This window comes from Musicola paradisiaca NCPPB 2511, from assembly GCF_000400505.1.
GTDB lineage: Bacteria > Pseudomonadota > Gammaproteobacteria > Enterobacterales > Enterobacteriaceae > Musicola > Musicola paradisiaca.
This window is the reverse complement of record NZ_CM001857.1, coordinates 3,039,944-3,094,572: the sequence shown is the minus strand read 5'-3', so window position 1 is coordinate 3,094,572 and position 54,629 is coordinate 3,039,944. Positions and strand designations below refer to the sequence as shown.

Annotated in this window: 50 protein-coding genes and 1 pseudogene; 27 read left to right on the top strand and 24 right to left on the bottom strand. The window is 58.7% G+C overall.

Annotation, left to right across the window (positions count from 1 at the left end):
* The 4 genes from DPA2511_RS22890 to ppiB all read right to left on the bottom strand — a co-directional run.
* Positions 1–678, bottom strand: a 678-nt coding sequence (locus tag DPA2511_RS22890; RefSeq protein WP_035049754.1) for an ATP-grasp domain-containing protein, incomplete at its 3' end; no start/stop codon positions are given.
* Positions 675–1,184, bottom strand: coding sequence for a 5-(carboxyamino)imidazole ribonucleotide mutase (gene purE / locus DPA2511_RS13690; RefSeq protein ID WP_015854347.1), 510 nt, complete (start codon positions 1,182–1,184; stop codon positions 675–677). The genes DPA2511_RS22890 and purE, both read right to left, overlap by 4 nt.
* A 222-nt stretch (positions 1,185–1,406) precedes the next feature.
* On the bottom strand, positions 1,407–2,132 hold the full coding sequence (gene lpxH, locus DPA2511_RS13685) for a UDP-2,3-diacylglucosamine diphosphatase (protein WP_015854346.1): 726 nt from the start codon (positions 2,130–2,132) through the stop codon (positions 1,407–1,409).
* 9 nt (positions 2,133–2,141) lie between these two features.
* Positions 2,142–2,636 carry a peptidylprolyl isomerase B gene (gene ppiB, locus DPA2511_RS13680; RefSeq protein WP_015854345.1) on the bottom strand — a complete coding sequence of 165 codons (495 nt, stop codon included), beginning with the start codon at positions 2,634–2,636 and terminating at the stop codon, positions 2,142–2,144.
* 338 nt (positions 2,637–2,974) lie between these two features.
* On the opposite strand from ppiB, the gene DPA2511_RS13675 reads away from it, so the two are divergent.
* Both DPA2511_RS13675 and cysS read left to right on the top strand, forming a co-directional pair.
* On the top strand, positions 2,975–3,397 hold the full coding sequence (locus DPA2511_RS13675) for a DoxX family protein (RefSeq protein WP_015854344.1): 423 nt from the start codon (positions 2,975–2,977) through the stop codon (positions 3,395–3,397).
* 358 nt (positions 3,398–3,755) lie between these two features.
* Positions 3,756–5,141 (top strand): cysteine--tRNA ligase, encoded by a 1,386-nt coding sequence (gene cysS / locus DPA2511_RS13670; protein ID WP_015854343.1) that lies wholly within the window; start codon positions 3,756–3,758, stop codon positions 5,139–5,141.
* An 81-nt stretch (positions 5,142–5,222) separates the two neighbouring features.
* Here the strand turns inward: cysS and ybcJ are convergent, their stop codons facing one another.
* A complete protein-coding gene (gene ybcJ / locus DPA2511_RS13665) occupies positions 5,223–5,435 on the bottom strand; it encodes a ribosome-associated protein YbcJ (protein WP_015854342.1) in 213 nt (70 codons plus the stop codon).
* Between the two features lie 5 nt (positions 5,436–5,440).
* Positions 5,441–6,310 (bottom strand): bifunctional methylenetetrahydrofolate dehydrogenase/methenyltetrahydrofolate cyclohydrolase FolD, encoded by an 870-nt coding sequence (gene folD / locus DPA2511_RS13660; protein ID WP_015854341.1) that lies wholly within the window; start codon positions 6,308–6,310, stop codon positions 5,441–5,443.
* Between the two features lie 483 nt (positions 6,311–6,793).
* On the opposite strand from folD, the gene DPA2511_RS13655 reads away from it, so the two are divergent.
* The gene (locus DPA2511_RS13655) at positions 6,794–8,734 is read left to right on the top strand and encodes a methyl-accepting chemotaxis protein (protein WP_015854340.1); all 1,941 of its coding nucleotides are present in this window, start codon (positions 6,794–6,796) and stop codon (positions 8,732–8,734) included.
* Positions 8,735–8,750: 16 nt separating this feature from the next.
* On the opposite strand, the gene hutG is transcribed toward DPA2511_RS13655, so the two are convergent.
* Complete coding sequence (hutG, locus tag DPA2511_RS13650; protein WP_015854339.1) at positions 8,751–9,551, bottom strand: N-formylglutamate deformylase; 801 nt, start codon at positions 9,549–9,551, stop codon at positions 8,751–8,753.
* Positions 9,551–10,762 carry an imidazolonepropionase gene (gene hutI / locus DPA2511_RS13645; RefSeq protein WP_015854338.1) on the bottom strand — a complete coding sequence of 404 codons (1,212 nt, stop codon included), beginning with the start codon at positions 10,760–10,762 and terminating at the stop codon, positions 9,551–9,553. Before hutI ends, hutG begins: the two co-directional genes overlap by 1 nt.
* A 202-nt stretch (positions 10,763–10,964) precedes the next feature.
* Here hutI and DPA2511_RS13640 point away from each other — a divergent pair, with 202 nt between their 5' ends.
* Entirely contained in the window at positions 10,965–12,329 is a 1,365-nt protein-coding gene (locus DPA2511_RS13640; protein ID WP_015854337.1) for a formimidoylglutamate deiminase, read from the top strand.
* Positions 12,326–12,871 (top strand): HutD/Ves family protein, encoded by a 546-nt coding sequence (locus DPA2511_RS13635; RefSeq protein ID WP_015854336.1) that lies wholly within the window; start codon positions 12,326–12,328, stop codon positions 12,869–12,871. Before DPA2511_RS13640 ends, DPA2511_RS13635 begins: the two co-directional genes overlap by 4 nt.
* On the opposite strand, the gene DPA2511_RS24265 is transcribed toward DPA2511_RS13635, so the two are convergent.
* The gene (locus DPA2511_RS24265) at positions 12,797–12,997 is read right to left on the bottom strand and encodes a hypothetical protein (protein WP_404821629.1); all 201 of its coding nucleotides are present in this window, start codon (positions 12,995–12,997) and stop codon (positions 12,797–12,799) included. The genes DPA2511_RS13635 and DPA2511_RS24265 overlap by 75 nt on opposite strands.
* A 159-nt stretch (positions 12,998–13,156) precedes the next feature.
* Here DPA2511_RS24265 and DPA2511_RS13630 point away from each other — a divergent pair, with 159 nt between their 5' ends.
* The 5 genes from DPA2511_RS13630 to DPA2511_RS13610 are packed head-to-tail and all read left to right on the top strand — an operon-like array spanning position 13,157 to position 17,728.
* Positions 13,157–13,984, top strand: coding sequence for a transporter substrate-binding domain-containing protein (locus tag DPA2511_RS13630; protein ID WP_035050248.1), 828 nt, complete (start codon positions 13,157–13,159; stop codon positions 13,982–13,984).
* 15 nt (positions 13,985–13,999) lie between these two features.
* On the top strand, positions 14,000–14,722 hold the full coding sequence (locus tag DPA2511_RS13625; RefSeq protein ID WP_015854334.1) for an ABC transporter permease: 723 nt from the start codon (positions 14,000–14,002) through the stop codon (positions 14,720–14,722).
* Complete coding sequence (locus DPA2511_RS13620; protein WP_015854333.1) at positions 14,719–15,438, top strand: ABC transporter permease; 720 nt, start codon at positions 14,719–14,721, stop codon at positions 15,436–15,438. Before DPA2511_RS13625 ends, DPA2511_RS13620 begins: the two co-directional genes overlap by 4 nt.
* Entirely contained in the window at positions 15,431–16,213 is a 783-nt protein-coding gene (locus tag DPA2511_RS13615) for an ABC transporter ATP-binding protein (protein WP_015854332.1), read from the top strand. The genes DPA2511_RS13620 and DPA2511_RS13615 overlap by 8 nt, the downstream gene beginning before the upstream one ends.
* Positions 16,214–16,225: 12 nt before the next feature.
* Positions 16,226–17,728, top strand: coding sequence for an HAL/PAL/TAL family ammonia-lyase (locus tag DPA2511_RS13610; RefSeq protein WP_015854331.1), 1,503 nt, complete (start codon positions 16,226–16,228; stop codon positions 17,726–17,728).
* Between the two features lie 21 nt (positions 17,729–17,749).
* Here DPA2511_RS13610 and hutC read toward each other — a convergent pair whose 3' ends face one another.
* Entirely contained in the window at positions 17,750–18,505 is a 756-nt protein-coding gene (gene hutC / locus DPA2511_RS13605) for a histidine utilization repressor (RefSeq protein WP_015854330.1), read from the bottom strand.
* A 305-nt stretch (positions 18,506–18,810) separates the two neighbouring features.
* On the opposite strand from hutC, the gene DPA2511_RS13600 reads away from it, so the two are divergent.
* The 6 genes from DPA2511_RS13600 (at position 18,811) to hutU (ending at position 25,805) form a co-directional block, all read left to right on the top strand.
* Positions 18,811–19,491 (top strand): ATP-dependent Clp protease proteolytic subunit, encoded by a 681-nt coding sequence (locus DPA2511_RS13600; RefSeq protein WP_015854329.1) that lies wholly within the window; start codon positions 18,811–18,813, stop codon positions 19,489–19,491.
* 207 nt (positions 19,492–19,698) lie between these two features.
* The gene (locus DPA2511_RS13595) at positions 19,699–20,661 is read left to right on the top strand and encodes an ABC transporter substrate-binding protein (protein WP_015854328.1); all 963 of its coding nucleotides are present in this window, start codon (positions 19,699–19,701) and stop codon (positions 20,659–20,661) included.
* 19 nt (positions 20,662–20,680) lie between these two features.
* Entirely contained in the window at positions 20,681–21,529 is an 849-nt protein-coding gene (locus tag DPA2511_RS13590) for an ABC transporter permease (protein WP_015854327.1), read from the top strand.
* On the top strand, positions 21,526–22,311 hold the full coding sequence (locus DPA2511_RS13585) for an ABC transporter ATP-binding protein (RefSeq protein WP_015854326.1): 786 nt from the start codon (positions 21,526–21,528) through the stop codon (positions 22,309–22,311). Before DPA2511_RS13590 ends, DPA2511_RS13585 begins: the two co-directional genes overlap by 4 nt.
* A 238-nt stretch (positions 22,312–22,549) precedes the next feature.
* Positions 22,550–24,106 carry a histidine ammonia-lyase gene (gene hutH, locus DPA2511_RS13580; RefSeq protein ID WP_015854325.1) on the top strand — a complete coding sequence of 519 codons (1,557 nt, stop codon included), beginning with the start codon at positions 22,550–22,552 and terminating at the stop codon, positions 24,104–24,106.
* A 13-nt stretch (positions 24,107–24,119) separates the two neighbouring features.
* Complete coding sequence (hutU, locus tag DPA2511_RS13575; protein ID WP_015854324.1) at positions 24,120–25,805, top strand: urocanate hydratase; 1,686 nt, start codon at positions 24,120–24,122, stop codon at positions 25,803–25,805.
* A gap of 135 nt (positions 25,806–25,940) precedes the next feature.
* On the opposite strand, the gene DPA2511_RS13570 is transcribed toward hutU, so the two are convergent.
* The 6 genes and pseudogenes from DPA2511_RS13570 to manD all read right to left on the bottom strand — a co-directional run bounded on the left by DPA2511_RS13570 (position 25,941) and on the right by manD (position 32,862).
* Positions 25,941–26,444, bottom strand: a complete 504-nt coding sequence (locus DPA2511_RS13570; protein WP_015854323.1) for a hypothetical protein — start codon at positions 26,442–26,444, stop codon at positions 25,941–25,943.
* 55 nt (positions 26,445–26,499) lie between these two features.
* Positions 26,500–27,186, bottom strand: coding sequence for a GntR family transcriptional regulator (locus tag DPA2511_RS13565; RefSeq protein WP_015854322.1), 687 nt, complete (start codon positions 27,184–27,186; stop codon positions 26,500–26,502).
* Between the two features lie 158 nt (positions 27,187–27,344).
* Positions 27,345–28,817, bottom strand: coding sequence for a mannitol dehydrogenase family protein (locus DPA2511_RS13560; RefSeq protein WP_015854321.1), 1,473 nt, complete (start codon positions 28,815–28,817; stop codon positions 27,345–27,347).
* A 6-nt stretch (positions 28,818–28,823) separates the two neighbouring features.
* A pseudogene (locus DPA2511_RS21830) lies at positions 28,824–30,244 on the bottom strand (MFS transporter).
* Positions 30,245–30,611: 367 nt separating this feature from the next.
* Entirely contained in the window at positions 30,612–31,634 is a 1,023-nt protein-coding gene (locus tag DPA2511_RS13550) for a Zn-dependent oxidoreductase (protein WP_015854319.1), read from the bottom strand.
* Positions 31,635–31,647: 13 nt separating this feature from the next.
* On the bottom strand, positions 31,648–32,862 hold the full coding sequence (gene manD, locus DPA2511_RS13545) for a D-mannonate dehydratase ManD (RefSeq protein WP_015854318.1): 1,215 nt from the start codon (positions 32,860–32,862) through the stop codon (positions 31,648–31,650).
* A 347-nt stretch (positions 32,863–33,209) separates the two neighbouring features.
* On the opposite strand from manD, the gene DPA2511_RS13540 reads away from it, so the two are divergent.
* Positions 33,210–34,292 (top strand): iron-containing alcohol dehydrogenase family protein, encoded by a 1,083-nt coding sequence (locus DPA2511_RS13540; protein WP_015854317.1) that lies wholly within the window; start codon positions 33,210–33,212, stop codon positions 34,290–34,292.
* A gap of 29 nt (positions 34,293–34,321) precedes the next feature.
* Here the strand turns inward: DPA2511_RS13540 and DPA2511_RS21825 are convergent, their stop codons facing one another.
* The 4 genes from DPA2511_RS21825 to DPA2511_RS13515 form a co-directional block, all read right to left on the bottom strand.
* Positions 34,322–34,936, bottom strand: a complete 615-nt coding sequence (locus tag DPA2511_RS21825) for a TetR/AcrR family transcriptional regulator (RefSeq protein WP_015854316.1) — start codon at positions 34,934–34,936, stop codon at positions 34,322–34,324.
* Between the two features lie 621 nt (positions 34,937–35,557).
* Positions 35,558–36,661, bottom strand: a complete 1,104-nt coding sequence (locus DPA2511_RS13525) for a M20 peptidase aminoacylase family protein (RefSeq protein ID WP_015854315.1) — start codon at positions 36,659–36,661, stop codon at positions 35,558–35,560.
* A 27-nt stretch (positions 36,662–36,688) separates the two neighbouring features.
* Positions 36,689–37,162, bottom strand: coding sequence for a YjiG family protein (locus DPA2511_RS13520; RefSeq protein WP_015854314.1), 474 nt, complete (start codon positions 37,160–37,162; stop codon positions 36,689–36,691).
* A complete protein-coding gene (locus DPA2511_RS13515) occupies positions 37,152–37,826 on the bottom strand; it encodes a nucleoside recognition domain-containing protein (RefSeq protein ID WP_015854313.1) in 675 nt (224 codons plus the stop codon). The genes DPA2511_RS13520 and DPA2511_RS13515 overlap by 11 nt, the downstream gene beginning before the upstream one ends.
* Positions 37,827–39,501: 1,675 nt before the next feature.
* Between DPA2511_RS13515 and DPA2511_RS13505 the strand changes: the two genes are divergently transcribed.
* The 9 genes from DPA2511_RS13505 (at position 39,502) to DPA2511_RS13465 (ending at position 48,591) form a co-directional block, all read left to right on the top strand.
* Entirely contained in the window at positions 39,502–40,224 is a 723-nt protein-coding gene (locus DPA2511_RS13505) for a FadR/GntR family transcriptional regulator (protein ID WP_015854312.1), read from the top strand.
* The gene (locus DPA2511_RS13500; protein WP_015854311.1) at positions 40,221–41,225 is read left to right on the top strand and encodes an ABC transporter ATP-binding protein; all 1,005 of its coding nucleotides are present in this window, start codon (positions 40,221–40,223) and stop codon (positions 41,223–41,225) included. The genes DPA2511_RS13505 and DPA2511_RS13500 overlap by 4 nt, the downstream gene beginning before the upstream one ends.
* Positions 41,222–42,286, top strand: a complete 1,065-nt coding sequence (locus DPA2511_RS13495) for an ABC transporter ATP-binding protein (protein WP_015854310.1) — start codon at positions 41,222–41,224, stop codon at positions 42,284–42,286. Before DPA2511_RS13500 ends, DPA2511_RS13495 begins: the two co-directional genes overlap by 4 nt.
* A 20-nt stretch (positions 42,287–42,306) precedes the next feature.
* Positions 42,307–43,818: an ABC transporter substrate-binding protein gene (locus tag DPA2511_RS13490; protein WP_015854309.1), complete on the top strand. Its 1,512-nt coding sequence runs from the start codon at positions 42,307–42,309 to the stop codon at positions 43,816–43,818.
* Positions 43,819–43,833: 15 nt separating this feature from the next.
* On the top strand, positions 43,834–44,775 hold the full coding sequence (locus tag DPA2511_RS13485; protein WP_015854308.1) for an ABC transporter permease: 942 nt from the start codon (positions 43,834–43,836) through the stop codon (positions 44,773–44,775).
* 2 nt (positions 44,776–44,777) lie between these two features.
* Positions 44,778–45,650 (top strand): ABC transporter permease, encoded by an 873-nt coding sequence (locus DPA2511_RS13480; RefSeq protein ID WP_015854307.1) that lies wholly within the window; start codon positions 44,778–44,780, stop codon positions 45,648–45,650.
* A 10-nt stretch (positions 45,651–45,660) separates the two neighbouring features.
* The gene (locus tag DPA2511_RS13475) at positions 45,661–47,262 is read left to right on the top strand and encodes a gamma-glutamyltransferase family protein (RefSeq protein ID WP_015854306.1); all 1,602 of its coding nucleotides are present in this window, start codon (positions 45,661–45,663) and stop codon (positions 47,260–47,262) included.
* A gap of 161 nt (positions 47,263–47,423) precedes the next feature.
* Positions 47,424–47,936, top strand: coding sequence for a class I SAM-dependent methyltransferase (locus DPA2511_RS21820; RefSeq protein WP_023638388.1), 513 nt, complete (start codon positions 47,424–47,426; stop codon positions 47,934–47,936).
* 439 nt (positions 47,937–48,375) lie between these two features.
* The gene (locus tag DPA2511_RS13465; RefSeq protein WP_015854304.1) at positions 48,376–48,591 is read left to right on the top strand and encodes a YdgH/BhsA/McbA family protein; all 216 of its coding nucleotides are present in this window, start codon (positions 48,376–48,378) and stop codon (positions 48,589–48,591) included.
* Between the two features lie 225 nt (positions 48,592–48,816).
* On the opposite strand, the gene DPA2511_RS13460 is transcribed toward DPA2511_RS13465, so the two are convergent.
* Positions 48,817–49,407, bottom strand: a complete 591-nt coding sequence (locus DPA2511_RS13460) for a flavin reductase family protein (protein WP_015854303.1) — start codon at positions 49,405–49,407, stop codon at positions 48,817–48,819.
* Between the two features lie 391 nt (positions 49,408–49,798).
* Here DPA2511_RS13460 and DPA2511_RS13455 point away from each other — a divergent pair, with 391 nt between their 5' ends.
* Positions 49,799–50,701 carry a DapH/DapD/GlmU-related protein gene (locus DPA2511_RS13455; protein WP_015854302.1) on the top strand — a complete coding sequence of 301 codons (903 nt, stop codon included), beginning with the start codon at positions 49,799–49,801 and terminating at the stop codon, positions 50,699–50,701.
* Between the two features lie 36 nt (positions 50,702–50,737).
* On the opposite strand, the gene DPA2511_RS13450 is transcribed toward DPA2511_RS13455, so the two are convergent.
* From DPA2511_RS13450 to DPA2511_RS23725, 3 genes are all read right to left on the bottom strand, one after another.
* On the bottom strand, positions 50,738–51,802 hold the full coding sequence (locus DPA2511_RS13450) for a nucleoside hydrolase (RefSeq protein WP_023638386.1): 1,065 nt from the start codon (positions 51,800–51,802) through the stop codon (positions 50,738–50,740).
* 200 nt (positions 51,803–52,002) lie between these two features.
* Positions 52,003–53,610, bottom strand: coding sequence for a sigma-54 interaction domain-containing protein (locus DPA2511_RS13445; RefSeq protein ID WP_015854300.1), 1,608 nt, complete (start codon positions 53,608–53,610; stop codon positions 52,003–52,005).
* 369 nt (positions 53,611–53,979) lie between these two features.
* Entirely contained in the window at positions 53,980–54,606 is a 627-nt protein-coding gene (locus tag DPA2511_RS23725; RefSeq protein WP_015854299.1) for a Fe-only nitrogenase accessory AnfO family protein, read from the bottom strand.
* Positions 54,607–54,629: the final 23 nt, after the last annotated feature.

The following is a 54,629-nucleotide window of genomic DNA, read 5'->3' as shown; positions in this document are numbered from 1 at the left end:
CTCCATCGCCATGACGCCCACATAGTCGAGGCGGTTCATGATGGCGGACAGCATCTGCTCCGCCTGCTGCTGCAACTGCGGGGCGGGGTGCGGCAAGGCAACGCTGGCGCGCAGGATCCCGTCCTGATGCAGGTTATGGGTCAACGGGTAGAACACGCATGTGCCCTGCGCGCTGCGCGCGCCCACCAGCGAAACCTCGCCGGAAAAGTTGATGCCCTGTTCGACGATGCATTCGCCGTAGCACTCGGCCGGCAGACTATGTTCTTCGCCGGGACGGATGCGCCACTGGCCGCGGCCGTCGTAACCGCCGGTGCGGCGTTTGACGATCGCCAATTCGCCCAAGCGGGCGAAGACGCCCGGCCATTCCTGCTCTGATGCCAGTAACTGCCAGGGCGCGGTTGCCAGATCGAGTTCATCCAGCAGTTGTTTTTGGGTATAGCGATCCGCCAGCAGCGGGAAGATGTCGCGATTAACGAATGCCGGATGACGGGCCAGCTCGCGAGTGAGCGCTGTTTCCGGCCAACGTTCGATTTCAGCGGTGATGACGCTGTGATGTACCGGCACCGATTCCGGTTCCGCATCCAGTCCCACCGGATAAACGGCGATGCCCAGCGGTTCGCCCGCCTGACGCAGCATACGGCCCAATTGGCCGTTGCCCAGTACGCAAACCGGTTTCATGCTTCCTCCCGCGGGTCGGGATGGTTCAGCACGTCGTCAGTCTGTGTTTGGCGCCAAACCGCCAAACGGCCTGCCAGTTCGCTGTCGTGACGCGCCAGAATTTGTGCGGCCAGCAGTGCCGCGTTGGCGGCACCGGCTTTGCCGATGGCCAGCGTACCGACCGGGATGCCGCGCGGCATCTGCACGATGGAATAAAGACTGTCGACACCGCTCAAGGCTGCGCTCTGCACCGGAACGCCCAGCACCGGCACTAATGTTTTGGCCGCCAGCATGCCCGGCAGGTGGGCGGCGCCGCCCGCGCCGGCGATGATCACGTCAAAGCCGTTGTATTCCGCCTGTTCGGCAAAACTGAACAGTTTGTCCGGCGTGCGGTGCGCGGAAACGATTTCGACATGATAGGGAAGGTTCAGCGTGGTGAGGATTTCTGCAGCAAACTGCATGGTGGCCCAGTCACTCTTTGATCCCATGACAATGGCGATTTTCGCTGGGGCAGCGTTGGATGACATGCCTGTAATGCTCCTGTGATTGCGCGTAGTGCGGGTGTCGTGCGGGTAGTGCAACGGTCATCGATACCACAGCGACCGGCGACGGAGCGCCGATCGCGAGGGCGTAGAGCATACCACGAGCCCGAAGGGAGGAAAACGGTTGCGTGGCGATGAAATGCGGCTTCCCGTGGAAAGCTGACTGTACGGCCGGAGCGTGAAATTTCCGGTTTGCGTGGGAAATCGTCAGTACGGAAATGGGGTCAGCGTGATGTCGCCGTCCGGTGCGACCCGAATCGCCGATCCGGCGTGATGCCAGGCACCCAGCACTGCACGCTCGGCGCGTTTTCCGTCGAGCAGAAGAACATGAATGGCCGGACGGTGGGTATGGCCGTGGATCATGCGATCAACCTGATGGTGGCGCAGGCGTTCGAACACGGTGTGCGGGTTGACGTCCATGATCGCCATGGATTTGGTCTGGTTCGCTTGCCGGCTGGCGGCGCGCATGCGGTCGGCGATGCGTAGCCGAACAAAGAGCGGCAGGCGCAGAAATAGCCATTGAATCAGCGGATGATGAACTTTACGGCGAAAGCGTTGATAGGCGGCGTCGTCAGTACAGAGGGTGTCGCCATGCAGGATCAGCGTGCGGCGGCCGTAGAGATTCAGCACGGTCTCCGTCGGCAATAGCGTCATTCCGCTCTGGCGGGCAAAGCGCTTTCCTAACAAAAAGTCACGGTTGCCATGGACAAAGTAGCAAGGGACGCCCTGTTGAGCGAGCGCTTGCAGCGCCGTAGCGATCGTCGCGTGCAGCGCTTTGGGATCGTCATCGCCGATCCAGGCGTCGAACAAGTCGCCAAGAATGTAGAGCGCATCGGCGTGCGACGCTTCTTGCTGCAAAAAACGCAGAAAACCGGCGGTAATCGCCGGTTCCTGTTCGCTCAGATGAAGATCGCCAATAAACAGCGTGGACATGCAGCGAAATTACTCGCTGACGGTCACTTTGGTGACGATGACGTCTTCTTTCGGCACGTCCTGATGCATGCCGCTGCGGCCGGTGGCGACCGCTTTGATTTTGTCGACGACATCCAGGCCTTCCGTCACTTCGGCAAATACGCAGTAGCCCCAGCCGTTAGCGTTTTCAGCACGAAAGTTCAGGAAGTCGTTGTCTACCACGTTGATGAAAAATTGGGCGGTAGCAGAGTGCGGATCGTTGGTACGAGCCATAGCCAGTGTGCCGCGGTTGTTTTTCAAACCATTGTTGGCTTCATTCTTGATGGAGGCTTTGGTCGCTTTCTGTTCCATACCCGGCGCGAAACCGCCGCCCTGGATCATGAAACCGTTAATGACACGATGGAAGATGGTATTGTCGTAAAAACCGCTGCGGCAGTAGTTCAGGAAGTTTTCCACGGTGACTGGCGCTTTGTCGGCAAACGTAGTGATAACGATATCGCCGTGATTGGTATGAAACGTAATCATAAATGAACCTTACTTAGCCATAATAAGTCATAAAGAAAGATGTTCACGGAAGCAGTGAGCCACCAAAAGCGCTCTTATAACATAAGTGAATGACTGAGTCAGCACGACGCCGTGGTAAAGCGCGGCTAAGGGAAAAAGCGTAGGAATCTACTTCAAAATAACTTTCTTATTTTATTGATTTTAATGAATTAATTTGAAGTAGAAAATTCTTGCGCTAAATCAATATTTAGTATCATTTAGATATGTTTTTTTACTTCCAAAATTTACTCTTATCGCAACTGAGATCTCCTCGCGTTAACACACTATCCTTGAATATAACCTTAATAGGCAGGTGAATTATGTTGGATCGGATTAATCAACTGTTGGACAAACCAGATTTAGGCAAGCTGATTCTTCGTGTGTCATTTAGTGTGCTGATGTTGTTTCACGGTATTCATAAAGTCATCGCGGGTATCGGCGGTATTCAGGGGATGCTGGCGGCAAAAGGGTTGCCGGGCTTTATTGGTTACGGTGTGTTTGTCGGCGAGGTGATTACGCCGGTGCTGATGATTTTCGGTATCCTGACGCGCGCCTCGGCGCTGGCGTTCTCCTTTACCATGATCGTCGCTTTCTTGCTGGCGCATCCCGAAGCGATCTTCACGCTGGATAAAACCGGCGCCTGGGGCATTGAAAGCGTCGCCGTTTATTTCTTTGCCGGGATCGCAATTGCCCTTCTGGGCAGCGGCAAGTATTCCGTGATGTCCAATCCGCGTTGGCGTTAAGCCGTCGCTACTCGACGCAGCAGTAAGTCGTAAACCGCAGTAAGTAGTCAGTTGTGTCGCGGGCCCGATCGAAAGATCGGGCTCTTGTTTTTGGGTCTGGTGATAGTTTTTGGGCCTGGGAATAATTTTTGGGCTTGGTGATAGTTTTTGGGCGCGGGGATAATGGCTTCATCGTCAGAGCGTGCCGGAAATAGCCGAGCGGCCAGCGATATTCACATTGCTGGCGGGTAGCGATCTTGCAATGGCGCAGGGTTCAGGGTTCAATACACAGCCTGAGTTGTAAAACCGGATAAAAACTGTCTTTTTACGTGTACTGCAGCCGTGATGCCCATCGCCTGCGAAACCATGGAACGTCCTGATGCTAAAGATTTTTAACACCCTGAGTCGTCAAAAAGAGGAATTCAAACCTATTCACGCCGGCAAGGTTGGCATGTATGTGTGCGGGATAACCGTTTATGACCTGTGTCACATCGGGCATGGGCGTACTTTCGTGGCATTCGACATGGTTTCCCGTTATCTGCGCTATTTGGGCTATGACGTTAAATACGTTCGTAACATTACCGATATCGATGACAAAATCATCAAACGTGCAGCGGAAAATGGCGAGACGATCGCGCAATTGACTGATCGCATGATTGCGGAAATGCATGCAGATTTCGCCTCTCTTAATATTTTGAGCCCGGATGAAGAGCCTCGCGCCACCCACCATATCGCCGAAATCATTGAACTGGTGGAAAAACTGATCGCCCGCCGCCATGCCTATGTGGCGGAAAACGGTGACGTGATGTTTTCGGTGGATACCGCTCCGGGCTACGGCGTATTGTCCCGTCAGGATCTGGAGCAGTTGAAGGCTGGCGCTCGGGTGGAAATCGCCGAAGTAAAACGCAATCCGATGGATTTCGTGTTGTGGAAAATGTCTAAACTGAACGAGCCGAGCTGGCCGTCGCCGTGGGGAAATGGCCGTCCGGGTTGGCACATCGAGTGTTCGGCGATGAATTGCAAACAGTTGGGCGAGCACTTCGATATCCACGGCGGCGGTTCCGATTTGATGTTCCCGCATCATGAAAACGAGATCGCCCAGTCGACCTGCGCCCACGGCGGCGAATACGTCAACTACTGGATGCATACCGGCATGGTCATGGTGGATCGGGAAAAGATGTCCAAGTCGTTGAACAACTTCTTTACCGTGCGTGATGTGCTGGCGCATTACGATGCAGAGACCATCCGTTATTTCCTGATGTCCGGCCATTACCGCAGCCAGCTCAACTACAGCGAAGAAAATCTGAAGCAGGCGCGCGCGTCGCTGGAGCGGCTTTATACCGCGTTGCGTGGTACGGACGAGTCGGCATCGCCAGCGGGCGGCGAGGCGTTTGAAGCACGTTTTTGCACAGCGATGGATGACGACTTCAATACGCCGGAAGCGTATTCGGTACTGTTTGATATCGCACGCGATATCAACCGCCTGAAAGCGGAGGACGCCGCCGCGGCCAATGCACTGGCGGCGGAGCTGCGTCGTCTGGCGGGCGTGCTGGGCCTGCTGGAACAGGATCCGGAACTGTTCCTGCAAAGCGGTGCGCAGCCCTGCGATGATGAAGTACAGGAAATCGACGCGTTGATTAAGCAGCGTAATGATGCGCGTCAGTCGAAAGACTGGGCGGCAGCGGATGCGGCGCGTAACCGTTTGACCGACATGGGCATCGTGCTGGAAGACGGCCCGCAAGGCACTATCTGGCGCCGTAAATAGTATTGACTGCCAGACCAAACGATAAAGGCCCGGTTTCGCCGGGCCTTTTCACATGGGGTTACAGGGGGAAGAACGCGCGCGTCAATCCTGAACGGTCACTGATTCGCCGTGAAAAAGCACTGTCTGGCCGGCGATGATTTTGCAGCGTTTACGGGTTTCGGTCTGGCCGTTCACCGAGACTTCCCCGGCAGCGATAGCGACCTTGGCCGCTGCGCCGCTTTCGGCCCAGCCCAACAGTTTCAGCAAGTCGCACAGTTCAACGTGCGGATGTTTATCGAGATGAAAAATTGCCATAAGGATTATGCCTGCACTGGAGTGTCGTGATATTCCTCGCATGCCTGCAAGGTGTTCTGGATCAGGGTTGCCACGGTCATCGGCCCGACGCCGCCAGGCACCGGCGTGATAAGTGACGCACGTTCCTGAGCTTCGTCAAAGCGAACATCGCCGACAACTTTGCCGTTTTCCAGGCGGTTGATGCCGACATCAATCACGATAGCGCCGGGTTTGATCCATTCACCGGGGATAAAACCGGGTTTGCCGACGGCCACGATCAACAGATCGGCATGTTCGACGTGGTGGCGCAGATCCTTGGTAAAGCGATGCGTCACCGTGGTGGTGCAGCCGGCCAGCAGCAGTTCCATACTCATGGGGCGACCGACGATGTTGGACGCACCGACGACCACGGCATTCAGACCGAACATATTGATGTCATAGCGTTCCAGCAGGGTGACGATGCCGCGCGGCGTACAGGGGCGCAACAGCGGATCCCGCTGGCACAGCCGGCCAACGTTGTAGGGATGGAAACCATCCACATCTTTATCGGGCGCGATGCGTTCAATCACTCGGGTGTTGTCGATCCCAGCCGGCAGCGGTAATTGCACCAGAATGCCATCGATTGCCGGATCGGCGTTCAGCGTGTCGATAAGCGTTAACAGTTCCGATTCGGTAGTGGTGGCGGGCAGGTCGTAAGCACGAGAAACGAACCCGACCTCTTCGCACACCTTGCGTTTGCTGGCGACGTAAATCTGCGACGCGGGGTTTTCGCCCACCAAGACTACGGCCAGACCCGGTGCGCGTTTTCCGGCCGCCAGACGCAGTTTCACCCTGGCGGCGACTTCGTCCTTAACCTGCTGCGCAATCGTTTTACCATCAATAATTTTTGCAACCATCTACGGAAAATCCATCATTTTCAATGCGGGGAGATGCGCCTATTTTGGCAGAAGCGGCGCGGGCTGTCAGGCGTTGTGTGGTGATTAATTGCGAGGCGGCGGCATAAATGCCGTGAATGCGCGTTTTTTATCTGAAAGACCACCGGCTATGGCGTCATGCTTATCCATTACCCTTCCGAGTCGATGGTGCGGCGATTTTGGCGGGGATCGTCCCGGCACACCTTTCATTAACATACGCCTAACAGTACAGTGTTGCTGATTTATGGCGGTTTTTTTATGCCCGGTAATTGTATTTCAGTCATGCAATAACGGGCAGATTCCGCCTGCATTGCTAATCTCTACTGTAGCGTCGGGAAACCGGGGAGAGCAGACCGTAAAGCAATGTGCTTTGGGTTTTTTCATTAACGATTCTGATGTGAACAGAACGAAAGAAAAAAGCCATGACATCGAGGCTGAGACTACACAAATCGTCGGGGGACGTTCATGTTGCGATTATCTTCACTTTCTATGCGATACAGGTTTGCGTTGGCGCTGATGCCATTGTTGATTGCGTTGTTATGGTTCTCTTCTAACGGCATGCTGGAGCGCCGACAGGCAGAGCGGGAAATGGCGCAGTTTTCGCAGTTACTGACACTGGCGGAGTATGCGGGGAATGCCGCACACGCGGTGCAGCGCGAGCGCGGTATGAGTTCCGGTTATATCGGCAGTAAAGGGCAGAAATTCGCCACGTCGCTGCGTGATCAGCGGCTTGAAACGGACAAAGCGCTGGCCATCTTGTGGCAAGGCTGGGCGGCGTTGCCGCAGAACGAGATATCGGGCGTGATTGCACAACGCCTGAACACGCTCAAGGCGCGCCAGCAGGGGCTGTCTGCACTGCGTGCGCAGGTCGATACGTTTTCACTGCCGACGTCGCAGGTCGTGGGCTGGTACACCGCCAATATCAGCGACATGATCGCCGTGGTGGGCGACATGGGCAATCTGGTGACGGAAGGGGAATTGGTGACGCGCGTGGTGGCGTATTACAGCCTGCTGAACTTCAAGGAACAGGCGGGCATCATGCGGGCGCTGTTGTCGGAAGTTTTTGCAGTGGATCGGTTCGGCGCCGGGCAGTATGAGCGGTTTAGCCAACTGGTGGGGATGGAAAATGCGTATGGCGCGGTGTTTAACCAGTTTGCGCAGCCGACGCTTAAACAGCGGATGCGGGATGGCCTCAACAGCCCCGATGCGCAGCCTGCGATCGCCATGCGTGATCTGGCGTTTGCCAAAGCGGCGACCGGTGGGTTTGGTGTGAATGCGGATGAATGGTTCAAGCAGCAGACGGTGCGTATCGATCAGTTGAAGGCGATCGAAGATGCGGCGGCGGAAACATTGCTGAGTTTTGCCCAACAACTGGAGCACAGTGCGAAACAGAGTTGGTACGCCTATCTGGTCGGGATGATCGTGGCGTTGGCGCTGGCATTGCTCTTGGCGGTACTGGTGGTGCGCAGCATTTATCGGCAGATGACCTCCACGCTGCAAACCATTGATGAAATGGGGAATGACTTGACCCGCCGGCTGTATGTACCGGGTAACGATGAGTTGTCGCAGTTGAACCGGGCTTATAACCGTTCGTTGGAAAATATTGAGCGCATTGTTTGCTCCATTAAGAAAAATGCCAGTCTGGTGGGGCGTGCCAGCAATGACATATCACAGGGAAATCAGGATCTGGCCCAGCGTACCGATGCTCAGGCGGCGTCTCTGGTCGAGACGGCAAGCAGTATGGAGCAGATTTCCAGTGCGGTGAAACAGACCGCAGATTATGCGGCGCAGGCATCGGCGTTGATGCAGAGCATGGAAGAGCGGATCGCGCTGGCGGAGCAGATTTCCCGGCAGGCCAATGACGCGATGGCGCAAATCCAAAACTCCAGCGCACAGATGTCGCAACTGACAGGGGCGATTGACTCCATCGCCTTTCAGACCAATTTGCTGGCGTTGAATGCGTCGGTCGAGGCAGCCCGAGCCGGTGAACAAGGCAAAGGGTTTGCCGTCGTAGCAACGGAAGTACGTAATCTGGCGCAGCGCAGTGCGAGCGAATCACAACGTATCCGGGAACTGATTTCCGCCAGTATTGAACAGGTTCGCTCCGGCGTCATGCTGGTGGACAGCAGCAGCCAGACCATGCGCGAGATCATGACCAGTTCCGCGCAGGTGCGGGATTTTGTCAGTGATATCGCGACGGCGGCGCGTGAACAATCGCTGGGCGTCGAGCAAGTGCACCAGGCACTTAACCAACTGGAACGGGTGACGCAACAGAATGCCACCCTGGTTTCACAGGCGGCTGACGCCAGCCAATTGTTGGATCGGCAGGCCAGCGATATGCGGGAAACCGTCGACCGCTTTGTGGTCACGGATGAGGAACAACACAACGCATTGCCTGTCTACTAAGCCAATGAAACGACGGTCAGGCGCGGTAGCGCGCCGCCGTCGATGTCACAAATGTCGTCACGATATTTTTCAGCATCGGCTGCAGTTCGGCGGCTTTGTCCGCATCCCAGTCGAATGGCGCCAGTTCACTCATGTAGTTGCATTGAGCCAGCTCCAACTGCATGGCGTGCTGGTGTTGATCCGGCTGTCCATAGGCGCGGGTGATATGGCCGCCTTTGAAACGACCGTTCAGCACCCAGCTCCAGCGTTGCTGGGGCTGGCATAACGCCCGCAGCGCTTCTTCCGCCTCGATCGAACAACTCAAACCGCCGTTGGTGCCCAGATTCAAATCCGGTAAGCGCCCTTCGAACAAACGCGGGATCTGCGAGGCGATCGAGTGGGCGTCGAACAGACAGGCGTAACCGTGTTGCTGCCTGATGCGGGCCAGTTCCTGGATGATTTTCTGGTGGTAAGGCTGCCAGATATCCTGCAGATAACCCGCGCGAACGGCGGATGTCGGGGTTTTCCCCGGCAGAAACGCCGGCGTGCCGTCGAACAGGATATCCGGGAACAGACCGGTGGTTGCGGTGGCGTACAGCGGTTTGTCGTCGGCGGGGCGGTTCAGGTCGATAACGAAGCGGGAATAGCGGGCAATCAGCACGCTGGCGCCCATCTCCTGTGCGAACTGGTACAGCCGGGGGAGGTGCCAATCGGTATCCGGCAAGGGTTTGGCCGCGTCGCTCAAGGCATCGGCCACTTCCGACGTCAGCGCCGTCCCGGCGTGCGGGATGCTCAGCAACAACGGGCCATCGCCCGGAATAAAAGTGAATGCGTCCATTAACGGGGTTCTCCACGAAAAATGGTGGTACAGGGAAGTTGACCGCCCAGCCAGTAAACCAGCTCCGCCGGGTGCGCAAGCGGCCAGTGGACAAAGTCCGCCACTTTCCCCACCTCTAACGAACCGTGGCTGTCTTGTAGACCCAGCGCGCGAGCGGCGTGCAGCGTGACGCCCGCCAATGCCTCTTCCGGCGTAAAACGGAACAGCGTGCAGGCCATATTCAGCATCAGGCGCAGCGACAGCGCCGGCGATGTACCGGGGTTGCAATCGCTGGCGATGGCCATCGGTACGCCATAACGACGGAATAGCTCAACCGGCGGGCATTGCGTTTCCCGCAGCAGATAGTAGGCGCCGGGCAGCAGGACGGCGACGGTGCCCGCCGCGGCCATCGCGGCCACATCCTGTTCGGTGGCGTATTCCAGATGGTCGGCGGAGAGCGCCTGAAAGCGGGCGGCCAGTTCGCTGCCGTGCAGGGAAGACAGCTGTTCGGCGTGCAGTTTGACCGGCAGACCAAGCGCCTGCGCCGCTGTAAACAGCCGCTCGACGTGCTGCGGGCTGAAGGCCAGATGCTCGCAGAAAGCATCGACCGCATCGGCCAAGTGTTCCTGCGCGACTGCGGGCAGCAGCGACTGGCAAGCCTGTTCTATCCAGGCATCCGGTTGCCCCCGGTATTCAGGCGGAATGGCATGGGCTGCAAGACAAGTCGAGACGACGTGTACCGGCTGCTGCTGCGCCAGCGCGCGGATAACCCGGAGCATTTTCAGCTCGGCGGCGACGTCCAACCCATAACCGGATTTGATTTCAATCGTGGTGACGCCCTCGGACAATAGCGGGCGCAGGCGGGCCAGCGCCGAATGCAACAGGCTGTCGTGGTCGGCCTGACGGGTGGCGTTGACGGTGGAGAGGATACCGCCGCCCTGGGCGGCGATGTCGGCATAACTGGCGCCGTTGAGTCGTTGTTCGAATTCATGGCTGCGATTACCGCCAAACACCAGATGGGTATGGCAATCAATCAAACCGGGGGTAATGATCCCGCCGCCGAAATGGGTGACGCGCTCAGCGTGTATCTCCGGCATATCAGCGTGCGCGCCAAGCCAGACAATCCGGCCTGCGTTAACCGCCAGCGCGCCGTCTTCAATGATGTGATAACAGCCGTTACGCAAAGTCACCAGATTGGCGCCAAGCCACAGGCTATCGCAGTTGAGCATCATAGTCGTTCCTGGTTTTATAATCTTGTATAGACAACTTATACGCCCGCCGCGGTTTTCGGCAAGTCGCAATCGAATAGGAGTTTCTTATTTTCCACCCGCATGACGACTTGCGGCGGCGTGTCATGATAAAAAAGCGCTATGTCATTCAGCGCCTACTTTGGTGTATAGGTAAGTCTATACAACCTCACGACAGGATTTTCCCATGACTGCTTTCTTTGCTCCTCGCGCATTATTGCCGCAAGGCATGGCGCGCAATGTCCGGCTAGATGTGGACGCGCAAGGCTATTTGCTGGCGGTAACGCCGAATGCGTCGGCGGAGGGGGCGCAAATGCTGGCGGGTACGGTGCTGCCCGCCATGGTTAACCTGCATTCTCATGCGTTTCAGCGGGCGATGGCCGGGCTGGCGGAGGTCGCCGGCCATCCGCAGGACAGCTTCTGGACCTGGCGCGATCTGATGTACCGGCTGGTGGGTAAGTTGACGCCGGAACAAGTCGGCGTCATCGCCACCCGGCTGTATATCGAGATGCTGAAAGGCGGTTACACCCAGGTGGCGGAGTTTCACTATCTGCATCACGATGCGCAGGGCAAACCCTACCGCGACCACGACATGCTGCGCCAACTGATGGCGGCGGCGAAGCTGGCGGGCATCGGTCAAACGCTGTTGCCGGTGCTGTACCGCTACAGCGGGTTTGGCGCGCAGGCGCCGACGCCGGGGCAGCAACGTTTTATTCAGGATGTCGATCGCTACCTGCAACAACTGTCCGCACTGGCGGCGCTCACCCGTGATGACGCATTGCTCAATCATGGCGTCTGTTTCCACTCGCTGCGGGCGGTCAGTCAAAACCAGATGGAAGACGTACTGGAAGCCACTGACAGCACGTTGCCGGTACATATCCATATCGCTGAACAGCAGAAAGAGGTGGACGACTGCCTGCGCTGGAGCGGTGAGCGGCCGGTCAACTGGTTGTTGAACCGGTTTGCGGTGGATGGCCGCTGGTGTCTGGTGCACGCCACCCAACTTGATGATCGTGAACGAACCTTGCTGGCGCAGAGTCTGGCGGTGGCGGGGCTGTGTCCGACCACCGAGGCCAACCTGGGCGACGGCATCTTTCCGTTGGATCGGTATGTGGAGCACGGCGGGCGCTGGGGGATTGGTTCCGATAGCCATGTCTCGGTCAGCGTGCTGGAAGAGCTGCGCTGGCTGGAGTATGGCCAGCGACTGCGTGATCGTCGGCGTAATCGGGTCGTCACGCCGCAGCAGCCTGCGGTCGGTAATGTGCTTTATCAGCAAGCCGCACAGGGTGGCGCACAGGCGTGCCGCGTGCCGGTGGGGGAACTGAGCGCGGGCTGGCGGGCGGACTGGCTGGTACTAAAAGATGACGCCATGCTCGGTTCGGTGCCGGACGACGCGGTGTTGAACCGCTGGTTGTTCGCCGGCGAACGTCAGCAGATCCGCGATGTCTGGGTGGCGGGCAGTCAGGTCGTTGCCAAAGGGCGGCATGCGCTGGATGACGACTATGACGCCCGCTTCGTCGCGGTGATGCGTAGCTTGCAGGAGACGGCATGATGAAACGGTTTTCATTGCAGCACCTGCCGGTCAGCCGTTGGAAGAACGGCGGCGGAGAAACCCGCGAGATCTGCCGGATTGCCGCGCCGCAGGGCGATTTCGCCTGGCGTGCCAGTATCGCGACGTTGTCGCAGGATGGCGCGTTCTCCCTGTTTCCAGGCATTGACCGGGTGATTACGTTGCTGTCCGGCGAGGGCGTGGCGTTGCAGGCGGAAGACTGGCGGCATGCGTTGCGCTGCCATCAACCGTTTCGCTTTACCGGCGAGCAGGCGATTGTCGCCCATCTGCGCGGCGGCGAGAGTCTGGATTTCAACATCATGACCGATCGTCGTTATTGCCGGTCGCAGGTGGAGGTGGTTCACACCCGTGCGACGCCGCCAGCCGATTGCGGCGGCGTCGCCTATGTGTTGTCAGGGGATTGGCGATGCGATGGCGCGGTTTACACCCCGGGGGATGGCGCATGGTGGCTATCGCATGGCACCTGCTGGATGCCGGCGGGTGACGCCGGTGCGCTGTTGCTGACGACGATTCATCCGAGCTAAACGGCGCTCCGCCTGCCGGCGTGATATCGCCCGGCCACGCCATCGCGCCGTAGCGCATGCACAATAGTTGGGCGCTGTCGTAGTGCGGCGCACCTCAGAACGACGCTTTCCCTCCCGGATTTTCATCGCAAAACGCGCCAGATCGGCGCGGCTCCTGACGTTGGCGCTGGCTGTAATCATGGCCCGAATCTTGCTCATTAATTATCGTTGTATATACATGTCATGACTTTATCAACGTGATATCAGGGGAATGCAATGAAACAACGGCATCTTTTTCGACAGGCAATGGCGTTGGGGTTACTGAGTGTGACTGTGATGTTTGGTGCAAGCGCGCAGGCCAAAGAGTGGAAGACAGTAACCATCGCGACGGAAGGCAGTTATGAACCCTGGAATCTGACTTTGCCGGGCGGCAAGCTGGGCGGATTCGAACCGGAGCTGATGGAGATTCTGTGTCAGCGGATGAACCTGCAATGCAAGCTGGTGGTGCAAAACTGGGACGGCATGATCGCCGGGCTGCAGGCCGGCAAGTTCGACGTGATGATGGATGCCATCGTGATTACGCCGGAGCGTAAGCAAGTGGTTGATTTTTCTGTTCCCTATGCGTCCACCCCCGCCAGTTTCATTACGCTGAAAGGTAAGCCGGCGCTGCCGGTGGAAGCCGGTCAATCGATGATTAAGTTGGCGGACGACCCGGCGCAGATCGCCCCGGCGGTGGCCGGTCTGCGCGGAGCGTTGCAGGGGAAAACCATCGGTATCGCATCCGGTACCGTGTATACCCCCTTCATCGATAAATATTTCAAGGATATCGCTACGGTACGGGAATACACCGCGTCCGCTGATGCCATTCTGGATCTGCAGGCCGGGCGTATTGATACGGTATTTGATGACGTTACGTTCGCCAATTCCATGATGAGCAAGCCGGAAAACAACAACCTGACGCTGGGCGGCCCACAACTGACCGGCCCTATTTGGGGGGATGGCGAAGCGCTGGGATTCCGCAAGACCGACCCGGAGTTGAAGGCGAAGTTTGATGCGGCCATCAAGACCGCGCTGGCCGACGGAACGGTGAAGACGCTGAGCGAAAAATGGTTCAAAACGGACGTGACCCCCTGAGGTTGAGGAGTCGGTATGCTGACCCTGTTAGGTTTCAGTGAACGGGGGTGGGGCGGCCTGTTGTTGATGGCCGCATTAACCACTCTGTGCCTGACCGTTGCGGCTCTGCTCATCGGTTCGTTGGTCGGCGCGGCGGTAGCGGCGGCCAAGCTCTCGTCGCGCCGCCGTTGGCGCGTGGCGGGTGAAATCTACTCCGTGGTGTTTCGCGGGATCCCGGAATTGTTGATCATCTATCTGTTTTATTTCGGTGGTTCCGGCGTGCTGACGCAGGTGGGGCGTTGGTTCGGCGCCGATGGCTTTATCGAATTGCCGCCGTTTCTGATCGGCGCGCTGGCTATCGGGTTGATTTCCGCTTCATACCAGGGGGAGGTGTATCGCGCCGCCCGCCTGGCCGTCAATGCCGGAGAATTGGAGGCCGCGCTGGCGATGGGGATGCCGGCCTGGCGCCGGGCGTACCGGATTCTGTTGCCGCAGGTGGCGCGCTATGCGCTGCCGGGGTTGTCCAACGTCTGGCAGATGAGCCTAAAGGATTCCGCGCTGGTGTCCGTGACCGGCATTGTCGAAGTGATGCGCGCCAGCCAGATGGCTGCCGGATCGACGCGGCAGTATTTCCTGTTTTACCTTGCTGGTGCGGCCATTTATCTGATTCTGACAGTGTTTTCCAATATCTCGTTCGCTCGTCTGGAACAGAAAATGTCTCAACCACACCAGCGTCGAACGCACCAGGAGACGATATGATCGATGTCGCGTTTCTGACGCAGACGTTCCTGCGGTTGGCGTCGGCGCTGCCGGTGACGCTGGGGCTGTTTTTCGCCTCATTTGCTATCGGCGCAGTGCTGTCAATATTGTTGGTGGCGATGCGGGTCAGCGCCAACCGGCCGCTGCGTGGGTTTGCCCGCGGTTACATGCTGATTTTTCGTGGCACGCCGCTGCTGATTCAGCTGTTTCTTCTCTACTACGGGCTGGGGCAGTTCAGCATGGTTCGTAACAGCGTGCTGTGGCCGCTGCTGCGGGAGCCGTTTACCTGTGCGGTATTGTCGCTGGCGCTGTGTACTGCCGGTTATACGGCGGAAATCCTGCGCGGCGCGCTGCTGGCGATACCCGTCGGGCAGATTGAGGCCGGTCTGGCGTGCGGCATGTCGCGCTGGCTGCTGCTGCGGCGCATTATTGCGCCCGTCGCCTTGCGCTATGCGTTGCCGGCTTGGTCTACCGAGGCGATTTTGCTGATCAAATCCACCGCGCTAGCCAGTCTGGTGACGGTATGGGATGTCACCGGCGTGGCGCAGCAAATTATCCAACGTACTTACCGCACCATGGAGGTGTTTGTTTGCGCCGCGCTGATCTATCTGTTGCTGAATTTCATTATTGTCAGAGCGTTCGCCTGGCTGGAGCGTACCCTGACCCCCAATCTGGCCGCTGCCGCATCAGCTGTATCCGGGAGAAAACATGAGTAAAACGGCCCCTATTACCTTGTCGATGATTGATATCCACAAGTCGTTCGGCGCGCTGGAGGTGTTGAAGGGCATCTCGCTGGATGCGCGCCAGGGCGAGGTTATTTCGCTGCTGGGCGCCAGCGGGTCAGGCAAGAGTACCTTTTTGCGTTGCATCAATCTGCTGGAAACGCCGGATTCGGGGACGGTGGCGGTCAGCGGCGAGATGATCACCATGAAGCGGCATAAGCACGGCCATCAGATCGCGGCCGATCGCCAGCAGGTAGAACGTTTACGTACTCGACTGGGCATGGTGTTTCAGAATTTCAATCTGTGGAGCCACATGACGGTACTGCAGAATGTGATTGAAGGCCCTTTGCACATATTGAAACGTTCCCGTGCGGAGTGTATTGAACGAGCGGACGCGCTGTTGGCGAAGGTTGGGTTGTACGAGCGGCGGGATTTTTATCCGGTTCAACTCTCCGGCGGCCAGCAACAGCGGGTGGCGATCGCCCGGGCGTTGTCGATGGAACCGGAGGTGATGTTGTTCGATGAACCGACTTCAGCGCTGGATCCGGAACTGGTGGGGGAGGTGCTTAAAGTGATGCGTGGGCTGGCTGAAGAAGGGCGCACCATGCTGGTGGTGACGCATGAGATGGGGTTCGCCCGCCATGTGTCGAACCGGGTAGTGTTCATGCAGCAAGGGCGCATTGACTGTGAAGGCTCCCCTGACGCCATGTTCGGCGGCGAGAGTTCGCCGCGTTTTCAGCAATTTATCGCCAGTCACCGGGTGGTGTAGGAAGGTCGTGACATGAACGCAGAAGTTTGCTGGGGGGATAGCGCGCTGTCGTGGCGCGAACTGGTACAGGTGGCGCGCTATGGCGCGCGTCTGAGTCTGAGCGAAAACGCCTGGCGGCGTATCCGTCAGGCGCGGCAGATTGTGGATCAGATAGTGAGCAGCGGTACGCTGGCCTATGGGGTAAATACCGGACTGGGCGCCTTGTGCAACGTCACGCTACCGATATCGGAACTGGCGACCTTGTCCCGTAATACTCTGTTGAGCCATGCCTGCGGCGTGGGGCCGCGATTGCCGGTCGAGCAGACCCGCGCCATCATGGTCGCCGCCATCGCCAATTACAGCCATGGCAAGTCGGGCATTCATCCCGACATTGTGCAGGCGCTGCTGATGCTGTTGAACCAGGGCGTCACGCCGTGCGTACCGTCGCAGGGGTCGGTGGGGTATCTCACCCATATGGCGCATGTCGGGTTGACGCTGATCGGTGTGGGTGAGGCGGAATGGCAAGGCGAGGTGCTGCCCGCCGCCGATGCATTGCAGCGTATCGGCGTTATGCCGATTCAGCCGGGCGCGAAAGACGGGCTAAGCCTGGTGAACGGGACGCCCTGCATGACCGGGCTGGGTTGTCTGGCGCTGGATGATGCCTGTCGCCAGTTGGATTGGGCGGATATCACTGGCGCGATGAGCTTCGAAGCGCTACGCGGCCAGATCGTGGCGTTTGACGCCGAGGTGCTGGCGCTCAAACCCAGCGCCGGCGTCCAGCAGGTTGGGCAACGTTTGCGTTCCTTGCTGGACGGCAGCCGGATCGTGGCGGAAAACGAAGGCATCCGCACTCAAGACGCACTGAGCCTGCGTTCTATCCCTCAGATTCATGGCGCTTGTCGCGATCAGTTCGATTCGGCGGCGCAGCGTATCCAGATGGAACTGAACGCCGCCACCGATAACCCGTTGGTGCTGGGTGTGCCGGAACAATGGCGAGTGGTGTCGCAGGCCAATCCGCACGGCGAGGCGGTGGCGCTGGCGGCGGATAGCCTGGCGCTGGCGTTGTGCGAGCTGGCGGGCGTGGCGGAGCGGCGGCTCGATCGCTTGATCAATCCGCTGGTAAGCGGGCTGCCGCCGTTTCTGGTCAGCCAACCGGGCGTGAACTCCGGCATGATGATCGCCCAGTATGTCGCGGCCTCGCTATGCGGTGAGAACCGACAGCTGGCGCAGCCGGCGGTGATCGACAACTTTGTGACTTCCGGTTTACAAGAGGATCACCTCAGCATGGGTACTCCGGCGGCGCTCAAGCTGTTGAAGCTGACGGAAAATGTCTGGCATGTGCTGGCGATAGAGTATCTGCTGGCCGCGCAGGCGCTGGACTTCCTCGGGCCGGATAACGCGGGCCGCGGGACCGGGCAGGCATGGCGATTATTGCGCGAGCAGGTGGCGAGTTGGCAGGACGACCGCTGGCTGGCGCCGGAGATCGCGCGCGCCGTCGCCGTACTGAAACAGCAGAGTCCGGCGCGCATCGGTTAAACAACCAGGCGACGATGCCGCCTAGTTGTTGCTGGCAAAGCGCCCAAACAATTGGTAGCGCGAGCCGGGATAGAGCAATCGCGCGGATGTCACCACCCGCGAGCCGTGCCAGGTACGGCGGCGGATCAGCAGGCAGGGCTCATGGTCGCCGAGCGCCAGCAAGTCCCGCTGGGCGGTTTCGGCGGCGACGGCCTCCACCCGATGTTCGCCGGCGGTTAACGGCGCCACGCGGGTCAGGTAGCTGTGCGGCGTCTCGCGCGTGAAGTCCTGCTGCAGATAGTCCGGCGCCAGCGAGGGGTTGACGTAGCGCAGTTCCAACTGCACCGGCACGTCGTTTTCGTAATGCACAATCTGCGAGTGAAACAGCGGTTGGCCGGGGGATATTTCCAGCTGAGCCGCCTGATCGCCGTCGGCGGCGAGCGATTCCAGCACGATCACCCGGCTGCTGTGGCGGTGGCCGCGAGCGGCGATTTCATCGGCGATATTGTGGACCTCCAGCATGGCGGTATAGGCCTTTTGTTCGGCGACAAAGGTGCCGACGCCCTGCATTCGCACCAGATAGCCTTCGCTGGTCAGTTCCCGCAACGCGCGGTTGATGGTCATACGGCTTACGCCCAACTCATTCACCAGTTCGCTTTCCGACGGGATACGCTGGTGCGCCTGCCAGGCGCCGCTGCGGATTTGGCTGACGATCGCCTGTTTAACCCGCAGGTAAATCGGCGCGGGCACATCGCTCATGGCGGCGGCGAGTTGGGAGGCGGTTTGCGGTTCTGTCACGGTATCGTTCTCAACATCAATGGATACGTTGCAGTGTAGCCAACAACCGCCGTTCCTGTATAGACAAGCTACCTATGCCATTTACAGCGCACGGCGTCTGGCCGGTCAGCGGTACGGGCGGGGCACTTCGTAAACCAATATATTCCAATGTTTCAATGTGTTAGTGGTTGTGTTTTCCACTGGAAAAACAGCGCCTATGCCCTATGCTGACGACGGCTGCCGCTGATGGCAGCGACCGAGGCGTCCTTTCCGCACGGCACAGTGGTCGGTGCCGGATCGATAATGGCTATGCAGGAGTCCGTACAATGAAAAAAGGGTGGTTACTTTTGCTCACGCTTTCCGCGTTTTCCGTCCAGGCCAGTCTTAAAGTCATCAGCACCCCCGGCGTTAAGGCCGAGGAGGTCGACAGCGTCAAAATGTATTTCACCGGCGCGGTTAACCAACACAACATCACCGAGCTAACCACCGCGCTGGATGAGGCCAACATGCGGTTCAAAAACGCTCAGGCGATTTATCTCTACATCAACAGCAGAGGGGGAGAGATGGACAGCGGGCATTCCGGTTATCTGGCGATCCGCAGCTCCCGTATTCCCGTGACCACGGTCGATTTGTCCGTCGTGGGGTCGGCGGCGACCATGCTGTTTTGCGGTGCGCAGAACCGGGTGATGTTGAAAGACACATTAATCATGATTCATGCCCCCAAAGTAGGTATCGGGGAAAAAGAGGCGGCGCCGGACATGCTGGATAGCCATCATCAGTGGATGGACAACTACGTCGGGATGTTGAAAAACATCTACCGGGAGTGCACCTCGCTCAGCGATGACGAGCTGCGCCAGCGGCTCTACAGCGAGGATAACCACCTGTTTTTGAATAACCAGGATGCAGAAAAAATCAAAATCAGCACACGCACCGAGGACAAAATTCGTGCGGCGGAGGTGGTTTACTTTATCGATGACGATAATAGCTCGGCTAAAAATCCATCCTAAGGTTGGCTGAAAACGGTGCAATGCACCGTTTTGGCTCATGTTTGCGTCGCCCGGCGCGCCGGGATGCTGCGTCTGGAAGAGGCCGGTATCCAGCCGGGCACGCCTGTTCCGGCGATTATTGGGTGTTGATCCAAACTGGCATAGCCATTGCTTGTATAGACAAGATTATACACTTTGAATCACACCCTTCACGACAGGAGCAGGAACATGAGTGCAGCATTACGCCATGCCGGTTGGAAACTTTCCCTGATTGCCGTCTGTCTATCTGCCGCCCCGTGGGTTCATGCCGAAGAGACGCCGGTGGCGATCGGCATTTCTGGATGGATCGGCTTTGCCCCGCTGACGCTGGCGGATAAGGCGGGTATTTTTCAGAAACACGGCCTGAAGGTGGATTTGAAAATGATCCCGCAGAAAGACCGGCATCTGGCGGTGGCGTCCGGCGCCATCCAGTGCGCCGCTACCACGGTGGAGACCTATGTATCCTGGGCCGCGGCTGGCGTGAGGCTCAAACAGATCGTCCAGCTGGATAAATCCTACGGCGCGGACGGCCTGGCGGTACGCAACGATGTTAAAAGTGTGCGCGACCTGAAGGGGAAAACCATCGGTGTGGACGCGCCGGGTACCTCGCCTTATTTCGCGCTGGCGTGGATTTTGGATAAAAACGGCATGAGCATCAAAGATGTGAAAGTCGCCACCTTGTCGCCGCAGGCTTCGGCGCAGGCGTTCGTCGCCGGTCAGAACGACGCGGCGATGAGCTACGAACCCTACCTGTCCACCATTCGTCAACAGCCGGACAAAGGTAAAATTATCGCCACCACGCTGGACTATCCGATGGTGATGGACACCTTGGGTTGCACGCCTGACTTCCTGAAACAACACCCGCAGGTGGGAAAAGCGTTGGTGGAAAGCTATTTCGATGCGCTGGATATGATCAAATCCCAGCCGGACAAATCCTACGACATCATGGGCGCGGCGGTGAAATCGAGCGGCAAGGCGTTCGCCCAGTCGGCCCAGTATTTGCGTTGGCAGGATCGCGAGCAGAACCGCGTGTTCTTCAGCGGCGAGATCGCCAAATTCAGCGAAGAAGCCGCCAAGCTGTTGCTGGAGGCCAAAGTGATTCGCCAGAAACCGGATCTTTCGGCGCTGTATGACGCCAGCTATGTGAAATAAACCGATGAAGGAAGCGGATATGAACAGCCTTACCCGCACGGACGCGGCGCCCGCCGCCTTGCCGGATGCGCCGCGCCCTTCGCACCATCCGCTGATGGTGCCGCTGCGGCCGGTATCCTACCGCCTGCGTTGGACGTTGGGCGTCGGTTTTTTTGTACTGTTTTTCGGTATATGGGGCGGCGTGACGCTGGGCGGATGGGTGCCTGTCACCTTCCTGGCCGACCCGTTCACCATGCTGCGCGAAGGTGTGTTGCTGTTTACCGACTACGACTTCACTCAGGATATCGGCATGACGGTGATGCGGGTGGTGGCGGGGTTTCTGCTGGCGGCGCTGATCGGCGTGCCGTTGGGGATCCTGATGGGCGCCTACAAACTGGTGGAAGCCTTCTTCGAGCCGTTCGTCTCTTTTTGCCGTTATCTGCCTGCGTCCGCCTTCGTGCCGTTGCTGATCCTGTGGGCCGGTATTGGCGAAATGCAGAAGGTGCTGGTGATTTTTATCGGCTCGTTCTTTCAGATAGTGCTGATGGTGGCGGTCAGCGTCGGCACCGCTCGCCGCGATCTGGTGGAGGCCGCTTACACGCTGGGCTGTTCCAGCCGTAGCGTGGTGCTGCGGGTGCTGATCCCCGGTTCCGCGCCGGATATCGCCGAACTGCTGCGGCTGGTGCTGGGCTGGGCCTGGACTTATGTGATCGTGGCGGAGCTGATCGGCGCCTCCAGCGGTATCGGCCACATGATCGTCGACAGCCAGGCGTTGCTGAATACCGGGCAGATTATCTTCGGCATTATTGTGATCGGGGTGATCGGCCTGCTGTCGGACATGTTATTCAAGGCGCTTAACCGCCGGCTGTTTGCCTGGAGCGTGCGATGAAATACAGCAAATTATCGATTCGTCAGGTCGAGCGGGTGTTCACCAGTCCGAAGGGGGAACGGGTACAGGCGCTGCAACCGATCGACTATCAGGTGAATGAGAACGACTTCATCACCATTCTGGGGCCTTCCGGCTGCGGCAAATCGACGCTGTTGCGCATTATCGCCGGGCTGGACGCGCCGGATCGCGGCGAAGTGTGGCTGGATGGGCGACTGGTGGACGGCCCCGGCGCCGATCGCGGCATGGTGTTTCAGAGCTATACGCTGTTTCCGTGGCTCACGGTGCGGGAGAACATCTGTTTCGGCCTGCAAGAGCGCGGCATCAGCAAGGCGCAGCAGCAAGCGCGCAGCGATTACTACATTCATCAGGTGGGGTTGCGCGGTTTTGAACATCACTATCCGCGCCAGTTGTCCGGCGGGATGCAGCAGCGCACGGCTATCGCCCGTGCGTTAGCCAATGATCCCAAGGTGTTGTTGATGGATGAACCGTTCGGCGCGCTGGATAACCAGACGCGGGTGATGATGCAGGAGTTGTTGCTGTCGGTGTGGGAAGCGTCGCGCAAAACGGTACTGTTCGTCACCCATGATATCGATGAAGCGATTTTCATGGCGAACCGGGTGGCGATTTTCAGCGCCCGACCGGGCCGGATCAAAGACGAAGTGGCGGTGGATTTTCCCTGGCCCAGAGACTATACCCTAAAGACCTCGCCGGCGTTTATGGCGCTCAAGGCGCGTATTACCGAAGAAATTCGCAGTGAGACCCTGCAGGCGCTGGCGCATTGACGCCGGGCCGTCCGACGCGGGAATCCATGCCGGGAGGCTGCGGATCTTCCGCGCTCCCGGTCAGCCGGAATAGGTTTGTGGCCGGGGCATGCGTTGGCCTAAGTCCGGCCGGCGGGGAAATGCAGGGGGCGGCGTTTCCGGTGGTGTGTCTCATGGCGCTTGCCGGATGCTGCATCGGCGTGTATCACTGACAGGGCCGCATTTTTTTTATTCATACTTGTATATACAGGATTAGATTATGTCGCACATCCCAAGTTATTGCCTGACGCCCGGCGCGGTGGATCTCGCCACGCTGCGCGCCATTTACCACGGCAATGTCACGCTGACGCTGGCGGAGCCGGCGCGCGCCGCCATTGAGGCCGCGCAGGAGACGGTGCAAAACATCGTGGCGCAGGGCCGGGTGGTCTACGGCATCAATACCGGTTTCGGCAAGCTGGCGCAAACGCGCATTCCGGCGGATCGGCTGGCGGAACTGCAACGCAATCTGGTGCTATCGCACAGCGTGGGGGTCGGCGAACTGTTGCCGGACGATGTGCTGCGTTTGGTGATGGCGACCAAGGTGGTCAGTTTGGCGCGCGGGCACTCCGGGGTACGGATGCGGGTGATTGACACGCTGCTGGCGCTGTTCAACGCCGGAGTGATGCCCTGCGTACCGGAAAAGGGCTCGGTGGGCGCATCCGGCGATCTGGCGCCGCTGGCGCATTTGTCGCTGATGCTGCTGGGGGAAGGCCAGGTACGGGTCAATGGCGCGCTGATCCCGGCGCGGGATGGGCTGGCGCTGGCCGGCGTCGAGCCGTTAGTGCTGGGGCCGAAAGAGGGGCTGGCGCTGCTTAACGGTACGCAGGTTTCCACCTCGCTGGCGCTGCGCGGGTTGTTCGAAGCGGAAAACGTGTTTGCCGCCGGTCTGGTGGCGGGCGCGTTGTCGCTGGAAGCCATCAAAGGGTCGGTCAAACCGTTTGACGCCCGTATCCATCAGGCGCGCGGCCAGGCCGGGCAGATCGCCGTGGCGGCTGCCGTCAGCGAGCTGTTGGCGGACAGCGAAATATTACAGTCGCATGTGAATTGCGGCCGGGTGCAGGATCCCTATTCCATCCGTTGCGTGCCGCAGGTGATGGGCGCCTGCCTCGACAACCTTAACCACGCCGCACGCATTTTGCAGATCGAGGCGAATGCCGCCTCTGATAACCCGCTGGTTTTCCCGGAAACGGAAGAAGTGATTTCCGGCGGTAACTTCCACGCCGAACCGGTGGCGTTCGCGGCGGATATTATCGCGCTGGCCGTCGCGGAAATCGGCGCCATTTCCGAGCGCCGCATGGCGCTGCTGCTGGACAGCGCGCTGTCCGGCCTGCCGCCGTTTCTGGTGAACGACGGCGGCGTCAACTCCGGATTCATGATTGCACAGGTCACTGCCGCCGCGCTGGCGTCGGAGAACAAATCGCTGGCTCATCCCGGCAGCGTGGACAGCCTGCCGACGTCCGCCAATCAGGAAGACCATGTCTCGATGGCGACCTACGCCGCCCGCCGTCTCGGCAGCATGTGCTTCAACACCGCCACCGTCGTAGGCATCGAGGCGATGGCCGCCGCGCAGGGCATCGATTTTCACCGGCCGCTGAAGAGCTCGCCGCTGCTGGAGCAGGAATTGCTGCAACTGCGGGAGCGGGTGGCGTTTCTTGATAGCGATCGCCTGATGGCGACGGATATTGAACGGATGCGTCAGTGGGCCGGCAGCGGCCGTTGGCCGACGCCTATCTTCACCTTGTTACCCAGTTATGCCGCTGTAGCGGCGCACGCCTGATAAGGAATTTGCCATGACAACTCAACCCACCGCTTTGGCCCGCGTGGTGCGGGCCCCGCAGGGAACCGAACTGCATTGTGAAAACTGGCTGATTGAAGCCGCCTACCGCATGATCCAGAACAACCTGGATCCGGATGTGGCGGAGCGGCCGGAAGATCTGGTGGTGTACGGCGGCATCGGCAAAGCCGCCCGTAACTGGCCGTGCTTTGACGCCATTCTCGCCAGCCTACGCGCGTTGAAGGCGGACGAAACCTTGCTGGTGCAGTCCGGTAAACCCGTGGGGGTGTTCCGTACCCATGCGGATGCGCCGCGCGTGCTGATCGCCAACTCCAACCTGGTGCCGCACTGGGCCACCTGGGAACACTTTCACGCGCTGGATAAGGCCGGGCTGATGATGTACGGCCAGATGACCGCCGGTTCCTGGATTTACATCGGCGCGCAGGGCATCGTGCAGGGTACCTATGAAACCTTCGCTGAAGCCGGGCGCCAGCACTATAACGGCGATTTGAGCGGCAAATGGATCCTCACCGCCGGCCTCGGCGGTATGGGCGGCGCCCAACCGCTGGCCGGGGTGCTGGCTGGCGCCAGCGTGCTGGCGGTGGAGTGTCAGGAATCCCGCATTGATTTCCGGCTGCGTACCCGCTACCTGGATTACAAGACCGACAGTATCGACGAGGCGTTGGCGATGATGGCCGACGCCTGCGCGCAGAAAAAAGCCATTTCCGTCGGCCTGCTGGGTAACGCCGCCGAGGTGCTGCCGGAGCTGGTGAAACGCGCCAACGCCGGGGGGCTGAGGCCGGATATCGTCACCGACCAGACCTCGGCGCACGACCCGCTCAACGGCTATCTGCCGATAGGCTGGAGCGTGGCGCGCTGGCAGCAGGAGCGCGTCGATAATCCCGATGCGGTGGTGAGCGCCGCCTGCGCATCCATGGCGGCGCATGTTCAGGCGATGCTGGATTTCTGCCATATGGGGATCCCCACCGTGGATTACGGTAACAATATTCGCCAGCGCGCTTTCGATGCGGGTGTCGAAAATGCCTTTGATTTCCCAGGCTTTGTTCCGGCGTATATCCGCCCGCTGTTTTGTGAAGGCAAGGGGCCGTTCCGCTGGGTGGCGCTGTCCGGCGACCCGGAGGATATCTACAAGACCGACGCCAAGCTGAAGGAGCTGTTCCCGGATAATCACCATTTGCACCGCTGGCTGGATATGGCGCGGGAGCGCATCGCTTTTCAGGGGCTGCCGTCGCGCATTTGCTGGCTGGGGCTGGGCGAGCGTCATCTGGCTGGGCTGGCGTTCAATGAAATGGTGCGCAATGGCGAGTTGAAAGCGCCGGTCGTGATTGGCCGCGACCATCTTGACTGCGGTTCGGTCGCTTCGCCCAACCGGGAAACGGAAGCGATGCAGGATGGTTCCGACGCTGTTTCCGACTGGCCGTTGCTCAATGCGCTGCTGAACACGGCGGGCGGCGCGACCTGGGTCAGCCTGCATCACGGCGGCGGCGTCGGGATGGGATTTTCCCAGCATGCCGGGGTGGTGATCGTCTGCGACGGCAGTGAGCAGGCGGATGTCCGGCTGGCGCGGGTACTGTGGAACGATCCGGCCACCGGCGTGATGCGTCATGCCGATGCCGGCTACGGCACCGCCAAGTCCTGTGCGGCGGCGCATCAATTGAATCTGCCGATGGTAAGTGAGTGATCGACGGCATTGGGTTTTGCGGTGACATCGCCGCAAACCATCGTCGCAAACCATCGTCGCAAACCATCGCCGTACATTCTGACGAAGAAACGTCGGCCTTCCCGGTTTTAGGTGGTGAGAAGGCCGACGGGGACTTTAGCCGAGATTCAGGTTGCAGGCTTTGACGAAGGCGGCGACGGAAGTCTGAGCATTGGCGGCGCTGGTGGCAAAGGTGGTTTTCTTCTCGCCGGCTTTAATACCGACGAGGATTTTGGTTTTGGCCGTTTTGGCCTGTTTCAGGACGGCAACGATTTTTTCCTTGTCGGTGGTTTTGCCCTGTACGTATTCATCATTGCGTTTTTGGTAGACGATCGGCAGGGTCACGACCTCGCCTTCATCGATCTTGATCAACAGATCGGCTGCCATATTGGCTTTAGCTTCTTTGAAGGCGCCTTTTTCGACATAGGCGAACGACAGGTCGTTTTTGTTGCATTCGAACATGAGGCCGTGCTGGGTGGATTTGTCGTCGGTCAATACCGCCATGGCGGCTTTTTTGCCGCCGGTGAAGACATCGTCTTCCACTTTGGTTTGCCAGGCGGCCAGCGTGGTGGCGGGCAGCAGTGCCGCCGACAGGAACATTGCGCTAATGAGTTTTTTCATGTTCTACCTTGTGTTTCCTACGGTTGTTTCAGGCGGTATGCGAGACCTTGAACGGTCAGGCATGTTCAAACCAGTCCCGATTCTGCTCGGCGATGGGGGTAATGGAGTGAATCATTTCTTGCAGGTGTATGTTCATGGCCTGTTCCACCGCGTTCGGGTCGCGGGCTTTCAGCGCATCGAAAATCACGTAATGTTGCTGGATGAGGCTGACCGGCGGCGATACCTGGCTCAGGCTCAGGAAACGCACTCTGTCCATGGTGGCCTTGATGGACTCGATGGTTTCCCAGGCCAGCGGGCAGCGGGCGATTTGCGTCAGTAGTTGGTGGAAATCGTCGTCCAGGCTGAGAAATTCCCGGATCTGCTCGTTCTGAGCCGCCAACTCCTGCCGCCGGAGGTTGTGCTCCAGCACCAGCAGTTGCTCGTCCGTTATGTATTCCGCCGCCCGGCGGACAATCGCGCACTCCAACGCCTGACGGATAAAACGGGCATCGGCGACGCGCTGTTCGGAGATTTTCATCACGAAGGTGCCGCGTTGCGGCAGTATTTGCACCAGTCCAGCTTCCGCCAGCTTGATAAAGGCTTCACGCACCGGTTGGCGGGAGACGGAAAAACGTGTCGATATTTCCTTTTCAGACAAGAGCTTGCCCGGTGGGATCGTGCATTCCACAATATCCTTGCGCAATACGCGGTAGATCTGCTGGTTGACAGGCTCGCTGCTGTTGATTTGAGAGTAGTTATCCATGCATCCATTGTGTATTTAAGCCGTTTGTCATCATGATACATGGTTAACCTGCGCCTTATCCATAAGGCGCATGATTTTCCCGCTATGTGAAAGTGAGGCTTAATGTGAAGGGGGCGCGCCGCAGGCGGCGGCGCGGATCGTCGGTTGCGCCTGCTAGGCTATAGCGCCAGCGAGCGCAGTGTGGCGTGAACGCCGTGATTGACCAGCGACAGAGAGTAACGGGTGACTGTCTGGACAAAGCGGCTGTCGTCGGGGAGATCACGGCCGAAAATGGCGTCCAGTGTCAGCAGCGCCCGGACGCGATCTGCGCCTTGCTCGCTGTGGTGGACGGTTTGCGCCAGCGTCTCTTTCAGCGGATCGCTGATCTCGATCGGCTTGCCTTGTTCATCAATGCCGTTGATATAGCGCATCCAGCCCGCGACGCCCAGCGCCAGCATCTCGAATTGGCTTCCATGCGCCAGATGCCAGCGGATGGAGTCCAGCATGCGCTGTGGCAGTTTCTGTGAACCATCCATGGCGATTTGCCAGGTGCGGTGTTTCAACGCGGTATTGCGATAGCGTTGCAGCAGTGCGTCGGCATAGGCGGCCAGATCAACCCCTTGTGTGCGTAAGGTTGGCGCCTGCTCTTGCAGCATCAAATGATGGGCTGCCTTCACCAGTGCTTCATCCTGCATACAGTCGCTGATGTGCGCATAACCGGCCAGATAACCCAGGTAGGCGAGAAATGAGTGGCTGCCGTTCAGCATACGCAGCTTCATCTCTTCATAAGGCAGTACATCCTGTACCAATTCGGCACCGGCTTTCTCCCAGGCTGGGCGCCCGTTAACAAAGTTATCTTCAATCACCCATTGAAGGAAAGGTTCACAGGCGACGCCCGCGGGATCAGCGACACCCAGCAATGATGTAATTTGTTCCAGTGTTTCGGGTGTTATCGCTGGCACAATGCGATCCACCATGGTGGATGGGAAGGTGACATGTTGCTCGATCCAGACTGCCAGCGCCGGATCGACCGCGTTGGCATAGGCCAGCACTACGTTGCGGGTAACGTGGCCGTTTTCCGGCATGTTATCGCAGGACATCACGCTGAATGCGGGGAGTCCCGCCGCTTTACGACGGGCGAGGGCGGCGACGATAACGCCGGGCGCTGATGCCGGTGCGTGCGGGTGGCTCAGATCGGCGGCAATCAGCGGGTGATCCAGCATCAGTTTACCGGTGGCCGGAGCATGGCAATACCCCTTCTCCGTGATGGTGAGCGAGACGATGGCGACATCCGCTTGGCTCATCGCCGTCAGTACGGCCTCGATGCCGTCCGTCTGGGCATGCAGTGCCTGTCGGACGACGCCGACCACGCGGCAACGCCAGGCTTCTGGCGACATTTCCGCGACACTGAACAGTAAATCCTGTTGTTGCAGGTCATCAATCTGTTGTTCGCCGCCGATCAGATTGACTTCGCAATAGCCCCAGTCGCTGGCGTGCTCCTTCGCCAGACGGTCGGCATAGACCGCCTGATGGGCGCGGTGGAAGGCGCCGAACCCCAGGTGGACGATGCGTGTTTTCAGTGTAGTCCGGTCATAATCGGGGACGACTACGTCCGGAGACAGATGAGATAACGAATCATTGGATAATTTCATTGTTTATCAGACCATGGATTGATAGTTGTGCGGGATATTTTTTGCGTGTATCTCGGCGTGCTCTACCACGTCCTCCGGAATACTCAAATCACGATCTTTAACTTCCGGCATTTTGATGGCGGACAGTAATCCGATACAGGAATAAATAATCAACATCACAGTAATCGGCCACCATGAACCCGCCATATTACAGAAAATACCTGCCAGCACGGGGCCGAAACCGACAGCGACCAAGCCGCCTGCTTCTTTGGCAATCGCCATTTGCGTAAAGCGGTTTCGTGAACCGAAAATTTCCGCCATGGTGATATTTTCCAGCGCAAACAATCCCAGCACCGCGAAATTATGAATAATAATAATGCTGACAATAATCGTACTGGCGGGCATGGACTTGTCGACGATAATTGACAACATCGGATAGGCCAAAAGAATGGCGGAAATATTTAGAATAATATAGGGGATCCTGCGACCGAATTTATCTGATAACCATCCTAATAGTGGGATAGTCATAAACCCGATAATAGAACTAAACATCAACGCATCAGTTGGGATTCGTTTTTCAAATAACAGACTTTGTACCAGATATCCGGCCAGGAATGTCTGAATTAATCCGGAATTACCGGCTTGACCAAAACGTAATCCGGTTGCCAGCCAAAATGATTTACTGCTAAACATGCTCGACAATGATTTATGTTGCACCGCCGTATTTGTGGTGGTGGATGATGCATTTTGTGCCAGAGCGTCGTTGGTTTTTCAAATACCGGGCTTTCTTTTAAATTCATACGCAGCCAGATAGCGAAAATCATCACGATAACGCTGGCCAAAAACGGAATACGCCAACCCCAATCCAGCAGCTGTTGCCGATCAAGAACAAAGAACATGACGGCCCAGATAGCGGTGGCGCTCAAGGTGCCGCAGTTGGTTCCCATCGCCACCAGCGATGAAATGATGCCCCGTTTTCCTTTGGGGGCGTATTCCGCCAGCATGGTTCCGGCACCGGAAATTTCCGCACCAGCGCCCAGGCCCTGGATTATTCGCAGTATTATCAATAACAGCGGGGCCCAAATACCTATCTGCGCATAAGTCGGTAACACGCCGATTAAGGTGGTGCATACCCCCATCATGGTAATTGTGATAAACAGCACTTTCTTTCTGCCGATGGCATCCCCCATTCTGCCGAAAACAAATGCGCCGATAATTCGTGCGATATATCCAGCGCCGTATGTTCCCATCGCCAGAATAAGCGCCATTGCAGCAGACTGTTCTGGGAAAAATACTTCATGAAAAACTAATGCGGCCCCGAGTGAATACAGTTGAAAATCCATAAATTCCAGCGCGGTGCCTAGCCATCCTGATACTGCGGCTTTGACAAGATCGGAGGCATCTCTTTCGCTTTTATCTGACGCAGACATCGTTTTTGCTTTATTCATGTTTATACTCTTCACGAATTGTAGTTATGCGTATAGCACAGATTTTGAACATCTTGTTAATTGTGTGCATGAACGCTATACCAGAGCCCTGCCAGGATCTGGAAAGTACAGTAGAATAGATTCGTCATAAGACTCATGAAAAAGGAATGATAAATTGTTCGCTATCTCCTCCTGTTATGTTCCTTTCATATTTCAAGTCGCCGGCGTATCGGCATTATTCCCCGTCCCCACTATGGCGCAGGTCAGTGGGAGCGTGTAATTCCATATTCGATATATTAACGTTTACCCCGGTGATTGACTGGGTCAATTTCCGGGGCTTTGCCGTATTACCGGCTAACGCATTTTGCGGATAAATAATCTTTATTTATCACTCATGAGTAAATTTCAGTAATACCTTGCAGCAGCTTTTCTGATCCTTCTCGAATATTTCAATGGCTGTGACGACATCAGCGTAATGAAAACGGTGTGTAATCAGTTTTGCCGGGTCGATTAATTTTTTCTCCAGCCAATCAATCACCATTGGGAATTTATTGGCATTGAGACGGGAAGAGAATATGGATAACTCCTTGCTGGTAATCCCCTGTTGGATAATCTGACAAGGCTCGCTGGAGAAACCCATGATGGCGATACGCGCTGCGGGCGACGCGATGGTAATCGCTTCCTGCAGAATGCCTGGGTGGCAGGCGGCATCGATAATCAGTGTAGGCTTGATGCCACGGGCATTCAGCGTATCCGCCAGCGACAGCGAGCGATTGTCGATCACGCTATCTGCGCCGCAGCGCTGCGCCATTGCCAGTCTTTCGGGGATACGGTCAACAACAATGACTTCGCCAACGTTGTAAACGCCTTTTAGCACCTGTACCGATGTCAGGCCCATGGGGCCCGCGCCGTAAATCAGGGCGACATCCGCTTCGGTGGGTTTGACCTGCGCGGTGACATTAGCGGATATGGTGAAGGGTTCCACCATGACCGCGAATTCGTCGGGGATGGTATCGGGTATCGGGTACGCATTGCGGGCGGGGACGGTGGCGTATTCGCTGAAGCCGCCGTCGCGATGCACGCCTAACACGGTCAATGCGGCGCAAACATTGGGACGGCCGACGGAACAGGGATAACAATGGCCGCAGCTGACCACGGGGTCAACGGATACGCGCTCGCCGATACGTGTGGGATCGACGCCTTCACCCACGGCGTCAATCACGCCGAAGAATTCATGGCCGATGACGCGCGGATATTTAGCGAATGGGTTGTGGCCGCGGTAGATGTGGCTGTCTGAACCACAGATACCCGCCAGTTGCACTTTGACCCTGACATCTCCGCTCGCCGGCTGCGGGATATCGCGTTCGGCGATAGTCAGTACGTTGGGTTGTTCAATGACAATGCTTTTCATGTATGACCTCGGTTTACCAGTTCCACAACGTACCGTCTTCGAGACGGGCGATCGGCAGATTGGCGGGTTCGAAGGGATATTTGGCCGCCAGTTTTTCATCAAATTCGATGCCGAGGCCGGGCTTATCGCCGGGGTGCATATAACCGCCGTCGAATGTCCAGCTGTGCGGGAACACTTCCAGCATCTGTTCCGAGTAGCCCATGTATTCCTGAATGCCGAAATTGGGTACCCAAAGATCGAAATGCAACGCCGCCGCCATACAGATGGGTGAAAGGTCGGATGGGCCGTGTGACCCGGTACGTACCTGATACAGCGAGGCGAAGTCGGCGATGCGCCGCATACCGGTGATGCCGCCGGCGTGGGTGATGGTGGTGCGAATGTAGTCGATCAGCTGTTCTTCAATCAGTTGTTTGCAATCCCAAATGCTGTTGAACACTTCGCCGACGGCGATCGGGGTCACGGTGTGCTGACGAATCAGGCGGAAGCATTCTTGGTTTTCCGCAGGCGTCGGGTCTTCCATCCAGAAGAGCCGATAGGGTTCCACGCTTTTGCCGAAGCGCGCCGCTTCAATCGGCGTCAGACGGTGGTGCATGTCGTGCAGCAGGTGTTCATCGAACCCGAATTTGTTGCGTACCGCTTCAAACAAATTGGGTACGAAGTCGAGGTATTTTTCCGTCGACCAAATCTGTTCTTCCGGCCAGTTGCCCTTGGTGGCGGGTTCATAGGCCAAGCCTTTACCCTTCGCCATGCCGTAGGTGGTTTTCATGCCGGGAACGCCGCACTGCACGCGGATGGCTTTAAACCCCATCTCGCGGTGTCTGGCGTAGTCGTCCAGCACGTCGTCGATGGAGTGGCCGGTGGTGTGGCAATAGACCATCACGCCGGCGCGGGAGGCGCCGCCCAGCAATTGGTACAACGGCATGTTCGCCATCTTGCCCTTGATATCCCACAGCGCCATGTCGACGGCGGAGATGGCGGACATCGTGACCGGGCCGCGACGCCAGTAGGCGCCTTTGTAGAAATATTGCCAGATATCCTCAATCTGCCGGGCATCCCGCCCGATTAACTGCGGACAAATATGATCCTTCAGATAGGACGCCACAGACAGCTCGCGGCCGTTAAGGGTGGCGTCGCCAATGCCGCTGATGCCGTCGGCGGTAGTGATTTTCAGGGTGACGAAGTTGCGTCCTGGGCAGGTGACAAAGACCTCTGCACTGACAATTTTCACGTGACTGATTCCTTTTGGATGTTCTTGATGCAACTACCATACAAGTATGACTATTGAGATACTATGCGTTGCTTCACATTTATCCTTCCAGCGCGATAAAAAGATCCTGATGCTATGATGGCGTCCGACGAGAGGCGGCGGCTGGCGGTGGGATAACTCTTTCTTATACATAAGGTTATAACAATGCGTGACGCGCTGATGCCGAACGGTTAGGCTCAGCGGACGGGAAAACGCAGGTACCGGTTGGTACGAGTTCCCCCGCATGATGGAACGCCCGCGTGGAGGTTAACGGGTCGGCATCAGGCGATACCCCGCTATTGATTAATGTGCAATTAACAGGAATAACAATGACACAACAGGTCTTTTTCCCGGCCACCGTGCTGCGCGGCGCCGGCGCCAGTCAGCAACTGGGGAAAACATGCGCCCGGCTGGGCGCGCGCGTTTTGGTGGTTGGCGGGCATCGGGCGCTGGCCGCCACGGAGTCCCTGATTCGCGAACAACTGCAGCAGGCCGGGGTGACGCTGGCCGGGCTGGAGTGGACGGGCGAACAGTGCAGCATCAGCCAGATTGAACGTCTGTGCGGCCGGGTACGGGATACCGACAGCGATGTATTGCTGGCGGTGGGCGGCGGTAAGGCGCTGGATACCGGCAAAGCGGTCGCGTATCAGGCCGGGATCCCGGTGGTGACGCTGCCGACCATCGCGGCAACCTGCGCTGCCGTGACGCCGTTGTCGGTGCGTTACCATGACGACGGCCATTTCCACGATTTGTACCTTCTGCCGGTGGCGCCCGCCGCCGTGGTGATCGACAGCGCGCTGCTGGCGCGTGCGCCGTTACGCTGGCTGGCGGCCGGGCTGGGCGACACGCTGGCGAAATGGTATGAGTTCCGCGCCATCGACACCGGGCGCAGCGACAATGGTTTTGCCTCCTCTTCCCGCGCCAACAGCGAAATCTGTTTCCAGCTGATCCAACGCTACGGCGCACAAGCCTGTCAGACGGTTGCCGCCGGCGAGAGCAACGCCGCGTTGGAGCAGGTACTGGATGCGATCTTTCTGTTCGCCGGTTTGACATCGCTGATGGCCAGCGGCGCCCACGCTGCGGCGGCTCATGCGTTGTATGAAGGTTTCACCGTGTGCGACAAGACCCGGGAGTTCGGCCACGGTCTGTTGGTGGGGTTCGGCAATCTGTGCCTGCTGGCGCTGGAACAGCGCAGCGATGCGGAACTGCTGGAAGCGATTCGACTGGCGGATGCGTGCGCGGTGCCGCTGACGTTGGCGGAGATCTGCCCCGATCTGAGCGATGATGAACTGAATGCGATTGTGAGCGCATCGGTGAAGGCGCCGGATATGGCCAATCTGCCGTTTGCCGTGACCGACGCCGATGTGCATCGCGCCATTCGCCGCGTAGAGGCGCTGGCGGCGCAACGTTAACCGGGTGGCGGTTTCCGCCTGCCCACGGGTTACTGGGCGGGCGACAGGTATAACCCGATGATAAACGACTGGCACAGCGCTACGATCTTGTTGTCGCAGGACTCGGGGTCATCCGGAATGGCGATTTTACCGTCGATCATCAGCGTGGCGACGCCGTGCACCAGCGACCAGGCGCCCAGCGCGGTTTCTTCTGTTTGCAACAGCGAATTGCGGCGTTCAGCCAGAATGATCGAAATGGCGTTGCGCATAGGTTGGTAGCTGCCTTTTTCCGCCTCCCGCCGCGCCGGTGACGGGAGGCTGTGGGAAATTTCATGGCCGAACATCAGACGAAACAGGTTGGGATGCGCCAGTGCGAACCGGACATACCCCAGCGCCAGCCGCTCGGTCAGCGGTCGCTTCTCTTCCTGGTTGACCGCCTGGTCGATATGGTTGCGCAGGCGTAGAAAACCTTCCGTCGCCAGCGCTTCCAGCAACTGTTCTTTGTTGCTGAAGTGTTTGTAAGGGGCCGCTTCGCTGACGCCTAACTGTCTGGCCAACGTTCGGAGCGAGAGTCCGCGAATTCCCTCGCTGATGAGCACCGACTCTGCTTTTTCCAGTAATTCCGCTTTTAAATTGCCGTGGTGATATTTTCCTTTCTCACTCACTTTTCACGTCTCCTGTGTTGCGTACTGCATTATTCCAATTTCTGTAGATCTATTTAGTCATTATAAAGTTTCGTTAGCTGGAGATCAGTTTTACTGTTTTTTTTCTGGACAGAATACGGATTCATCTTAAAGTTAACGGTGATAACATTGTTGTCGACGTTAACTTCATGGGGCATATGGTCGTTATTTATGTGTTGCCAGGGGCGTTATTGTTGTTGGAACTGAGCACCCGTATCTGGCTGCATATCGCCTGATGGGCAGCCACCGAGCGTGGTGCCGGTAAGATGTGCTAAACAGCGTCCGGTTATGCCGTTCAGTGGTGAATGATTAGCTTGTAAAGACGCAGGAGCGCGTCCTGAAAGAAGGCCGTCCCGGCGGTTGCCCGCAGACATGACGCCAACTGACGGCGATGATGCCGCGACAGCGATCTGGCGATGGAACACGGGGCGGTGCCCCGTCATTCATTCTCGGGATGCGTGGTGCAAAACGGTATTCAACCCGCTTATGTGACGAACCGATTACGCAGATGCTGACTGCCGGAACCGGTTCGTCTTACAGGATTTTTCACCCCAGCGCGGACTAAGCGCCTGTACCTACGGCATCCGTCGGATGCCGTTGACCTCAACCCAATACTTTTTCCACACAGCGTTTAAATACCTTAACGCCGACTTCCAGCGAATTGAGGTCGAAATGCATATCGGGGTGGTGCAGGCCCGGCTTCAGATTGGTGCCCAGCCCCCAGAAACCGGATTTCACCTCCGGTTTCAAGCGCGGATAGAAGAAGAAATCCTCGCCGCCCGCGGTGCTTTTCGGCGCCGTCAGCCCCTGCGGCCCAAGTACGTCCACAATCGCATCGCTGATGAGCGCGGTCGCCTCTTCGTGGATTTCCGCCGCCGGAATTTCCTTCGTCAGCTTGATCTCTACGGTGGCGCCGAGAGCGGCGGCGCTGTGTTCGATAGCCAGGCTGACCTTCTCCTTCAGCGTTGCCATCAGGTCATTCTGGGCGGAACGCAGATCCCAGCACACCACCGCGTTATCCGGGATGGAGTTGGTGACGCCGGCATCACACAAGAAACGTGTCGCCTTGGCGCTCCAGGTGAGGTGGGGCGGCAACGGAATGGCTTTGACCGCCATCACCGCGTTGGCCGCGGCTTCCAATGCGTTGACCCCAAGATGCGGGCGCGCACCGTGGGCCGGTTTACCGTGGAAGGTGACTTCCAGCGTGCTGCTGGCGGAGTAGTACACGGCGGGAATGGCTTCCCCCAGAACACACTCTTCTACCGGGCGCAGATGGAAGCCGAGGATGGTATCCACATCGTCCAGCGCGCCGCCTTCCACCATGGCGATGGCGCCGGTGCCCAGCTCTTCCGCCGGTTGAAACAGGATCTTCAGCCGTCCTTTTTTCACCAGGCCTTCGCGGATAATCTCCTGAGCTGCCGTCAGCACCACGGAAGAGTGGGCATCGTGGCCGCAGGTATGACGGGCGCAGAACTCGCCGTTGATCACATGGCCCAGCGCGTCCATGTCGGCGCGCAGCGCCAGCACCGGGCCGGGCACGCCGCTGTCCAGCTCGGCGATGATGCCGGTGGTGCCGTTGACGCCGCGGGTCACGCGATAACCGGCGGCGTCAATCTGGCCGGCCAGATAGTCGGAGGTTTTGAATTCCTGAAACCCTAACTCCGGAATGGTGTGCAGGTAGTTGTAATGCTCTAAAACGATAGACATGTTGCGCTCCCTGGAAATCGTATTGGTTCAGGCGAACAGACGCATGATCAGCATGGCGATCACGGCATTGAACAGGCTGGTCAGCATCAGCAACGGCCAGTATTTTTTCGGTACGTCGGCGACGCCCAGCAGGCGACCCATATACTGCAACTGTGAGCCCATCAGAAAGATGGCGGGCGCCAGAATGGTAATGGCGTGACCATCCAGAACCCCTTTGGACAGCAGGCTGACCGCCACGCCGGTACCGGCGGAAGCGGAAAGCCAGGACGTCAGCAGCACGGTGATGGCTTCGCCCGGCAGGCCGAACAGCCCCATGATCGGTGCGAACACCTTGCCCAGCAGCGTCATCACGCCCAACAGATTGAGGATTTCAGCAATCACGTAAGCCATCAGGACGTTGGGCAACAGATTGTTGATGGCGATGTTGAAGCCTTTGCGGGCGCCGACGACGAAAATGTCGAACGGGTTGTTGGAGACGTTGGTCTGGCTATTACTGCTCATGGTTAAAATCCTTCCGATATACGCTGTTCAGTATTATGCGCACCAGCGCGGCGCCGACGAATTTCAGTACCAGCATCAGTACCAGCGGGATGACCACCGGCGCAGTCATAGAAGCGAACAGCGCAGAGCCGATGGAAAAATAGTTGTTGATCAGACCCGCGCCGGAGTATTGCCAGGCGCCCATGATGACCACGTCTTTTTTGGTGATTTCACCACGATCGTGCAGCTCTTTGGTGAGCGCCGCGCCGGCATCGGTGCTTTGCAGGTCGGTAATCAGCGCCAGGCCGGTGCGGCCGGGAATACCGAGAATCGGGCGCAGCAGTGGCGTCAGCAGCCGATGCGCTGCGCGAATGGCGCCATAGTGGGTAAAGATTTCCAATATGCCGAGCGCCAGCATCACGGTCGGCACCAGCGACAAGGCAAACAGGAAGCCGGCTTTGGCGCTGACGCCGCCGACGCCGATGAAGGTGCTGGTGGCATCCTTGATGGTGCCGAAGCTGCCGCCAAGGGTGGTGAAGTCGAACGCGCCGAGCCATTTCAGGCCGTCGACTTTAAAAAATAGCCCTGAAAAAAACAGAATAGCGGCAAGCAGTGCAAGGTAGGGCCCTATCGCCCCAAACCTGCTTTTCCTGCCGGTAGTTGGCAGAGTCACTTCCTCTGACATCGAATTAACCCTCTTTATTTGAATATGGTGATGATGTTGTGATGTGCACGTCTATACCTGTCATACGTCAAGTTACAGCTGCATATTGTTTGGACAGCGCGCCGGTCTTAATCGGTACTCTGTCTCTTAATCATCCCGCCGCTAAATACCACGAGCGGAAAGTCAGTAGCAAAAGACGTGCCCGTAAATATATAACCGCAACCGAGGATAAATAAAATACGTCCAGCGACGGTAAATAAAACGGCGCCAGGTCATGACGCGCGGAAAAAATAAGTGACGGCTGGCGTAAAACAGGAAAAGGTTCCGTGTAAATGGAAGAAATTGGTAATTTGATTAAAATACGAACGTTATATTTCGTATTTCTGATTCATTGCTCTTATTGTCAAGAATTTATCCGTTAATTTATGGGGCGTTGCGGAAAATGCAAAGCAGCTTTCTATTAATATTGAAAATTGATTTTCGGTCATTAACCCTAAATCAGCCAATGTTATACGCTGTGGAATATCACTATTCTGGTGCACGCCATGCACCCTGGCGGTGAATGCCGCCCGTTGCCAGCATTGTTCATCGGGCGCCTGGCGGTGTCGATGGGTAGCCGTTCTTAATAGCAACATAGCGTTAACAGCACATCGGTTTTATTGTCACTTGATTATATTATTTAAATTAAGTTTGTTTAAAAAAGACAAGGTGCGATCAAAATAAGCAGTTACGTGCCTTAACTGAATATATATCCGTCATACTTCACGTTGCCGGTGTATTGGCTGCTCTGGCTTGCTGATGTAAACGCTAGGAAATTCATTTGTTTGTTATTCTGTTTATTTTAACAGGCAGTATCACTATTGCTGTATGCTGTGCGTATATCCGTATGTTGATATTCCCGAAAGGGTAAGCGGAGTTTCACATTGTCGCTATTTCACTTTCTGGGGTGCTAAATCTTATCCCTGCATATATGCACCGTTTCCTGGGCATGGGTGATGTTAAAACGGGTGAATCCATCATATCTGGCGGGAATGGTTTTTATTTTTCCGCAGCGTATTACGTCATAAAAAATAAATGGCTGCCGCGGTTCTGATGGTTGGTTTTATACCCGTCATACTTCACGTTGCAGGTGTGTTGGCGGCGTTTGCTCACCCGAATCACTTACCTGAGTAAGCGCATCGGGATTCGCTCTCTTGCCGCGTTACAAGGCTCTTACGAGCCTTGCCCTAAAGGGCCAACGCGTGGCGTTGTTCAACACGCGAGCGTGTTGTCCTGCAACTCGAATTATTTTGGGTATATACCCTCATGCCTTCGCTGGCAGAAAATCGGTAACGCCACGAATCGCCGGGTGTTGACTCAAGCTGACGCTCGGGACGAGGAAAGCTGGCGCACCCGCAATGTAAGCGGTTCTCCCTCTGCGTTGCACTTGCACGACGCACCATGACATACCGTTGTCTGCCTTGTTGGCGAGCAACAACCGCCATGACGTATCGCGATCGTGGATGTCGATGACGGCATACCATGATTATTTTTCGCTTCACACTCAGTCGATTAGCTCAACTCCTGCTGCTTAATGTTATGAACCAATAAAAATTGGTTCGATTATTGCCTGTCTTCATACCAGCGGCATTGATACGGGTGGTGCAATTTTTGCGACGGTTAATGTCTGTTTTGATGAAAAAAGAGCGAACCAATCATGAGTGGTGCGAAAGAGACCAGCGCCAATTCCAGTTCGGCGCTGGATACGCTGCGACATCTGATTCAGCAACATGACAGCAATCCAGAGCAACCGCTGCCGGCTGAACGCGAGCTGGCGGAGCGTTTTGGCGTCGGACGCCGTGAAATCCGCCGGGCGCTGGATGTGCTGGAGGAAGAGGGCCGCATCTGGCGCAAACAGGGAAAGGGGACTTTCGTCGGGCCGTCCGCGCCGGTACAACCGCTGGTGCTACAAGGGTTGCCGCAGCAGTCCAATCTGCTGGAGGTGATGGAGGCGCGGTTACAACTGGAGCCGGGGCTGGCGCGGTTGGCGGCGCTGCGCGCCAGCCGGGAGCAGATCGCGTTGATGGAGCGGCTGGCGGAGCGGATGCAGACCATCACCCTGACCGACGGCGATCAGCATGAACTGTGGGACAGCGCCTTTCACCGCGCTATCGCCGAGGCGGCGGGCAACCGGCTGATGCTCAGCCTGTTCGACGCTATCGACGCCGTCCGGCGCGAACCCGGCTGGCAGCACCTGCGTGTCCGGGCGCGCACGCCGGATCGGCTGAACAGTTACGATCATCACCACCATCGCCTGATTCAGCATATCGCTGCGCGTCAGCCGGTCGACGCCGCTGCCGTGATGCGTGAACACCTGCTGGCGTTACAACAGGCATTGATGGACGCCATTCACTCCAATGAGGATGAGGAACGGTCATGACTCATGCGAATCCTGAGCCGGTGCTGCATCTGCGTGATTTGCAGGTGCGGTTTAACGGCTCGCCGGTCACGGTGCTGGACGGCATCAGCCTGACATTACAAGCGGGCGAAACGCTGGCGCTGGTCGGGGAATCCGGCTGCGGCAAGAGCATTACCTCGCTGGCATTGATGGGGTTGTTGCCGCCCGGCGCGCGTATTGTCGGCGGCGAGATGCGTTTTGGCGAGCATGACTTGCGCGCGCTGTCGCCCCGCCAGTACGCGGATCTGCGCGGCAACCGGCTGGCGATGGTGTTTCAGGAGCCGATGACCTCGCTGAACCCGGCGTTCACGCTGGGCGACCAGCTTGCCGAAGCGGTGATGCGCCACCGCCCGATGCGGCGGGAGGCGGCGTTGCACGCGGCGCTGGCGATGCTGGAGAAGGTGCAGATCCCGGCGGCGGCGATGCGTCTGCGCGCCTGGCCGCACCAGCTTTCCGGCGGGATGCGCCAGCGGGTGATGATCGCCATGGCGCTGATTAACCAACCGTCGCTGCTGATCGCCGACGAGCCCACCACCGCGCTGGATGTCACCATTCAGGCGCAGATACTCACGCTGCTCAATCAGTTACAACAGGATACCGGCGCCGCGGTGCTGATGATTACCCACGATCTGGGCGTGGTGGCGGAAGTGGCGCAGCGCGTGGCGGTGATGTACGCCGGGCAGGTGGTGGAAACCGGCGACGTCGCGGCGATTTTCAACGATCCGCAGCACCCGTACACCATCGGGCTGATGGGGGCGATCCCAAGCCTGGGTCAACGCCAACAGGCGCTGGCCACCATTCCCGGGCAGGTGCCGCTGCCGGAGGCGATGCCGGCCGGGTGTCGCTTCGCCACCCGTTGCCCGTTCGTGCAACCGCAGTGCCATCATCACAAGCCGCCGTTGCAGGATCTGGGCGACCAACACCTCGTCGCCTGTTTTCGCGTACCGCTGGAGCAGCATGTCGCGCTGGAGGCGATTGCATGAACACACCCATTCTTGAGTGCCGCGATTTGAGCAAGCAGTTTCCGGGGCCGGTGCGTCTGTTGCGCCGCACGCAGCACATCACGGCGGTGGATCGCGTTTCGCTGAGCGTTCAGCCCGGCGAAACGCTGGCGATCGTCGGCGAATCCGGTTCCGGCAAATCCACGCTGGGCCGCCTGCTGCTGCGCCTGCTGACGGCGTCCGCCGGGCAGGTGTTTTATCAGGGGGAAGAGATCACCCGCGCCGGCGGCGATCGGCTGAATCAATTGCGGCGCGAGCTACAGATTATTTTTCAGGATCCGTTCGCTTCGCTTAATCCGCGCATGACGGTGGAGAGCCTGGTCGGGGAGCCGCTGTGGCTGCACACCGCGATGGCCCGAACCGAACGGCGCGACCGGGTACACGACCTGTTGCGCACCGTCGGCCTGCCGGACGCCTGGGCGCAGCGCTATCCGCACGAGTTTTCCGGCGGCCAGCGTCAGCGCATCGGCATCGCCCGCGCGCTGGCGTCGTCACCGAAATTGCTGCTGGGCGATGAACCGGTGTCGGCGCTGGATGTGTCGGTGCAGGCGCAGGTGGTGAACCTGCTGGAAGATCTCAAGGCCCGTTTTGGTTTGACCATGATCATTGTGGCGCACGGGCTGGCGGTGATCCGCCACATGAGCGACCGCGTGGCGGTGATGTATCTGGGCCAGATTATTGAACTGGCGCGCGCGGATGAACTGTTCGATGCGCCGTTGCATCCCTACACCCAGGCGCTGATCGCCTCGGCGCCCCAATTACAGCCTGGGTTGCGGCAGTCGATGCCGGTGTTGCAGGGCGATCTGCCCAATCCTGCGGTACCGCCGTCCGGGTGCCGCTTCCATACCCGTTGCCCGTATGTGCGCGACGAGTGCCGCCAGCTTGAGCCGATTCGCCAGGTGTTGCCCGGCGGACGTCAGGTAGCCTGCCATCGCTGGCAGGAAATTCATGCCGATCGCAGCGTGATCACCGTCGCGCCGCCGTCGGAGGCTTTTTTACGTCGCCGGGCCCTGTTCGAACAGGCGGCCCGTCATACATCCTGAACTTCTGGAGAAACGAAGTGATGAAAGTCCGTCATACGTTGTTGACCGCAGTCGGTGGCCTGATGTTGTTCGGGGCCAGTCTTTCCTCGCAGGCAGAGAGTACCCTTCGTATCGGGCTGGGGGCGGATCCGGACATGCTGGATCCGCATCTGGCGCGAACCTACTACGGCCGTTTCGTGTTCGCCGCGCTGTGCGACCGGCTGGTCGATGTGGACGAGCACCTGAAGGTCGTCCCCGGTCTGGCGACGGACTGGTCGTGGAGCGACGACGGCAAAACCCTGACCATGAACCTGCGGCAGGGGGTGACATTCCAGGACGGCGAGCCGTTCAACGCCGAGGCGGTGAAATTTAATATCGAACGGGCGCTGACCTTGCCGGGGTCGATACGCAAAAGCGAGATCTCCTCTATCGAGCGGGTGGACGTCACCGGGCCTTATCAGGTGGTGTTTCATCTGAAAACCCCGGATGCGGCGTTGCTCAGCCAATTGACCGATCGCGCCGGCGCGATGCTGGCGCCGCAGGCCGCCGCCAAACCGGATTTCGCCATGCATCCGGTGTGCTCCGGGCCATATGCGTTTGAAAGCCGGGTGCAGCAGGATCGCATCGTGCTGAAACGCTTTGAAAACTACTGGAACAAGGCGGCTTACCACTTCGACAAAGTGGTGTTCCTGCCGATCCCCGACGCCTCGGTGCGGCTGGCCAACCTGCGTGCCGGCGATCTGGATCTGACGGAAGGTATCGCTCCGACGGACATCAAAACCGTGGAGTCCAACCCCAACCTGCGTCTGGCGAAGGTGACGGGGCTCGGCTATCAGGGCATCACATTCAATATCGCCAACGGCAAGGTTGAGCCGAACAGCCCTTTCAGGGATGCGCGGGTGCGTCAGGCGTTCTCGCTGGCGATCGATCGCGATGCGCTGAATCAGGTGGTGTTTGAAGGCCAGTTCGACCCGGCCAATCAGGCTTTTTCGCCGGTGAGTCCTTATCACGTCAACACGCCGATCAGTGCGCGTGATGTCGATAAAGCCAAGGCGTTGCTGGCGGCGGCGGGCGTGAAAACACCGGTCAATGTGGTGCTGCTGGTGACGAATAATCCCACGGCGCAACAGGCAGGGCAGGTGATCCAGGCGATGACTGGCGAAGCCGGTTTCAACGTCACGTTGCAGATGAGCGAATTCGCGACGCTGCTGTCCCGCCAGCAGAGCGGCGAGTACCAGCTCAGCCTGTCGGGATGGTCAGGGCGCCCGGATCCGGACGGCAGTATTTTCTCGTTCATCCACAGCAAAGGCACGCTCAACGATGGGCGCTACAGTAACCCGCAGGTGGACGAGTGGCTGACGCAGGCGCGCCAGACCAATGACATCGCCGCCCGTCAGGCGCTGTACGGCAAGGTGGTGAATCAATTGCAGACCGACATGCCGATTGCCTATCTCTACTTCGAGCCGCGCATCTTCGGTATGACCAACAAGCTGAACGGCTTCACGCCGTCGCCGGATGGTCTGGTGCGGCTGGCCGGCGTCAGCCTGAAATAATCCAGGGGTGTCGATATGCTTGAGCTGATCGGTAAGCGGCTGCTGCTGGCTGTTCCCACGCTGCTATTGGTGAGCGTGATGGTGTTCGCGTTGCAGAAGCTGCTGCCGGGCGACCCGGTACTGGCGATGGCGGGGGAGGAGCGCGATCCGGCGGCGATTGCGCAACTGCGCGAGGAGTATCACCTGAATGACCCGCTGTCGTCCCAGTATCTGTACTGGGTAGGGAATGCGTTGCAGGGCAATCTGGGTGTCTCGCTGCGCACCAAAGAGCCGGTGACGGCGCTTATCGCCAGCAAACTGCCGGTGACGCTGGAGTTGTCGCTGCTGGCGATGCTGGTGGCGCTGGTGGCCGGCGTCGGCGCCGGGATTGTCGCCGCGGTACGCAAGAACAGTTGGGTGGATCACACCGCCAACCTGGTGGCGCTGTCCGGCATTTCGGTACCGCATTTCTGGCTCGGCATTCTGCTGATCCTGCTGTTCTCGGTGCATCTGCACTGGCTGCCCGCTTCCGGCTATGTGCCGTTGGCGGAGGATGTGACGCAAAACCTGCGCACGCTGTTGCTGCCTGCGCTGGTGCTGGGCACCGGGCTGGCCGCTACGCTGATGCGCCATACCCGGGCGGCGATGCTGGCGGTGTTGCAGGCGGATTATATTCGCACCGCCCGCGCCAAAGGGTTGCTGCCTGCGCGGGTGGTGTTGCGCCATGCCTTGCGTAATGCACTGGTGCCGATCGTCACGCTGACTACGCTGTTGTTCGGCGAATTGCTCGGCGGCGCGGTGCTGACCGAGCAAGTCTTTACCATCCCCGGTTTCGGCAAAATGATCGTCGATGCGGTCTTCAACCGCGACTACGCGGTGGTGCAGGGCGTGGTGCTGGTCGTGGCGATCGGTTTTCTGCTGCTCAACCTGCTGGCGGACGTGCTGTACCTGTTGATTAACCCGAAAATGCGAGGCTGACCATGAGTGATGCTGCGATCCCCGTCGCCGCGGCGCGGCGCAAACCCGTCAACCGGGTGCTGAGCAAGTTTCTGCGCAACAACAGCGCGCTGGTTGGCGCCGCCCTCGTCGTGCTGTTTGTCGGCATCGCGCTGTTGGCGCCCTGGCTGGCACCGTTCGACCCGATCAAAACCAATTTTCTGGCGGTGCGTAAGGCGCCGTCGGCGTTGCACTGGCTCGGCACCGACGAACTGGGGCGCGATATTCTGTCCCGGGTGATCTGGGGGGCGCGTACCTCGCTGCTGGCGGGCTGCATTTCGGTGCTGATCGCTATCTTCATCGGCGTGCCGCTGGGGTTGATTGCCGGTTACTGGCAGCGGATGTGGGACGGCGTGATTTCCCGCATCATCGAGGCATTGCTGGCCTGCCCGTTTCTGATCCTGGCGATCGCGCTGGGGGCGTTTCTCGGGCCGAGCCTCGGCAATGCGATGATCGCCATTGGTTTGTCGGCGATGCCGATTTTCGCCCGTTTGACGCGGGCGCAGGTGATGGCGGTGCGCAGTGAAGAGTACATCGACGGCGCCCGAGCCATCGGCCTGCCGGATCGCTGGATTGTGATCCGTTACGTGCTGCCCAACGTGCTGTCGCCGATTCTGGTGCAGGCCACGCTGGCCATCGCCGCAGCGATCATCACCGAGGCCAGCTTGTCGTTTCTCGGGCTGGGGCAGCAACCGCCCGCGCCGTCGTGGGGGGCGATGCTGAATACCGCCAAAGGCTATCTGGAACAGGCGCCCTGGATGTCCATTTTCCCGGGGATCGCCATTTTTCTGACTGTGCAGGGGTTCAACCTGTTGGGCGACGGACTGCGCGATGCGCTCGATCCGCGCAATGATTAAAGGAAACATGATGAGTGGAATGAGTGATTTTAATGTGGGCTACCCCTCCTACCGGGTGCCGATGATGGGCCGCAACGCCGTCGCCGCCTCGCAGCCGCTGGCGGCGCAGGCCGGGCTGCGGATGTTGCAGGCGGGCGGCAACGCGGTGGATGCCGCCGTCGCCTGCGCCATGGCGCTGACCGTGGTGGAGCCGACCGGTAACGGCATCGGCAGCGATGCGTTCGCCATCGTCTGGGACGGTAAGCAACTGCATGCGCTGAATGCCACCGGCCGCGCCCCGGCGGGTTGGAGCCCGGCGCGTTTCGCACACCTTTCCGCCATGCCGCAGCTCGGCTGGGAGGCGGTGACGGTACCGGGGGCGGTGTCTTCCTGGGTAGCGCTGGCGCAGCGCTTCGGCACATTGCCGTTGACCACGCTGGCGCAGCCGGCGATCGAATACGCCCGTCAGGGGTTTCCGGTGTCGCCGCTGATTGGCCGGCTGTGGCAGAAAGGGGTCGATAAGCTCAACGATCAGCCGGGATTCAGCGCCTGTTTTGCACCGCTTGGTCGCGCGCCGCGCATCGGCGATATTTTTCGTAATCCGGATCAGGCCGATACGCTGGAGAAGATCGCCGCCACCCACGGCGAGGCGTTTTACCGCGGCGAGCTGGCGGAGCGCATCGCCGCGTTCGCCCGTGAGCACGGCGCCGCGCTGACGCTGGATGACCTGCGCAATCACCGGGCCGACTGGGTGGAGACGCTGTCGGTGCCGTTCGCCGGCGGCAGCGTGCATGAACTGCCGCCCAACGGGCAGGGGATCGCCACGCTGATCGCGCTCGGTATTTTGCGGCACAGCGGTATCGAGCGTTATGCGCCGGATTCCGCACCCTGGCTGCATCTCTCCATCGAGGCGATGAAGCTGGCGCTGGCGGATTTGGAACGCTACATCGCCGATCCCGACCATCTGGCGTTTCCGGCGCAGCGGCTGCTGGACGACGACTATCTCCGGCAGCGTGCGGCGTTGATCGATCCGCAGCAGGCGGGGGATTTCGTGTTCGGCAAACCGAATCAGAGCGGCACCGTGTACCTCTCTACGGCGGATGCCAACGGGATGATGGTGTCGTTTATCCAGTCGAACTATATGGGGTTCGGTTCCGGCGTGGTGGTGCCGGGCACCGGCATCAGCCTGCAAAACCGCGGCGCCGGCTTTGTGCTGGAGGAGGGGCATCCCAATCAAGTGGCGGGCGGTAAACGGCCGTTCCACACCATTATTCCGGCGTTTGCGCTGGACGGCAGCGGGCAGCCGCTGATGTCGTTCGGCGTGATGGGCGGGCCGATGCAGGCGCAGGGGCATCTGCAAATGGCGCTGCGCATCATGCTGCACCGCCAGAATCCGCAGGCGGCTATTGATGCGCCGCGTTGGCGGGTGGAATCCGGCCGTCAGGTGGTGGTGGAAGCGACGCTGGATCGCAATACGCTGGCGGCGTTGCGCGCGTTGGGGCATGACGTCACGGTGGAAGATCCGTTGCAGTCCTACAGCTTCGGCGGCGCGCAGGCGATCCTGCGTGATGATCAGGGCATCTATATCGCCGCGACCGAGAGCCGTAAGGATGGGCAGGCGCTGGTGTTTTAACCGGCCAGCCGGTCGCTGGCGGTTTCCGATGGGAGATCTCTGGCGGCCGCTTCCGCATTGTTGCGTTTACCTGGCGAGTACCGCTATTTAAGTTGTATTTAAAATGCAACTTAAATATCATAACGGCAGCGTAACCAGCCTGTACAGCGGAGAAGAGTGACATGATATCCACAGCCCCCATCAGTTTTTCCGAAGCCGAGCGTCTGAGCCAGATTTTTGACGCGGACAATCGCGAAGAGTGGCAGAAGACTTCCCATATTCTGCGGGTATTGAACCTGCGGCCCGATAGCGTGATCGCCGATGTGGGGGCGGGAACCGGGTATTTCTCCAGCCTGTTCGCCGAGCGGCTGACGGCCGGTACGGTTTATGCGCTCGATACCGAACCCAACATGGTGAGTTATATGGAGCGGCGTTTTGCGACGCCAGCGTACACCCATATTCGCGTTGGCCTGAGCCAGCATAGCGATCCTTGCCTGCCGGCCGGGCTGGATGTGGTGTTTATGGCCAATGTTTACCGTTTCATCCGGGAGCGACAGGCGTTTCTGGCGCAGCTTTACCGCCAGATTGACGCCGCAACCCGCGTCGTGTTCGTGGATTTCAAAGGCAGTCAAAGCCGCGTTGGGCCTCAGCAGGCGCAGGCGGAAGTGGTCGCCGCCGGTTTTTGTGGTGGATGAGATGGATCTGGATGGTTGCCCGGATCACTATATTTTGCAGTTCCGTAAGGGCAGTATGGCCTGAACCGTTTGACGTTAGCGCAGCCGCACAGGCTGCCGCTTCACCTTTCCTGACGCCGGCGTGCCGCCCGGCATCAAAACGCGCTGTTGGATCCCCTCTGGGTTGGATGTACGTCAGGCTTGACGTTGTTCTCCGCTCAGGATTGCCCCATGTCTGGCCGACAGATACCACGCAAGGCGCTGTTCTCGCCTATGCGCCGGGTGTTCAACCGTGCATACCTCGCTGCGCGTTATGCGTATCTGCTCGAGATATTTAATTCAATTTTTTTGAAAACAAAAAGCAAATTGTTCAGCTGTTACTCCCCGGATATCAGGCCTATCATTCTTCTCATCGAGGCAACATGCTTCTTAAGAAACAAATTGATTAAGGAATACGACCATGAAAAGCATCAAATTTTTTGCAGCTGTTTCCATTCTGTCCCTGGTTTCTTTCGGTAGCTTCGCACAAAGCCTGAGTGCGACTTCCAGCACGCTGGACGGCGCGGAAGCCAAGATTGCCGCGCAGGCGCACCAGCAGGGCTCGTCCTATAAAATTATCAGTGCGGCCGGCAATGACAACGGTGATATCCGGATGGTGGCCGAACTGACTAAATAATCGGATGGCGGACGGGTGGCCGGCATGGCCGCCACCCGCCGGCCGGTCATTGTGGTAACGGGTTTATTGCCTCAACAATCTTTGCCGATGTTCTTTTTCCTCTCTTTTCCCTTGCCGATGCATGTCCACAGGCATGTCGCACCCTGGTTTGGTCGCCGTCTAAAGCGTATTCATTCATGGGGTATCTGGGCCGACGGTGTGCGAGGTTTCCATTGATTCGTCAAGCTATTTCCCGTATTTGCAATTAAATCCCAGCGCTTTGCCGGTCGTGTCGTATTCGCGGAATTTATAAATCAACGGGTGCCATTTCAGGCTGTCCAGTTTGTCCTGTTCATTCAACAGCGTTTCTTCGGCCCAAATGTGCTGTATTTCCAGCTCCGCCAGAATGAATGCGCCTTTATCGGTGATCTCCCGCGTTTTGCATTCTGCCTGTATTGGGCATTCGCGCACCCGCGGCGGTGCGATGGTATGCGACGGCTCCACATGCATGCCGACTATGCCGGTTTTGTCGGCGCAGTACAGAACCCCCTGTTTTGCTTTGGATTCGGGCACCGCTTGGGTACCGGTCAGGCGCCCCATCTGTTCGATTTCCTCCCACAGGCGATAATCGGGCACGTTAATCACCACGTCGGATCCTGCGAGAAGATTGGCGCTGGTTTGACTGATTTTATTGACGCCGATAATAATCCTGTCCCCCAGCGACAATGATGATGACAACGGCGCGATATTCGGCGTCTGCGACTCCGGTTCAACGGTTGAGGCCAGAAATACCGGGAATCCGTAATAGAACGATGTAATCTCAATCTGTTTTTTCATGATATCTCGTCAAAGCAAGGGAAAGAATGGCCGCTGTGTGCATCGATATGTAGAACCTGTCCCAACCGGATATTGACTTGCCATTGGGGCCCTGGCAGGGCTCAACATCCCCACGTACGGTGACTCACTGGGTTCGCCCGCTGGGATAGGTTCTCATTGCGTTTTCGATACTAGCGCCGATCGCTATTGCGCACAGTTACCCATAAGGAGGAGCGTCGTACTCTGTTGTGGGCGTTTGTCAGCGTGGCTGAGGTGGGAGAAAGCGCTTAATACGTCGATACCTTGACGTATGATGGGGATTAACCCGTGGTCGGCCGGTGTTTCTTCTTCTGTGATTGGAACGCGAGGGCGGTTAAGAATAGGTCAATATCAACAAAGGGATGAATCTGTGATGGGTAAGACAATTTTTCAGGCGTCAGGCTACCGTTATATCGATAACGAATCCGGTGCGGCGATCGAGGCCTATTTCCCCGATGAAGCGGGATTAGGGCGTTCCTGTTTGGCGGTGAAGTACGGGCTCATTCGGGATGAGGCATTTGAGATACAGACGGATATCACCCGTGCGGTTAGCTCGACGGAAGATGCATATTTGCGGCTTCATTTATTATCGCAGCGCCAGATACAACCGAATCAGGCCAATCTGGAAGGGCTATTTACCCACCTGGTGAATGTAGCCTGGACTTCTGCCGGGCCGGTGTTGCCTCATCTGGTCAGCCAACTGCGATCACGAGTGGCGGCCGATTACCACCATCTGGTGGTGTTTGCGGTCGACAAATTCCCGCGCATGCTGGATTACGTAGTGCCTCAGGGGATCCGGGTCGCGGATGGCGACCGCGTGCGGTTGGGGGCGCATCTGGCGGAAGGGACGACTGTGATGCATGAGGGATTTATCAACTTCAACGCCGGAACGCTCGGGACTTGCATGGTGGAAGGGCGCATCACGCCCGGCGTTACGGTGGGTGATGGGAGCGATGTGGGCGCCGGCTCGTCGATCATGGGGGTGATGTCCGGGGGCGGCAAGTCGGTCAATGCTATAGGGCGCGGATCGCTGCTCGGCGCCAATGCCGGCATCGGGATTTCGCTTGGCGATGCGTGTATCGTGGAGGCCGGGCTGTACGTGACGGCGGGCACCAAGGTGCGGATGAAAGACGGTAGCGTCGAGTATGCCCGTAATCTGTCTGGTCGCAATAATCTGCTGTTCCGCCGCAACAGCCAAACCGGCGCAGTGGAAGCGCTCCCCACCGATACGTCGGTATGGGGTGGCGTGAATACCACATTGCACAGCAACGACTAGCGGCTGGGACGTCCGCCCCGGTGCGCCGGGCGGACGTTAGCGGGCCGTGACCGAATCCCAGTAGTGCGCCAGCACCGCGTCGCCATCAACACCGGTGCAGATCAGCTGTGAACGGCGATCGCGCCACGGCGCCAGCGGCTGACGCTGCGTGTCCGGCATCTGAATGGTCTGCCCGCGTGCGATGCCTTCCCGCACTACGCACAACGGCCCGCTGCGGGTGGCGAACAGTTCCGGCCTGACTAGGTAGGCCACCGGCAGCAGGTCGTGCCCCACCACGCCGTCGATCCCGCGCGTTTCCTGGTAGAAGCGCAGATACATCGCGGAAATGTCCTGAATCAATTTGCCGTTTTCCCCCGCGTCCCGCGCCAGCGCCGCCAGGTAGTCCGCGCTCAGCACCACATCATAGGTCACGTCCAGCCCGACCACGACCACGGGCCAGTCGGCGGCGAACACGTCATCGGCGGCGAGGGGATCGCCGTGGATATTGGCCTCGGCCACCGGCGTCACGTTACCGTGCCGGCCCTGATAGCCGAATGCGCCGCCCATGATGACGATGGCTTTGGCCAGCCCGGCGATGTCGGGAGCCTGACGCAGCGCCAGCGCCAGATTGGTCAGGCATCCGACGGCAATGAGGGTGACGTCGCCCGGATGTGCCCGCAGTGTATCGATGATGAACTGGCTGGCGGAGCCGGGCCGTAGCCCCGCCGTCTCGCTATCCGGCAACGGAATATCACCCAGCCCGTTGTGGCCGTGAATGCGGGTCGGGTACGAGGGGGCTACGCCGTCCAGCGCGCGGGCCGCGCCGCGGATCACCGGCGCGGCAAGGCCGAAGCGTTGGCGCAGGAACAGGGCGTTGCGGGTGGTGGCATCCACGTCGGCGTTGCCGACCACCGTGGTGATGCCCAACAGTTCAAGCTGCGGCAGACGGCTTAAGTAAAACAGTGCGATGGCGTCGTCGATGCCGGGGTCAGTATCAAAGATGACTTTCATGGGCGTTTCCGGTTGCGGGTGAACGAAACCGGCGCGCAGCAGATCCGTATTGCTGGCTGCGCCGGTACGGGACTCGGTGCTGATTCTCGGCCGCTCGGCGGCGGCTGTCAAAGCTTGTCCAGGGGGCGGCCAGGTTGGGAGCCGCAGAGCGATCACCGGGGCGGCGCTCTTCTGACACCATCGAGACGGTTTTCCAGATCGCGCAAGTTGCCGGGCCATTGGCACAGAGACTGCGGCGCCAGCGCGTCAGCGGCGATAGCGGTTCTCGCCGTCGCCGTCGCCGGGGCCGGCTGTCGGGATACTGTCCATGGTTATGCCCGGCCCCGATAGTTTTTATAGTCAAGCCGGTATTTCGCCAACCGCAGCCCCAACGCCCGGCGCGTCATGTTCAGATGGGCGGCGGTGCGGGAGACGTTGCCCTGATAGGTTGAGAGCGCCTCGACGATCAGGTCGTACTCCACGCGGGACAGCCTGGCTTCCAGGCCATCCTGTTGAGTGATGTGTTCGACGATGGGCTGTAGGTTGATCGGCAAATGGTAGCTGTGAATGACGCCTTCATCCGCCAACAGCACTGCCCGCTCCATCACGTTTTCCAGTTCCCGCACGTTGCCCGGCCAGTCGTAACTCAACAGCAGGTTCAAGGCCGGTGTGGCGATGGTGGGGATATCCACCCCCTGTTCTGTGGCGAAATGGGCGTTGAAGTGGTCGGCCAGAATCAGAATGTCGTTACCGCGCTCCCGCAGCGGCGGAATGGTAATGGGGAACACGTTCAGCCGATAGAAAAGGTCTTCGCGAAACAGCCTCTTTTCCACCATGTCGCTCAGATCGCGGTGGGTGGCGGCCAAAATACGCACGTTGACCTGGATGGTCTCGTTGCTGCCGACCCGCTCGAAGCTGCGTTCCTGCAACACGCGCAGCAGTTTGGACTGGGCGGACGGCGACAGTTCGCCCACCTCGTCGAGAAAGAGGGTGCCGCCGTCCGCTTCTTCGAAACGCCCGGCGCGGCGTGAAATCGCCCCGGTGAAGGCGCCTTTCTCATGGCCGAACAGTTCGCTTTCAATCACGCTTTCCGGCAGCGAGGCGCAGTTGAACTTGATGAACGGGCCATTGGCGCAGTGGCTGTTCTGATGGAGGGCGGTGGCGACGCGCTCTTTGCCGACGCCGCTTTCCCCCAGGATCAGCACTGTGGTGCGGGCGTGGCTCACTTTGTCGATTAACTGGTAGACCGACTGCATCGCGCGCGAGTTGCCGATAATATTGGCCGGTTTGAATTTCTCCCGTTGCTGGCGCAGTGAACTGGCCTGCGCCAGCAGAATTTTCTGATGCGCTCTTTCCAGCAGATGCAGCTCGACCGCCTGCGCGATGATGGCGGCGATGACCCGCAGCACTTCGACGTCCAGATAGCGCAGCTGTTCGTTGTGGTACAACCGTTCGATACCGATGGTGCCCATGACTTTCAGGCTGCGGATGATGGGTACGCAAATAAAAGACAACTGGCCGTCGCGGTGTTGGTTCCAACTGCCGGTGCGGTTGAGGAACAGCGGATCGTCGGCGATATTCGGCACGATGATCGGCTGCCGGGTTTCGATCACCCGGCCGGTAATGCCTTCGCCGGGCGCATAAACCCCTTTATCCGCTTCTTCCCGGGAGAGCCCGTAGCTTTCGTGGATGAAGATTTGATCGCAACTGGCGTCATACAGTGTGATCATGGCGCGGATCACCTGTAGATGTTTTTGCATCAGCTCCAGCACCAGTTTGAGCGTCTTCGATAACGACCCTTCGGCGCTGACCACCTTGCTCACTTCCGACAGCAATGGCAACAATTCGGAGCGGCATTCGCCAAGACGGCAACTGAATGACAGCGGTTCCATCAGCGATGGGCGGGTCATGGCGGTGAAGCGTCTTTTATCACGTTGCATGGCTTTTCTCCCAGCATATCCAGACTGACGTATAAAAGGCTGACAGCCGCAGATCAGAACGGTAGCGGGCCGCATTCCGTCGTGACGGCGCAGGCGCTGTCGGCGGCGTCGGGCGGGTTCGCTGCCCCGACGGGCGCATCGTCTTCCCGTCTCGACCGCCCTGTCACCGTTGACGCCGACGCAACGAAGGACGGTGGGCAAAACCCGGTTTGCGGGACGAGACCTTTCCCTGAGTGTTGCAAGATCAACGCCAGCTTATTAGCGGTATGGGATATTTTAACTTATTGATAATAAACGCCTAAAAATAATGGATTTTGCGCGAGTCACCGCAAATGTTCCCAGGCGAACAGGGTTGTCGTCGTTGGTACATTAACGAACATGTTTGTCGTCCTGCCGTGTGATCACCACGTACAGGGTGTGGTCGTCGCGGGTTTCTACCTGGGCGCTCATCCCCCATTCCGGCAACAAGTTGTCGAACCATTTCGGTACATGATCGCAGATCACCTCCAGCCGTTGAAAAGGCCGCTGCTGCAAGAACGGTTGTAACAGGCGTCGGGAGGTGTGCGCGCCGTCGCCGCAGCGTAGCGCCGCGATCAGGTCGAGACGAAATACGCCTTCCTGTTCCGTCGGCAGAATGAACGCCTCCGGCAACAGCGTCACCGGCGCGCTCGGCGCCGGGATCCGCTCGGCGAGCTGGTCGAGAAACCCGGACGGTTCGCCGCGGCATCGCCACATGGTCACACCCATACCGTCCAGCCAGGCCAGCAGCGCGCCGTGGATGTCCTGCGCCACGAAATGGCGGCAGCCGGGCAGGGCGGACAGCATGGCCTGGGTACGCCGACGGATTTCCGCCAGACGCATGTGCGGCGACAGGGCGAAAGGAACCGACTGGCACGCCCGCCAGCCGTGGTCGTCGCGCGTGAACACGGCGACGACGCCGGGTTGCCAAAGCGGCGCCGTCCGGCCCTGCGCGTCGAGAAAAACCGCGATTTTCATAACGCTTCTCCTGTTCTCCTGGG

Excerpts from the sequence above, each read along its gene's own strand:
- purE (WP_015854347.1), bottom strand. The coding sequence starts at position 1,184 with ATGTCATCCAACGCTGCCCCAGCGAAAATCGCCATTGTCATGGGATCA.
- lpxH (WP_015854346.1), bottom strand. The coding sequence starts at position 2,132 with ATGTCCACGCTGTTTATTGGCGATCTTCATCTGAGCGAACAGGAACCG.
- ppiB (WP_015854345.1), bottom strand. The coding sequence starts at position 2,636 with ATGATTACGTTTCATACCAATCACGGCGATATCGTTATCACTACGTTT.
- DPA2511_RS13675 (WP_015854344.1), top strand. The coding sequence starts at position 2,975 with ATGTTGGATCGGATTAATCAACTGTTGGACAAACCAGATTTAGGCAAG.
- cysS (WP_015854343.1), top strand. The coding sequence starts at position 3,756 with ATGCTAAAGATTTTTAACACCCTGAGTCGTCAAAAAGAGGAATTCAAA.
- ybcJ (WP_015854342.1), bottom strand. The coding sequence starts at position 5,435 with ATGGCAATTTTTCATCTCGATAAACATCCGCACGTTGAACTGTGCGAC.
- folD (WP_015854341.1), bottom strand. The coding sequence starts at position 6,310 with ATGGTTGCAAAAATTATTGATGGTAAAACGATTGCGCAGCAGGTTAAG.
- DPA2511_RS13655 (WP_015854340.1), top strand. The coding sequence starts at position 6,794 with ATGTTGCGATTATCTTCACTTTCTATGCGATACAGGTTTGCGTTGGCG.
- hutG (WP_015854339.1), bottom strand. The coding sequence starts at position 9,551 with ATGGACGCATTCACTTTTATTCCGGGCGATGGCCCGTTGTTGCTGAGC.
- hutI (WP_015854338.1), bottom strand. The coding sequence starts at position 10,762 with ATGATGCTCAACTGCGATAGCCTGTGGCTTGGCGCCAATCTGGTGACT.
- DPA2511_RS13640 (WP_015854337.1), top strand. The coding sequence starts at position 10,965 with ATGACTGCTTTCTTTGCTCCTCGCGCATTATTGCCGCAAGGCATGGCG.
- DPA2511_RS13635 (WP_015854336.1), top strand. The coding sequence starts at position 12,326 with ATGATGAAACGGTTTTCATTGCAGCACCTGCCGGTCAGCCGTTGGAAG.
- DPA2511_RS24265 (WP_404821629.1), bottom strand. The coding sequence starts at position 12,997 with ATGAAAATCCGGGAGGGAAAGCGTCGTTCTGAGGTGCGCCGCACTACG.
- DPA2511_RS13630 (WP_035050248.1), top strand. The coding sequence starts at position 13,157 with ATGGCGTTGGGGTTACTGAGTGTGACTGTGATGTTTGGTGCAAGCGCG.
- DPA2511_RS13625 (WP_015854334.1), top strand. The coding sequence starts at position 14,000 with ATGCTGACCCTGTTAGGTTTCAGTGAACGGGGGTGGGGCGGCCTGTTG.
- DPA2511_RS13620 (WP_015854333.1), top strand. The coding sequence starts at position 14,719 with ATGATCGATGTCGCGTTTCTGACGCAGACGTTCCTGCGGTTGGCGTCG.
- DPA2511_RS13615 (WP_015854332.1), top strand. The coding sequence starts at position 15,431 with ATGAGTAAAACGGCCCCTATTACCTTGTCGATGATTGATATCCACAAG.
- DPA2511_RS13610 (WP_015854331.1), top strand. The coding sequence starts at position 16,226 with ATGAACGCAGAAGTTTGCTGGGGGGATAGCGCGCTGTCGTGGCGCGAA.
- DPA2511_RS13600 (WP_015854329.1), top strand. The coding sequence starts at position 18,811 with ATGAAAAAAGGGTGGTTACTTTTGCTCACGCTTTCCGCGTTTTCCGTC.
- DPA2511_RS13595 (WP_015854328.1), top strand. The coding sequence starts at position 19,699 with ATGAGTGCAGCATTACGCCATGCCGGTTGGAAACTTTCCCTGATTGCC.
- DPA2511_RS13590 (WP_015854327.1), top strand. The coding sequence starts at position 20,681 with ATGAACAGCCTTACCCGCACGGACGCGGCGCCCGCCGCCTTGCCGGAT.
- DPA2511_RS13585 (WP_015854326.1), top strand. The coding sequence starts at position 21,526 with ATGAAATACAGCAAATTATCGATTCGTCAGGTCGAGCGGGTGTTCACC.
- hutH (WP_015854325.1), top strand. The coding sequence starts at position 22,550 with ATGTCGCACATCCCAAGTTATTGCCTGACGCCCGGCGCGGTGGATCTC.
- hutU (WP_015854324.1), top strand. The coding sequence starts at position 24,120 with ATGACAACTCAACCCACCGCTTTGGCCCGCGTGGTGCGGGCCCCGCAG.
- DPA2511_RS13570 (WP_015854323.1), bottom strand. The coding sequence starts at position 26,444 with ATGAAAAAACTCATTAGCGCAATGTTCCTGTCGGCGGCACTGCTGCCC.
- DPA2511_RS13565 (WP_015854322.1), bottom strand. The coding sequence starts at position 27,186 with ATGGATAACTACTCTCAAATCAACAGCAGCGAGCCTGTCAACCAGCAG.
- DPA2511_RS13560 (WP_015854321.1), bottom strand. The coding sequence starts at position 28,817 with ATGAAATTATCCAATGATTCGTTATCTCATCTGTCTCCGGACGTAGTC.
- DPA2511_RS13550 (WP_015854319.1), bottom strand. The coding sequence starts at position 31,634 with ATGAAAAGCATTGTCATTGAACAACCCAACGTACTGACTATCGCCGAA.
- DPA2511_RS13540 (WP_015854317.1), top strand. The coding sequence starts at position 33,210 with ATGACACAACAGGTCTTTTTCCCGGCCACCGTGCTGCGCGGCGCCGGC.
- DPA2511_RS13525 (WP_015854315.1), bottom strand. The coding sequence starts at position 36,661 with ATGTCTATCGTTTTAGAGCATTACAACTACCTGCACACCATTCCGGAG.
- DPA2511_RS13520 (WP_015854314.1), bottom strand. The coding sequence starts at position 37,162 with ATGAGCAGTAATAGCCAGACCAACGTCTCCAACAACCCGTTCGACATT.
- DPA2511_RS13515 (WP_015854313.1), bottom strand. The coding sequence starts at position 37,826 with ATGTCAGAGGAAGTGACTCTGCCAACTACCGGCAGGAAAAGCAGGTTT.
- DPA2511_RS13505 (WP_015854312.1), top strand. The coding sequence starts at position 39,502 with ATGAGTGGTGCGAAAGAGACCAGCGCCAATTCCAGTTCGGCGCTGGAT.
- DPA2511_RS13500 (WP_015854311.1), top strand. The coding sequence starts at position 40,221 with ATGACTCATGCGAATCCTGAGCCGGTGCTGCATCTGCGTGATTTGCAG.
- DPA2511_RS13495 (WP_015854310.1), top strand. The coding sequence starts at position 41,222 with ATGAACACACCCATTCTTGAGTGCCGCGATTTGAGCAAGCAGTTTCCG.
- DPA2511_RS13490 (WP_015854309.1), top strand. The coding sequence starts at position 42,307 with ATGAAAGTCCGTCATACGTTGTTGACCGCAGTCGGTGGCCTGATGTTG.
- DPA2511_RS13485 (WP_015854308.1), top strand. The coding sequence starts at position 43,834 with ATGCTTGAGCTGATCGGTAAGCGGCTGCTGCTGGCTGTTCCCACGCTG.
- DPA2511_RS13480 (WP_015854307.1), top strand. The coding sequence starts at position 44,778 with ATGAGTGATGCTGCGATCCCCGTCGCCGCGGCGCGGCGCAAACCCGTC.
- DPA2511_RS13475 (WP_015854306.1), top strand. The coding sequence starts at position 45,661 with ATGAGTGGAATGAGTGATTTTAATGTGGGCTACCCCTCCTACCGGGTG.
- DPA2511_RS21820 (WP_023638388.1), top strand. The coding sequence starts at position 47,424 with ATGATATCCACAGCCCCCATCAGTTTTTCCGAAGCCGAGCGTCTGAGC.
- DPA2511_RS13465 (WP_015854304.1), top strand. The coding sequence starts at position 48,376 with ATGAAAAGCATCAAATTTTTTGCAGCTGTTTCCATTCTGTCCCTGGTT.
- DPA2511_RS13460 (WP_015854303.1), bottom strand. The coding sequence starts at position 49,407 with ATGAAAAAACAGATTGAGATTACATCGTTCTATTACGGATTCCCGGTA.
- DPA2511_RS13455 (WP_015854302.1), top strand. The coding sequence starts at position 49,799 with ATGGGTAAGACAATTTTTCAGGCGTCAGGCTACCGTTATATCGATAAC.
- DPA2511_RS13445 (WP_015854300.1), bottom strand. The coding sequence starts at position 53,610 with ATGCAACGTGATAAAAGACGCTTCACCGCCATGACCCGCCCATCGCTG.
- DPA2511_RS23725 (WP_015854299.1), bottom strand. The coding sequence starts at position 54,606 with ATGAAAATCGCGGTTTTTCTCGACGCGCAGGGCCGGACGGCGCCGCTT.